General features: G+C 65.4%; 52 protein-coding genes and 1 tRNA gene. 31 read left to right on the top strand and 22 right to left on the bottom strand.

Going from position 1 to position 53577, the window contains the following annotated elements:
• Positions 1 to 469: 469 nt before the first annotated feature.
• Both ssb and AC1DS3_RS10855 read right to left on the bottom strand, forming a co-directional pair.
• Entirely contained in the window at positions 470 to 1030 is a 561-nt protein-coding gene (ssb, locus tag AC1DS3_RS10860) for a single-stranded DNA-binding protein (RefSeq protein ID WP_441632353.1), read from the bottom strand.
• A 197-nt stretch (positions 1031 to 1227) separates the two neighbouring features.
• The gene (locus tag AC1DS3_RS10855) at positions 1228 to 2484 is read right to left on the bottom strand and encodes an MFS transporter (protein ID WP_441632351.1); all 1257 of its coding nucleotides are present in this window, start codon (positions 2482 to 2484) and stop codon (positions 1228 to 1230) included.
• Between the two features lie 383 nt (positions 2485 to 2867).
• Here AC1DS3_RS10855 and uvrA point away from each other — a divergent pair, with 383 nt between their 5' ends.
• The 3 genes from uvrA to AC1DS3_RS10840 all read left to right on the top strand — a co-directional run bounded on the left by uvrA (position 2868) and on the right by AC1DS3_RS10840 (position 6682).
• Positions 2868 to 5732 (top strand): excinuclease ABC subunit UvrA, encoded by a 2865-nt coding sequence (gene uvrA / locus AC1DS3_RS10850; RefSeq protein WP_477127149.1) that lies wholly within the window; start codon positions 2868 to 2870, stop codon positions 5730 to 5732.
• 5 nt (positions 5733 to 5737) lie between these two features.
• The gene (locus AC1DS3_RS10845; RefSeq protein WP_441632348.1) at positions 5738 to 6085 is read left to right on the top strand and encodes a hypothetical protein; all 348 of its coding nucleotides are present in this window, start codon (positions 5738 to 5740) and stop codon (positions 6083 to 6085) included.
• 111 nt (positions 6086 to 6196) lie between these two features.
• On the top strand, positions 6197 to 6682 hold the full coding sequence (locus AC1DS3_RS10840) for an adenosine-specific kinase (protein WP_441632346.1): 486 nt from the start codon (positions 6197 to 6199) through the stop codon (positions 6680 to 6682).
• Positions 6683 to 6721: 39 nt separating this feature from the next.
• On the opposite strand, the gene AC1DS3_RS10835 is transcribed toward AC1DS3_RS10840, so the two are convergent.
• Complete coding sequence (locus tag AC1DS3_RS10835) at positions 6722 to 8407, bottom strand: Na/Pi cotransporter family protein (protein WP_441632344.1); 1686 nt, start codon at positions 8405 to 8407, stop codon at positions 6722 to 6724.
• A 317-nt stretch (positions 8408 to 8724) separates the two neighbouring features.
• Positions 8725 to 9297 carry an adenine phosphoribosyltransferase gene (locus AC1DS3_RS10830; RefSeq protein ID WP_441632342.1) on the bottom strand — a complete coding sequence of 191 codons (573 nt, stop codon included), beginning with the start codon at positions 9295 to 9297 and terminating at the stop codon, positions 8725 to 8727.
• A gap of 161 nt (positions 9298 to 9458) precedes the next feature.
• On the opposite strand from AC1DS3_RS10830, the gene AC1DS3_RS10825 reads away from it, so the two are divergent.
• Both AC1DS3_RS10825 and AC1DS3_RS10820 read left to right on the top strand, forming a co-directional pair.
• Entirely contained in the window at positions 9459 to 10037 is a 579-nt protein-coding gene (locus tag AC1DS3_RS10825; protein WP_006159426.1) for a DJ-1/PfpI family protein, read from the top strand.
• Between the two features lie 68 nt (positions 10038 to 10105).
• Positions 10106 to 10489 carry a ribbon-helix-helix domain-containing protein gene (locus AC1DS3_RS10820; RefSeq protein ID WP_477127148.1) on the top strand — a complete coding sequence of 128 codons (384 nt, stop codon included), beginning with the start codon at positions 10106 to 10108 and terminating at the stop codon, positions 10487 to 10489.
• 36 nt (positions 10490 to 10525) lie between these two features.
• Here the strand turns inward: AC1DS3_RS10820 and AC1DS3_RS10815 are convergent, their stop codons facing one another.
• Entirely contained in the window at positions 10526 to 12505 is a 1980-nt protein-coding gene (locus AC1DS3_RS10815; protein ID WP_477127147.1) for a monovalent cation:proton antiporter family protein, read from the bottom strand.
• Between the two features lie 151 nt (positions 12506 to 12656).
• Between AC1DS3_RS10815 and AC1DS3_RS10810 the strand changes: the two genes are divergently transcribed.
• The 11 genes from AC1DS3_RS10810 (at position 12657) to AC1DS3_RS10760 (ending at position 21948) form a co-directional block, all read left to right on the top strand.
• Positions 12657 to 13640, top strand: a complete 984-nt coding sequence (locus AC1DS3_RS10810; RefSeq protein ID WP_150991810.1) for a KpsF/GutQ family sugar-phosphate isomerase — start codon at positions 12657 to 12659, stop codon at positions 13638 to 13640.
• A 15-nt stretch (positions 13641 to 13655) separates the two neighbouring features.
• Positions 13656 to 14282 carry an LPS export ABC transporter periplasmic protein LptC gene (lptC, locus tag AC1DS3_RS10805; protein ID WP_441632407.1) on the top strand — a complete coding sequence of 209 codons (627 nt, stop codon included), beginning with the start codon at positions 13656 to 13658 and terminating at the stop codon, positions 14280 to 14282.
• Positions 14283 to 14336: 54 nt separating this feature from the next.
• Positions 14337 to 14981, top strand: coding sequence for a lipopolysaccharide transport periplasmic protein LptA (gene lptA, locus AC1DS3_RS10800; protein ID WP_174425621.1), 645 nt, complete (start codon positions 14337 to 14339; stop codon positions 14979 to 14981).
• 24 nt (positions 14982 to 15005) lie between these two features.
• Positions 15006 to 15791, top strand: coding sequence for an LPS export ABC transporter ATP-binding protein (gene lptB / locus AC1DS3_RS10795; RefSeq protein WP_150991814.1), 786 nt, complete (start codon positions 15006 to 15008; stop codon positions 15789 to 15791).
• 135 nt (positions 15792 to 15926) lie between these two features.
• Complete coding sequence (locus AC1DS3_RS10790; RefSeq protein WP_043343436.1) at positions 15927 to 17402, top strand: RNA polymerase factor sigma-54; 1476 nt, start codon at positions 15927 to 15929, stop codon at positions 17400 to 17402.
• A gap of 49 nt (positions 17403 to 17451) precedes the next feature.
• A complete protein-coding gene (gene hpf / locus AC1DS3_RS10785) occupies positions 17452 to 17802 on the top strand; it encodes a ribosome hibernation-promoting factor, HPF/YfiA family (protein WP_006159435.1) in 351 nt (116 codons plus the stop codon).
• A gap of 382 nt (positions 17803 to 18184) precedes the next feature.
• Entirely contained in the window at positions 18185 to 18640 is a 456-nt protein-coding gene (ptsN, locus tag AC1DS3_RS10780) for a PTS IIA-like nitrogen regulatory protein PtsN (protein ID WP_006159436.1), read from the top strand.
• A 35-nt stretch (positions 18641 to 18675) separates the two neighbouring features.
• On the top strand, positions 18676 to 19647 hold the full coding sequence (gene hprK, locus AC1DS3_RS10775) for an HPr(Ser) kinase/phosphatase (RefSeq protein ID WP_006159437.1): 972 nt from the start codon (positions 18676 to 18678) through the stop codon (positions 19645 to 19647).
• Between the two features lie 187 nt (positions 19648 to 19834).
• Complete coding sequence (locus AC1DS3_RS10770; RefSeq protein WP_441632332.1) at positions 19835 to 20167, top strand: PsiF family protein; 333 nt, start codon at positions 19835 to 19837, stop codon at positions 20165 to 20167.
• A 119-nt stretch (positions 20168 to 20286) separates the two neighbouring features.
• Positions 20287 to 21204: an RNase adapter RapZ gene (gene rapZ, locus AC1DS3_RS10765; RefSeq protein WP_441632330.1), complete on the top strand. Its 918-nt coding sequence runs from the start codon at positions 20287 to 20289 to the stop codon at positions 21202 to 21204.
• A gap of 66 nt (positions 21205 to 21270) precedes the next feature.
• Complete coding sequence (locus tag AC1DS3_RS10760) at positions 21271 to 21948, top strand: LON peptidase substrate-binding domain-containing protein (protein ID WP_441632328.1); 678 nt, start codon at positions 21271 to 21273, stop codon at positions 21946 to 21948.
• A gap of 122 nt (positions 21949 to 22070) precedes the next feature.
• On the opposite strand, the gene mutY is transcribed toward AC1DS3_RS10760, so the two are convergent.
• From mutY to mutM, 3 genes are all read right to left on the bottom strand, one after another.
• The gene (gene mutY / locus AC1DS3_RS10755) at positions 22071 to 23240 is read right to left on the bottom strand and encodes an A/G-specific adenine glycosylase (protein WP_441632326.1); all 1170 of its coding nucleotides are present in this window, start codon (positions 23238 to 23240) and stop codon (positions 22071 to 22073) included.
• Between the two features lie 111 nt (positions 23241 to 23351).
• Positions 23352 to 25295: a dynamin family protein gene (locus tag AC1DS3_RS10750; protein WP_441632324.1), complete on the bottom strand. Its 1944-nt coding sequence runs from the start codon at positions 25293 to 25295 to the stop codon at positions 23352 to 23354.
• A gap of 266 nt (positions 25296 to 25561) precedes the next feature.
• Positions 25562 to 26443, bottom strand: a complete 882-nt coding sequence (gene mutM / locus AC1DS3_RS10745; RefSeq protein WP_477127146.1) for a bifunctional DNA-formamidopyrimidine glycosylase/DNA-(apurinic or apyrimidinic site) lyase — start codon at positions 26441 to 26443, stop codon at positions 25562 to 25564.
• Positions 26444 to 26584: 141 nt separating this feature from the next.
• Between mutM and AC1DS3_RS10740 the strand changes: the two genes are divergently transcribed.
• From AC1DS3_RS10740 to pth, 7 genes are all read left to right on the top strand, one after another.
• Entirely contained in the window at positions 26585 to 28468 is a 1884-nt protein-coding gene (locus AC1DS3_RS10740; RefSeq protein WP_441632320.1) for a tetratricopeptide repeat protein, read from the top strand.
• A 119-nt stretch (positions 28469 to 28587) separates the two neighbouring features.
• Entirely contained in the window at positions 28588 to 29217 is a 630-nt protein-coding gene (gene lolB, locus AC1DS3_RS10735; protein WP_441632318.1) for a lipoprotein insertase outer membrane protein LolB, read from the top strand.
• Positions 29214 to 30092, top strand: coding sequence for a 4-(cytidine 5'-diphospho)-2-C-methyl-D-erythritol kinase (gene ispE, locus AC1DS3_RS10730; RefSeq protein ID WP_441632316.1), 879 nt, complete (start codon positions 29214 to 29216; stop codon positions 30090 to 30092). Before lolB ends, ispE begins: the two co-directional genes overlap by 4 nt.
• A 59-nt stretch (positions 30093 to 30151) precedes the next feature.
• Positions 30152 to 30228, top strand: a tRNA-Gln gene (locus tag AC1DS3_RS10725).
• Positions 30229 to 30324: 96 nt separating this feature from the next.
• Positions 30325 to 31278 carry a ribose-phosphate pyrophosphokinase gene (locus AC1DS3_RS10720; protein ID WP_477127145.1) on the top strand — a complete coding sequence of 318 codons (954 nt, stop codon included), beginning with the start codon at positions 30325 to 30327 and terminating at the stop codon, positions 31276 to 31278.
• A 119-nt stretch (positions 31279 to 31397) separates the two neighbouring features.
• Positions 31398 to 31736: a hypothetical protein gene (locus AC1DS3_RS10715; protein ID WP_477127144.1), complete on the top strand. Its 339-nt coding sequence runs from the start codon at positions 31398 to 31400 to the stop codon at positions 31734 to 31736.
• A gap of 159 nt (positions 31737 to 31895) precedes the next feature.
• A complete protein-coding gene (pth, locus tag AC1DS3_RS10710; RefSeq protein ID WP_441632312.1) occupies positions 31896 to 32489 on the top strand; it encodes an aminoacyl-tRNA hydrolase in 594 nt (197 codons plus the stop codon).
• A 93-nt stretch (positions 32490 to 32582) separates the two neighbouring features.
• On the opposite strand, the gene AC1DS3_RS10705 is transcribed toward pth, so the two are convergent.
• The 5 genes from AC1DS3_RS10705 to AC1DS3_RS10685 all read right to left on the bottom strand — a co-directional run bounded on the left by AC1DS3_RS10705 (position 32583) and on the right by AC1DS3_RS10685 (position 37238).
• Positions 32583 to 32843: a YfhL family 4Fe-4S dicluster ferredoxin gene (locus tag AC1DS3_RS10705; RefSeq protein ID WP_043343403.1), complete on the bottom strand. Its 261-nt coding sequence runs from the start codon at positions 32841 to 32843 to the stop codon at positions 32583 to 32585.
• 69 nt (positions 32844 to 32912) lie between these two features.
• Complete coding sequence (gene coaD / locus AC1DS3_RS10700; RefSeq protein WP_174426608.1) at positions 32913 to 33401, bottom strand: pantetheine-phosphate adenylyltransferase; 489 nt, start codon at positions 33399 to 33401, stop codon at positions 32913 to 32915.
• Between the two features lie 217 nt (positions 33402 to 33618).
• A complete protein-coding gene (gene rsmD / locus AC1DS3_RS10695) occupies positions 33619 to 34248 on the bottom strand; it encodes a 16S rRNA (guanine(966)-N(2))-methyltransferase RsmD (protein WP_183032820.1) in 630 nt (209 codons plus the stop codon).
• A gap of 77 nt (positions 34249 to 34325) precedes the next feature.
• On the bottom strand, positions 34326 to 35687 hold the full coding sequence (locus AC1DS3_RS10690) for a M16 family metallopeptidase (protein WP_441632309.1): 1362 nt from the start codon (positions 35685 to 35687) through the stop codon (positions 34326 to 34328).
• A gap of 24 nt (positions 35688 to 35711) precedes the next feature.
• The gene (locus tag AC1DS3_RS10685; protein WP_441632307.1) at positions 35712 to 37238 is read right to left on the bottom strand and encodes a M16 family metallopeptidase; all 1527 of its coding nucleotides are present in this window, start codon (positions 37236 to 37238) and stop codon (positions 35712 to 35714) included.
• A 60-nt stretch (positions 37239 to 37298) separates the two neighbouring features.
• Between AC1DS3_RS10685 and ftsY the strand changes: the two genes are divergently transcribed.
• Complete coding sequence (gene ftsY, locus AC1DS3_RS10680) at positions 37299 to 38444, top strand: signal recognition particle-docking protein FtsY (RefSeq protein WP_441632305.1); 1146 nt, start codon at positions 37299 to 37301, stop codon at positions 38442 to 38444.
• An 89-nt stretch (positions 38445 to 38533) separates the two neighbouring features.
• Here ftsY and maiA read toward each other — a convergent pair whose 3' ends face one another.
• Together maiA and AC1DS3_RS10670 are read right to left on the bottom strand one after the other, a co-directional pair.
• A complete protein-coding gene (gene maiA, locus AC1DS3_RS10675; protein WP_441632303.1) occupies positions 38534 to 39181 on the bottom strand; it encodes a maleylacetoacetate isomerase in 648 nt (215 codons plus the stop codon).
• 4 nt (positions 39182 to 39185) lie between these two features.
• On the bottom strand, positions 39186 to 39887 hold the full coding sequence (locus AC1DS3_RS10670; protein ID WP_477127143.1) for a fumarylacetoacetate hydrolase family protein: 702 nt from the start codon (positions 39885 to 39887) through the stop codon (positions 39186 to 39188).
• 208 nt (positions 39888 to 40095) lie between these two features.
• Here AC1DS3_RS10670 and AC1DS3_RS10665 point away from each other — a divergent pair, with 208 nt between their 5' ends.
• The 5 genes from AC1DS3_RS10665 (at position 40096) to ybiB (ending at position 45471) form a co-directional block, all read left to right on the top strand.
• Positions 40096 to 40749, top strand: a complete 654-nt coding sequence (locus AC1DS3_RS10665) for an ANTAR domain-containing response regulator (RefSeq protein WP_477127142.1) — start codon at positions 40096 to 40098, stop codon at positions 40747 to 40749.
• A gap of 361 nt (positions 40750 to 41110) precedes the next feature.
• The gene (locus tag AC1DS3_RS10660) at positions 41111 to 42430 is read left to right on the top strand and encodes a CmpA/NrtA family ABC transporter substrate-binding protein (RefSeq protein ID WP_477127141.1); all 1320 of its coding nucleotides are present in this window, start codon (positions 41111 to 41113) and stop codon (positions 42428 to 42430) included.
• 85 nt (positions 42431 to 42515) lie between these two features.
• Positions 42516 to 43454, top strand: a complete 939-nt coding sequence (gene ntrB, locus AC1DS3_RS10655; RefSeq protein ID WP_441632295.1) for a nitrate ABC transporter permease — start codon at positions 42516 to 42518, stop codon at positions 43452 to 43454.
• A 67-nt stretch (positions 43455 to 43521) separates the two neighbouring features.
• Positions 43522 to 44325, top strand: a complete 804-nt coding sequence (locus tag AC1DS3_RS10650) for an ABC transporter ATP-binding protein (protein WP_477127140.1) — start codon at positions 43522 to 43524, stop codon at positions 44323 to 44325.
• 126 nt (positions 44326 to 44451) lie between these two features.
• Positions 44452 to 45471, top strand: a complete 1020-nt coding sequence (gene ybiB, locus AC1DS3_RS10645) for a DNA-binding protein YbiB (protein ID WP_477127139.1) — start codon at positions 44452 to 44454, stop codon at positions 45469 to 45471.
• Positions 45472 to 45495: 24 nt separating this feature from the next.
• Here ybiB and AC1DS3_RS10640 read toward each other — a convergent pair whose 3' ends face one another.
• The gene (locus AC1DS3_RS10640) at positions 45496 to 46371 is read right to left on the bottom strand and encodes a pirin family protein (protein WP_441632289.1); all 876 of its coding nucleotides are present in this window, start codon (positions 46369 to 46371) and stop codon (positions 45496 to 45498) included.
• Positions 46372 to 46768: 397 nt separating this feature from the next.
• Here AC1DS3_RS10640 and rpoH point away from each other — a divergent pair, with 397 nt between their 5' ends.
• Complete coding sequence (rpoH, locus tag AC1DS3_RS10635) at positions 46769 to 47665, top strand: RNA polymerase sigma factor RpoH (RefSeq protein ID WP_006159460.1); 897 nt, start codon at positions 46769 to 46771, stop codon at positions 47663 to 47665.
• 89 nt (positions 47666 to 47754) lie between these two features.
• On the opposite strand, the gene AC1DS3_RS10630 is transcribed toward rpoH, so the two are convergent.
• The 5 genes from AC1DS3_RS10630 to AC1DS3_RS10610 form a co-directional block, all read right to left on the bottom strand.
• Positions 47755 to 48381 carry an SCO family protein gene (locus AC1DS3_RS10630; protein ID WP_441632286.1) on the bottom strand — a complete coding sequence of 209 codons (627 nt, stop codon included), beginning with the start codon at positions 48379 to 48381 and terminating at the stop codon, positions 47755 to 47757.
• 148 nt (positions 48382 to 48529) lie between these two features.
• Entirely contained in the window at positions 48530 to 49465 is a 936-nt protein-coding gene (locus tag AC1DS3_RS10625; RefSeq protein ID WP_477127138.1) for a heme o synthase, read from the bottom strand.
• The gene (locus AC1DS3_RS10620; protein WP_441632282.1) at positions 49462 to 50565 is read right to left on the bottom strand and encodes a COX15/CtaA family protein; all 1104 of its coding nucleotides are present in this window, start codon (positions 50563 to 50565) and stop codon (positions 49462 to 49464) included. The genes AC1DS3_RS10625 and AC1DS3_RS10620 overlap by 4 nt, the downstream gene beginning before the upstream one ends.
• A 7-nt stretch (positions 50566 to 50572) precedes the next feature.
• Positions 50573 to 51229 (bottom strand): SCO family protein, encoded by a 657-nt coding sequence (locus AC1DS3_RS10615; RefSeq protein ID WP_441632280.1) that lies wholly within the window; start codon positions 51227 to 51229, stop codon positions 50573 to 50575.
• A 109-nt stretch (positions 51230 to 51338) separates the two neighbouring features.
• Entirely contained in the window at positions 51339 to 52100 is a 762-nt protein-coding gene (locus AC1DS3_RS10610; protein WP_477109217.1) for an SURF1 family protein, read from the bottom strand.
• A 78-nt stretch (positions 52101 to 52178) separates the two neighbouring features.
• Between AC1DS3_RS10610 and AC1DS3_RS10605 the strand changes: the two genes are divergently transcribed.
• Positions 52179 to 52388 (top strand): twin transmembrane helix small protein, encoded by a 210-nt coding sequence (locus AC1DS3_RS10605; protein WP_006159466.1) that lies wholly within the window; start codon positions 52179 to 52181, stop codon positions 52386 to 52388.
• A gap of 156 nt (positions 52389 to 52544) precedes the next feature.
• Here the strand turns inward: AC1DS3_RS10605 and AC1DS3_RS10600 are convergent, their stop codons facing one another.
• Positions 52545 to 53405: a cytochrome c oxidase subunit 3 gene (locus AC1DS3_RS10600; protein WP_441632276.1), complete on the bottom strand. Its 861-nt coding sequence runs from the start codon at positions 53403 to 53405 to the stop codon at positions 52545 to 52547.
• Positions 53406 to 53577 lie beyond the last annotated feature (172 nt).

Here is a 53577-nt window from a genome sequence, read left to right as displayed (position 1 = left end):
CAACTTTTGATATCTCTTGGACAGGGGCCAATGCACCGGTACTCCGGTCTTTGATATAGGCTCCGCCCTGCGCGCGAATACGACCTTCCTTTGCCGATTGGTTTCTATTGTCGGCGCCTAAGCTGGTAACTTCATAAATCTGCGCTTGCCCATTTTCGCCGTAGCACGTGATGGCACAGCGGACCGAGATCGGGGTAGGCCGCGCGCAGCGTCTCGATAATCTATCGATAGCCACGGGGCCCTCCATGGCGTCGCCAAACCGATTGACGAAGACATAGGGATTGCGATGTGCACGGGGCCAACGGGCCCTCACACCCCGATCCATATGCCAACGAACAGAGCTTTTCCCGAAGCGGCGAATCATCCACAGCAAAGTTTACGCCGCTCAATGCTTACCAAGGCATTGACTGCAACGAAAAAGCCCCGCTTTTGGCGGGGCTGATCTTTACACCTTTTGGTTACGAAACCGTCAGAACGGAATATCGTCGTCCATGTCTTCAAAGCCATTCGACGGAGCCTGCTGCTGGCGACGCGCGCCGCCGGCACCTTGCTGGCCACCGGCGGCCTGGCCGCCACCGCTGCGTGCACCGCCGCCGTAACCACCACCGCCGCCGCCCGACGATTCGCGGCCACCACCGTAGCCACCGCCGCCCATGTCGTCGCCACCGCCGCCGCCGCCACCACCGCCCATGCCCTGGCGCGAGCCCAGCATCTGCATTTGCTCAGCCACGATTTCGGTGCTGTACTTTTCCACGCCGGACTGGTCGGTCCACTTGCGGGTGCGGATGCGCCCTTCGATATAGACCTGCGAGCCCTTGCGCAGGTACTGGCCGGCGATCTCGGCCAGCTTGCCGAAGAAGGCGATGCGGTGCCACTCGGTGGCTTCCTTCATCTCGCCGCTGGTCTTGTCCTTGTARCGATCGGTGGTCGCCAGGCGGATGTTGCTCACGGCGTCGCCGCTGGGCAGGTAGCGGGTTTCCGGATCCGCGCCCAGGTTGCCGACGAGGATGACTTTGTTGATCGATGCCATGTGAATGTTCTCCCAGGGCCACGCCCTCTGCTGCAAGCGGCGTGGCGATGCCTTGACTGTTGACTGATGCGTAAACGAATAACGCGCCCCCGGCCAAGAAGTCGGGCGCGCGGTCATGCTAGTGCCTAATTACGGCAAAAAGCTATACGAAGTGATGCGGGCAGCCCTTGCGGACTAATGACCGCGAGCTGCCAACCTCAGGCAGCGACGGCCTGGGCACTGCTTTTCCGGGCCGGCGGCGACTTCATGTTCCAGGCGATTATAAGCCAGAGGAGGAGCACCACGGCGCAGCCGATGAAGACCGCGCTACGGCCTTCGTGCTTGAGCAGCCAGCCACCCACGGCACCGCCCAGGAACAGGCCCATCGCCTGCGTGGTGTTGTAGACGCCAAGCGCAGCCCCGCGCGCGGCGGCGGCGTAGCGCGACACCAGCGAGGGCTGCATGGCTTCCAGCACGTTGAAGGCCACGAAGAACAGCAGCAACACGCCCACGATGCCCCACAGGCCGTGCACGGCGGCAAACAGCAGCTGCACCGCGGTCATCAGGCCGACCGCGCCGAGCAGCACGGGGCGCACCTTGCCATAGCGTTCGGCGGCCATCATCGGCGCGAGCATCAGCACGAAGGAAACCAGCACCACCGGCAGGTAGACCTTCCAGTGCTGGTCCAGCGGCATGCCGGCATCGCTGAGCATGGCCGGCACCACCATGAACATGGCCACCTGCGACGCGTGCAGTGCCAGCACACCCACGTTCAGGCGGATCAGGTCGGGGTTGAGCAGCACGCTGCGAAACGGCAGCCGCACAGGATGCGGCGGCGGCGGCGTGGGCACCAGGAACAGGGTCACCAGGATGGCGACCACGCCCAGCACCGACATCAGCGTGAAGATCCCGGGCATGCCGATGCTGTGCAGCAGCGGCGAGGCAATCACCAGCGACAGCGCGAAGGTCAGGCCGATGCTTCCGCCCACCATGGCCATGGCCTTGGTGCGATGCTGCTCGCGGGTCAGGTCGGCGATGCAGGCGGTGATGGCCGCGGAGATCGCGCCCATGCCTTGCAGCGAGCGGCCGATGATGATGCCGGACAACGTGTCGGAGTTGGCCGCCACCAGCCCGCCGGCGACAAACAGCAGCAGGCCCGCCACCATCACCGGCTTGCGGCCGACGCGGTCGGACAGCCAGCCGAGAGGAATGTGCAGGAAAGCTTGCATCAGGCCGTAGATGCCCATGGCCAGGCCCACGCGCTGGGCGTCGTGCCCGTCGGGCAGGCCATGCGCATATTCGGCGAACACAGGCAGGATCAGGAACAAGCCCAGCATGCGCAGGGCAAAAATACTGGCGAGCGAAATGCTGGCCCGCACTTCCATGCCGGTCATGCGGTCGCGCCCGGCAGCGGGCTGAACCTTGGAAACGTCGGCCTTGGCCGCATCTTGGGAGGAGCTATGGATCGACGACATTGCGATCGTGGGGAATTTCTATGACGGATTGCCGGGTCGTGCACCGCGCACGCACCGCATCACCCCAATGCTGACGGGGCGGCGACAACTTCGATCCATGGCCGGAGCGGAAGTTGCGGCGCTTCTGCCACCGTTGCCGCAGGGCGCAGACTAATGGCCCAAGCAACCCCCGGAAACCGAAGTTCGGTATATTAACAGGTTTGCTCTGCTGCGCTTTCGGGTCCGGACCGGACACCGCAAGCCCCGGCGCGGGCTGGCAAAGCCCGGCCTGAGGCTGGCCTGACGCCGGCTGCAGCCATGCTGGCATGCTTTTTTCTTGAAATTCCGTGAGACCCGGCCTGTCGTCCCGACYGGCGGCCCCGCCTGGCGAAGACAATCGGTATATGGAAGAAATTAGAATCCGTGGTGCCCGTACCCACAACCTGAAGAACATCAATCTCGATCTGCCGCGCAACAAGCTGATCGTGATTACCGGGCTGTCCGGATCGGGCAAGTCCTCGCTCGCCTTCGACACCCTGTACGCGGAGGGCCAGCGCCGCTACGTGGAGTCGCTGTCGGCCTACGCGCGCCAGTTCCTGCAGCTGATGGAGAAGCCGGACGTCGACCTGATCGAGGGACTATCGCCCGCGATCGCCATCGAACAGAAGGCAACCAGCCACAACCCGCGCTCRACCGTSGGCACGGTCACCGAGATCCACGACTACCTGCGGCTGCTGTTCGCGCGCGCCGGCACGCCTTACTGCCCCGACCACAACCTGGCGCTGCAGGCGCAAAGCGTCTCGCAGATGGTCGACGCCGCGCTGGCGCTGCCGGAAGACACCAAGCTGATGATCCTGGCGCCGGTGGTGGCCAACCGCAAGGGCGAGCACTCTGACCTGTTCGACACCATGCAGGCGCAGGGTTTCGTGCGCTTTCGCATCCGCTCCGGCGGCGGCACCACGCATGAGGCGCCGGCGGTGGTCTACGAGGTGGACGCGCTGCCCAAGCYGAAAAAGACCGAGAAGCATTCCATCGACGTGGTGGTGGATCGCGTCAAGGTGCGCCCGGACATCAAGCAACGCCTGGCGGAATCGTTTGAGACCGCGCTGCGCCTGGCCGACGGCCGCGCCATCGCGCTGGAGATCGACACCAACCAGGAACACGGATTCAGCTCCAAGTTTGCCTGCCCGATCTGCTCGTACTCGCTGCAGGAACTGGAGCCACGGTTGTTCTCGTTCAACAACCCGATGGGCGCCTGCCCGAGCTGCGACGGCCTGGGCCAGATCACCTTCTTCGACCCCAAGCGGGTGGTGGCCTTCCCCAACCTGTCGCTGGCCTCGGGCGCCATCAAGGGCTGGGACCGCCGCAACCAGTTTTACTTCCAGATGCTGCAAAGCCTGGCGGCCTACTACGACTTCGAGCTCGATACAGCCTTCGAGGACCTGCCGGCCGAGGTGCAGGAAGTCGTGCTGCACGGCTCGGGCGACGTCGAAATCCCGTTCACCTACATGAACGAACGTGGCCGCACCACCGTGCGCGAGCATGCCTTCGAGGGCATCATCCCCAACCTGGAACGCCGCTACCGCGAGACCGACTCCATCGCGGTGCGCGAGGAGCTCGCCAAGTACCAGAACAACCAKGCCTGCCCCGCCTGCCACGGTACCCGCCTGCGCACCGAGGCGCGCCACGTCAAGCTGGGCGAGAACGACCAGGCGCGCGCCATCTACGAGATCAACGGCTGGCCGCTGCGCGACGCGCTCACCTATTTCCTCACGCTGGACATGCACGGCGCCAAGCGCGAGATCGCCGACAAGATCGTCAAGGAAATCAGCGCGCGCCTGAACTTCCTCAACAACGTGGGGCTGGATTACCTGTCGCTCGAGCGCAGCGCCGACACGCTGTCGGGCGGCGAGGCACAGCGCATCCGGCTGGCGTCGCAGATCGGCTCCGGCCTGACGGGCGTGATGTACGTGCTGGACGAACCGTCCATCGGCCTGCACCAGCGCGACAACGACCGCCTGATCGGCACGCTCAAGCACCTGCGCGACATCGGCAACTCCGTGCTGGTCGTAGAGCACGACGAAGACATGATCCGCGCCTGCGACTACGTGGTCGACATTGGCCCGGGCGCCGGCGTGCACGGCGGCATGATCGTGGCCGAAGGCACGCCGCAGCAGATCGAGCAGTCGGCCAATTCGCTCACCGGGCAGTACATGTCCGGCGCACGCCGCATCGAGGTGCCGAAAGAGCGCGCTGCGCCCGACGAGGAAAAGCTGCTGCGCATCATCAACGCCACCGGCAACAACCTGCGCAACGTCAGCGCCGAGATCCCGGTGGGCCTGCTCACCTGCGTGACCGGCGTGTCGGGCTCGGGCAAGTCGACGCTGATCAACGACACGCTCTACCACGCGGTGGCGCGCCACCTGTATGGCTCCACGGCGGAGCCGGCCGCGCACGACCGCATCGAMGGGCTGGAGCATTTCGACAAGGTCATCAACGTCGACCAGAGCCCGATCGGCCGCACCCCGCGCTCGAACCCCGCGACGTACACCGGCCTGTTCACGCCGATCCGCGAGCTGTTCGCGGGCGTGCCGTCGGCCAAGGAGCGTGGCTACGATCCGGGCCGCTTCTCGTTCAACGTCAAGGGCGGGCGCTGCGAGGCCTGCCAGGGAGATGGCGTGATCAAGGTCGAGATGCACTTCCTGCCGGACGTGTACGTGCCTTGCGACGTCTGCCATGGCAAGCGCTACAACCGCGAAACACTAGAGGTGCTCTACAAGGGCAAGAACATCCACGAAGTGCTCGACATGACGGTCGAGCACGCGCACGAGTTCTTCCTGGYGGTGCCTGTCGTGCGGCGCAAGCTCAAGACGCTGCTGGACGTGGGCCTTGGCTACATCCGGCTGGGCCAGTCCGCCACCACGCTCTCGGGCGGCGAGGCGCAGCGCGTCAAGCTGTCGCTGGAGCTGTCCAAGCGCGACACCGGCCGCACGCTCTACATCCTGGACGAACCCACCACGGGCCTGCACTTCCACGATATCGAACTGCTGCTCAAGGTCATCCACAAGCTGCGCGACCAGGGCAACACGGTGGTCATCATCGAGCACAACCTGGACGTGATCAAGACCGCGGACTGGCTGCTCGACATGGGCCCGGAGGGCGGTGCGGGCGGTGGCCAGGTGATCGCCAAGGGCACGCCGGAAACGGTGGCGGCTAGCCGCGCGAGCTTCACCGGCAAGTACCTGGCGCCGCTGCTCGAGCGCCGCTGACCACAATGCGCACGGGTTCCCCCCTCATCCTGCGCGCCTGGCAATGCGCGCTGCTGCTCGGCAGCGCAGCCGTTGCCGGCCCGGCTGCGGCGCAGGCCACCGTCACGCCGATCGACCTGGCCGCGCCGGCGGCGCGAGCGCTCGATGAACCTGCCGCGCCAGCGGCATCCGCCCCGCCCGCGCAAGCCGCCCGGGAGGCCAGCGCCGCCAGCGCTGCCCGGGTACCAGCCAAGGCGAGCGGCGCCGTATCCGGCAATCTGGCGCTGACGCTGGGCGGGGCTGCCGTGCTTGTGGCCATCGCCGCGATGCTGCAGCGCGCGCGCCGCAGACGCCGCCCGCGGTCCTCGAAGTAGGCCCGCGCGGCGCCTTGCATTCGACCTTGCCCGGCCTACCATAGACTGCGGAAGGCCGCGCCTCTTGAAGCCCYTTCCGGGGCTGGCACAGGCCAATGCAGGAGCACGGCCATGGAACTCACCGTAGTGCCGATCGCCAAGCCCGAGGCGACCAACTTCATTTTCGGGCAATCCCACTTCATCAAGACCGTGGACGACATCCACGAGGCGCTGGCCGGCGCGGTGCCGGGCATCCGCTTTGGACTGGCGTTCTGCGAGGCCTCGGGCAAGCGCCTTGTGCGCTGGTCCGGCACCGACGAGGCGATGATCGACCTGGCGTGCCAGAACGCGCTGGCAATCGGCGCCGGCCACTGCTTCCTGGTGTTCCTCGGCGACGGCTTCTATCCGGTCAATGTGCTCGCGACCGTGCGCGCGGTGCCGGAGGTGTGCCGGATCTATTGCGCCACGGCAAACCCGACCGAGGTGGTGGTAGCGCAGACCGCGCAGGGGCGCGCGGTGCTTGGCGTGGTGGATGGCGCCTCGCCGCTCGGGCTGGAAACCGAGGCTGACATTGCCGCGCGGCGGAACCTGCTGCGGGAGATCGGCTACAAGCTGTAGCCCTCCTTAGTGGCTCCTCAGTGGCTCCTTCGTGCCGCCTTAGTGCGCCTGCGCGGACGGCACCGCCCTGGCTGGGGGTTCGCCATCGTCTTCCTTCATGCGGCTGCGGTTAAGCACGCCAGCGTCTTCCAGCACCGGATAGGCGGTGGCGCAGAACAACGAGTTCAGGCGCTTGAGATCGCTGATTACGTCGAGGTGCAGCGAGCTGGTCTCGATGCTCTCGGCGGTCTGCACTGCGATGCGTTGCAGGTGGGTACGCGCGTACTGGCGCTCCATCTCGCGGAAGGTCGCCTTCTCCGCCATCAGTTGCTGCGCGCTTTTCAGGTCGCCGGAGAGGAAGACCGACAACCCGAGCCGCAGGTTGGCCACCACGCGCGCGTGCATCTGCGAGATCTCCTGCATGCCGGCTTCCGAGAAGGCCAGGTTGTGGGCGATCTTCTTTTCGCGCGCGTCCTGCACGATGCGCTCGATGATGTCGCCGGCATGCTCGAGGTTGATGGTGAGCGAGATGATTTCCGTCCAGCGCCGGCCGTCGCGCTCATCCAGTGCCTCCAGGCTGATCCGGGTCAGGTAAAGCTTGATCGCGGTGTAGAGATCGTCCACCTCGTCGTCGATGCGGCAGGTGGCGGTGGCGAGCTTGGCATCGTTGGTGCGTAGCACGCGCAGCATGTTGTCCAGCATCTGCTCGATGCGGTCGCCGATGCGCAGCACCTCGCGCGCGGCATTGGACAACGCCAGCGCCGGCGTGGGCAGCGCGGCGGGATCGAGGTGGCGCGGGGTGACCTGGCTGTCGCCGGTGTTGCGGCCCGGCAGCACCGCCTCGCACAGGCGCGCCAGCGGACCGGTGGCGCCCAGCAGCAGCGCCGCCAGCGCCACATTGAAGAGCAGGTGGAAATTCACGACCAGCCGCTGCGGATCGGCATCGACCAGCGCAAGCAGGTGTTCGGCCTGCCCCAGCAAGGGCAGCGCGATCACGCATCCGAGCAGGCGCGATAGCAGGTTGCCCAGCGTGACGCGCTTGCCGGGCTGGTTGTTGCCCGAGGTGGTCAGCAGCGCGGAAATGCCCGAGCCCAGGTTGGCGCCCAGCACCAGCGCCATCGCCACATGCAGCGACACCACCCCGGCCGAGGCCAGCGCTCCGCAGAACAGCACCACCGCCAGGCTGGAATAGCAAAGGATGGTCAGGAAGGCGCCAATCAGCATGTCCAGCGTCGGGTCTCCGGTGAGCGTGCCGAACAACACCTTGACGCCAGCCGCTTCCACCACGGGGCGGGTGGCAATGGAGATCAGCTCCAGCGCCAGCGTGATCAGCCCCAGGCCGATCAGCACGCGGCCCACGTGGCCAGGCTTGTTGCCCTTCCAGGACAGATGCAGGATCACGCCAACGAAGATCAACAGCGGCGACAGCCAGGACAGGTCCAGCGAGAACACCTGCACCATGATGGCGGTGCCGACGTTGGCGCCCAGCATGATGGCCAGCGCCGGCGCCACGGCAATCAGGCCCTGGCCGACGAAGGAGCTGACGATGACGGCGGTCGCGTTGCTGCTCTGGACCAGGCCGGTCACGCCGAGGCCGGCGGCGAAGGCCGTGAACCGGTTGGAAATGCTGGACGAGAGCACGTGGCGCAGGTTGGCGCCATACACGCGCAGGATGCCGACCTTGACGATGTTGGTGCCCCACACCAGCAGCGCCACGCCGGAAAGCAAATGAAGTAGTACGCCCATGCTGCGCCCTTATGCCCTTATGTGACCGGTGCCTCCAATGCGGATCGCAAGATTTCGCCCGGCCATCGTATCGTTGTCAATGGGGCATTATGCGCCTGCCGGCATGTGTGGGCAACGCCATGTCCACGCTGCGAAAATGGCCGCAAGCCCAATGCGCAAGCCGCTCACGCCGGACGTAGCAAGTGCCGCGGGGCGAAGCCTGGCGGCCAATGCCGGGGGCGCCGTAATTGGCATATTATTACAGCTTGAGGCATTTTGTTGCAAAACCAAAGGCAGCGCGGCGCCCGTGCCGCCCGGAGATCGGGCGTCAATGCGCGTCAATGCCCGTCAAAGCGGCAAACCGTGAACAGCGGCAGGCCGCTATCCAGCAGGTGGCGCGAGCCACCGAGCTCGGGCAGGTCGACGATGGCGGCGCCTTCCACCACGGTGGCGCCCAGCCGCTCGAGCAGCTTGCGGCCAGCCATCATGGTGCCGCCGGTGGCGATCAGGTCGTCCACCAGCAGCACGCGGTCACCCGGCTTGCAGGCATCGGCGTGGATCTCCACCGTGGCGCTGCCGTACTCCAGCTCATATTCCTCGGCCACGGTCTCGAACGGCAGCTTGCCCTTCTTGCGGATTGGCACGAAGCCCAGGTTCAGCTCGTACGCCACGATGGCGCCCAGAATAAAGCCACGTGCGTCGATGCCGGCCACCACGTCGAGCTTGGTGTCCATGTAGCGGTGCACAAAGACATCGATCAGCACGCGCAGGGACTTGGGATCCTGCAGCAACGGCGTGATGTCGCGGAACATCACGCCGGGCTGCGGCCAGTCAGGCACGGTACGGATGCGTTCGCGCAGGTAGTGGGTAACGTCGCCAAGGGCGGACGACTGGATGGTGGTGTTGGGCATGGGGACTCGTTCGGGCAGCCCGCCAAATCGGCAGGCTGGATGCGGTAATGGGTTACCACCCGGGCTGCCGCAAACGGCAACACAATGGGCAACGCCTGGGAGGACGGCACGCTTTGCGGCGCGGCTCCCCCGGGACAACCGTAACCATACAGGAGACAGCGATGGCGAAAAAGATCTTGATGCTGGTCGGCGACTACGCCGAAGACTATGAAACCATGGTGCCTTTCCAGGCGCTCCAGATGGTGGGCCATACGGTCCATGCGGTGTGTCCCGACAAGGCGGCCGGCGCCAGCTGCCCCACCGCCATCCATGATTTCGAGGGCGACCAGACCTATAGCGAAAAGCGCGGCCACAACTTCGCGCTGAACGCGAGCTTTGCCGATGTGGATCCGGCAGCCTACGACGGGCTGGTCATCCCGGGCGGGCGGGCCCCCGAATACCTGCGCCTGAACGAGCGGGTGCTGGAGATCGTGCGGCACTTTGCCAGCACCAACAAACCGATTGCAGCGGTGTGCCACGGCGCCCAGCTGCTAGCCGCGGCCGGCGTGCTGGAAGGCCGGACCTGCTCGGCCTATCCGGCCTGCGCGCCCGAAGTGCGCCTGGCGGGCGGAAAATATGCCGACATTCCGGTCGACCAGGCCTACACCGATGGCAACCTGGTGAGCGCTCCGGCCTGGCCCGCGCACCCGGCATGGCTGGCGCAGTTCCTTGCCGTCCTGGGCACCAGGATCGTACATTAGAGGCTACCGAACGCGGCCCGCGAGCCTGCCTAGGGCTATCGCGGGCCGTTAAGCACGGGAGTTCTTCTATGTGTGAAATCTTCATCCGGGCCACCCCGCAGTCGTACCAGGGGCAGTCGCGCTCGCTCCGGCTGCATGGCGTGGCCACCAGCATCCGGCTGGAAAGCCTGTTCTGGGAAGTGCTCGAAACGCTGGCAAGGCGCGATGGCATGAGCGTGAGCCAGCTCATCACCCGGCTGCACGACGAACTGGTGGCCTACCGGGGCGAGGCGGCAAACTTCACGTCCTTCCTGCGCRTATGCTGCCTCCGTTACCTGATGCTGCAAGGCGAAGGCCGCATTCCCGCCGACCCGCGCATCCCGATCGGTTCGCTCGACGCGCGCTCCGTGCTGGAGGGCCTGCCGCCATCGTGGGCGGAAGAGGCGCACACCGGCAGCCGCGTGGCGGCATGAACCCGAACTTGCGGCCACTGGGCGCGTAGCGCAGGCTCAGCCCGCCAGCATGCGCGCCTCGGCCGCTTCCAGCGCCTCTGGCTGGCCACGCAAGACCACGATATCGCCCGGCTCCAGCACGGTATCGGGCTCCGGATCGAACGCGCGGATGCCACGCCGGCGCACCGCCGTCACTTCCACCCCGATACGATCCAGCCCGAGCGCGCCCAGGCGCCGCCCCACCGACGTGGCCTCCGGGCCGAGCGAAATGGAGTGCAGCCGCACGGACTCGCGCTCCACCATGTCTTCCTCGTCGTCGCGGCCGTGGAAGTAGCCGCGCAGCAGGCTGTAGCGCGCATCGCGCGCCTCCTGCACCCCGCGCACCACGCGCCGCATCGGCACGCCCAGCAGCACCAGCGCGTGGGAGGCCAGCATCAGGCTGCCCTCGATGCTTTCCGGCACCACCTCGGTGGCGCCCGCTTTTTGCAGGATGTCGAGTTCCGAGTCGTCCATGGTGCGCACGATCACGGGCAGCGCCGGCTCCAGTTCCTGCACATGGTGCAGCACCTTCAGCGCCGAGGGCGTGTTGTTGTAAGTGATGATCAAGGCTGCCGCGCGATGCAGGCCCRCCGCGATCAGCGCCTCGCGCCGGCCCGCATCGCCGTACACCACCGTATCGCCCGCGCCGGCGGCTTCGCGCACCCGGTCCGGGTCGAGGTCCAGCGCCACATAGGTAATGCCCTCGCGCTCCAGCATGTGCGCCAGGTTCTGGCCGCTGCGGCCAAACCCGCRGATGATGGCGTGCTTCTCGGTCTGCAGGCTCTGCACCGCGATGCGCGTCATGTTGAGCGACTGCATCAGCCATTCGTTGGCGGTAAAGCGCAGCACGATGGCGTCGCTGTACTGGATCAGGAACGGCGCCGCCAGCATCGACAACAGCATCGAGGCCAGGATGACCTGGATCAGCACCGGGTCGACCAGGTTCAGGCCGTCGATCTGGTTAAGCAGCACAAAGCCGAACTCGCCGGCCTGCGCCAGGCCCAGGCCGGTACGGATCGCCACCCCCTGGCGCGAACCGAACAAGCGGGCCAGCCCGGAGATCAGCACCAGCTTGAAGACAATGGGCACCACCAGCAGCGCCAGCACCAGCCACAAGTGATCGAGCACCACATGGATATTGAGCAGCATGCCGATGGTGACGAAGAACAGCCCCAGCAGCACGTCGCGGAAGGGCTTGATGTCCTCCTCCACCTGATGGCGATAGGGCGTCTCGGAGATCAGCATGCCGGCCATGAAGGCGCCCAGCGCCATCGACAGGCCGAGCCGCTCGGTCAGCGCGGCCATGCCCAGCGTGACCAGCAGCAGGTTGAGCATGAACAGTTCTTGCGAGCGGCGCGCCGCCACGATGTGGAACCAGCGGCTCATGAGACGCTGGCCGACGAAAAAGATCAGGCTCAGGGCCACCACGATCTTCACCGTGGCCAGGCCCAGCGCCATCATCAGGTCGCCCGGATCGCGCGAGAGCGCCGGGATCACGATCAGCAGCGGCACCACGGCCAGGTCCTGGAACAGCAGGATGCTGATGATGTTGCGCCCGTGCTCGCTCTCCAGCTCCAGGCGCTCCGACAGCATCTTGGACACGATGGCGGTGGATGACATGGCCAGCGCGCCGCCCAGCGCCACCGAGGCCTGCCAGGACAGCGGAAACAGCCAGTTGAACGCCCAGCTCGCCGGAATCACGGCCAGGAGCGACAGCACCACCTGCGAGCCGCCCAGGCCGAAGACCTGCCGCTTCATCGCCTTGAGCTTGCCCAGGCTGAACTCCAGGCCGATCGAGAACATCAAAAAGACCACGCCGAACTCGGCCAGGTATTTGGTTTGCGCGGTATCGCTGGCCAGGCCGAGCGCGTGCGGCCCGATCAGGATGCCCACGACCAGGTACCCCAGCATCGGCGGCAACTGCAACATGCGAAACGCGACCACGCCAAACACGGCGGCGGCCAGCAGGACAAGGGTAAGGTCCAGCGGAGAGTGCATCGACAGGGTCAGGGTACGCCGCGCCGGGCACCGGGCCGGCCCGGTGCGGGCGGCCCTGCCGGCGGATTACGGCAAGCGCGATGGCCGCTCCGGCCGCCCGATCCCAGGAACAGCCCAAGCGCCATCGCATTCGTTGGTATACTTCGTCGCCATGATAGCTAATTTCAATGCGGATCGAGCACTTAGGCTCGCTCGCGAAACCCTCCAGATCGAAGCCGACGCCGTCGCTGCCCTCGCAGGCCGCCTGGACGACGGATTTGCGCAGGCTGTGCAACTGACGCTCAATTGCAGCGGGCGCGTCGTCGTGTCCGGCATCGGCAAGTCGGGCCACATCGGCCGCAAGGTCGCGGCCACGCTGGCCTCGACCGGCACGCCCGCGTTTTTCGTGCATCCGGCCGAAGCCAGCCACGGCGACCTGGGCATGGTCACGCGCGACGATGTGCTGATCGCCTTTTCCAATTCCGGAGAGACCGCCGAGTTGCTTTCGATCGTCCCGATCGTCAAGCGCATCGGCGCCAAGCTCATCTCCGTGACTGGCAACCCCGCCTCCACGCTGGCCAAGCTGGCCGACGCGCACCTCAATGCCGGGGTGGAAAAAGAAGCCTGCCCGCTCAACCTGGCGCCGACCGCCAGCACCACCGCCGCACTGGCGATGGGCGACGCGCTCGCGGTGGCGGTGCTGGATGCCCGCGGCTTCGGCGAGGAAGACTTTGCCCGCTCGCATCCGGGCGGCGCGCTCGGGCGCAAGCTGCTGACCCACGTGCGCGACGTCATGCGCAGCGGCAACGCGGTGCCCAAGGTGCGCGAGAGCACGCCGCTGGCACAGGCCCTGATGGAAATCACCCGCAAAGGCATGGCAATGACCGCGGTGGTGGACCCGGACGACCGCCTGATCGGCGTCTTCACCGATGGCGACCTGCGCCGCCTGCTCGAAACCCCGCGTGACTGGAAGACCGTACCCATCAGCGAGGTCATGCACCGCACACCGCATACCGTCGGGCCGGACCAGCTGGCCGTGGAAGCCGTGCAGGTGATGGAGGCGAACCGCATCAACCAGATGCTGGTGGTCGACGCGGAGCGGCGCCTGGTCGGCGCGCTCCACATCCACGACCTGACCCGCGCCAAGGTCATCTGAGGCCAGCCCATGCCCATGCGGGAAATCCTGTCCTCCCTGAGCCGGCTTGCCATGCGAGCCCTGCCCCTGCTGCTGATGGCACTGGTGGCGGGCAGCACCTTCTGGCTGGTGCAGGTCAACTCCCCGAAAGAAGCGGACACCGGGACGGTAGGCAAGAAGCATGAACCGGATTACTACATGATCCGTTTTTCCGCGACCGAGCTTGCCGAGGACGGCAACACCAAGCTGCGCTTCACCGGCGACAAGATGATCCACTTCGAGGACGACCAGACCTACGAAGTGACGCGCCCGGCCATGCGCTCCTACGAAATCGACCGTCCGCCCGTCACCGGCCACTCCGATCGCGGCACAATGAACGCGGAAGGCTCGGTCATCGACCTGTTCGGCAATGCCTTCATCGTGCGTGCCCAGGGCCCCGAGCCTGCCAAGGACCCACAGATGACGGCCGCCTCGGAGTATTTCCAGGTGCTGGTGAACGATGACATCGTCAAGACCGACAAGGCTGTCAAGCTGACCCGCGGCCCGTCGGTGATGACCGCCAACGGCCTGGTCTTCAACAATGTCACTCGCGAAGTACAATTGCTGGGTAACGTACGCGGCACCATCATCACGGGGCCGCCGCCGGCAAGTCCCGCGAAGTAGCCCTGAAGCCGCCCGCGGGCACCAGCCGCCCGCGTCAACCGCCATCACGCCAACATGAATCCATTCCCGACGACTTCGTCCTGTCTGCGCCGCAGCACGGCCGCTTTGCTGACGCTGGCCGCCGTCCTTGGCCTCACGCTGGCCGCGCCCGCCAGCGCCGAAAAGGCCGACCGCGAAAAGCCGCTGGTCCTGGAGGCCGACAATGCCAGCTACGATGACGTCAAGCAGGTCTATGTACTGACCGGCAACGTGGTGCTGACCAAAGGCACCATGGTGCTCAAATCCGACGCGGCCGAAGTCCGTACCGATCCCGAGGGCTACCAGTACGCGGTCGCGACCTCTAAGGGCGGCAAGCAAGCCTATATCCGCCAGAAGCGCGACAACGTCGACGAGTACATCGACGGCTGGGGCGACCGCATCGAATATGACGGCAAGCAGGAGTTGTCCAAGCTGATCGGGCGCGCCCGCATGGCTCGCCTGGCCGGCGCCAAGCTGGTCGACGAGATCCGCGGCGCGGTGATCACCTATGACAGCCGCAACGAGTTCTACACGGCCAGCGGCGGCGCCGAGAACGCGACCGCGGGCAGCCCGTCGGGCCGCGTGCGCGCCGTGCTGTCGCCGCGCCAGGAGCAGCCCGCCAGCGGTGCCGCAGCCAACCCGCTGCCGCTCAAGCCGGCCACGGCTCCCGTCAACCCCTGACCCACGGATTCTGACTTCACCTTCATGACCGCTACCCAAACCGCACCGTCCCAGCCCGCCACCCTGAAGGACAGCAGCACGCTGGTCGTGCGCCACCTGAAGAAGCGCTACGGCTCGCGCACCGTGGTCAAGGACGTGTCGCTCGACGTGAAGAGCGGCGAGGTGGTCGGCTTGCTGGGCCCCAACGGCGCGGGCAAGACCACGTCGTTCTACATGATCGTGGGGCTGGTGGCGCTGGACGAGGGCGATATCGTGCTCGACGACAAGCACATCAGCGGCCTGGCCATCCATGAGCGAGCGCGCATGGGCCTGTCCTACCTGCCGCAGGAAGCCTCGGTGTTCCGCAAGCTCAATGTGCAGGAGAACATCCGCGCGGTGCTGGAGCTGCAGCTCAACGATGGCAAACCCCTGGGCAAGGCCGAGATCGAGCGCCGGCTGGACACCCTGCTGGATGACCTGCAGATTGCCCACCTGCGCGACAACCCGGCGCTATCGCTGTCCGGCGGCGAGCGCCGCCGCGTGGAAATCGCCCGCGCGCTGGCCTCCGCGCCGCGCTTCATCCTGCTCGACGAGCCCTTCGCCGGTGTCGACCCGATCGCGGTAGGCGAAATCCAGCGCATCGTCAGCTTCCTCAAGGCACGCAATATCGGCGTGCTGATCACCGACCACAACGTGCGCGAGACGCTGGGCATCTGCGACCACGCCTACATCATCAGCGAAGGCGCGGTGCTGGCGTCCGGGCAGCCTGAGGACATCATCGCCAACGAGTCGGTGCGCAAGGTCTACCTGGGCGAGAACTTCCGCATGTAAGGGCGCGTGGCGCCTGCCGCGCATCGGCCCCCGGGCGGCTTCGGTGTCGCCTTTTATCCTTCAAACGATCATAGCGACACCAGCGATAGCAATTTCCGTTCCATCAGTACGGAAGTTGAGCATAAAATAGGTCGCATGAAACCGTCGCTACAGCTCCGCCTCTCGCAGCATCTCGCGCTTACGCCGCAACTCCAGCAGTCGATCCGGCTGCTGCAACTGTCCACGCTTGAACTGCAGCAGGAAGTGGAACAGGCGCTGACCGAGAACCCCTTGCTCGAGCGTGAGAACGACTGGCTGGACAGCCCGTTGCGCGTGTCTTCGGACGGCTCGGTGAACCTGCAGAGCGCGCCCGCGCCGGCGCCCGCCGATGGCCAGGGCACCAGCGAGAACCGCCCGGATGGCGCCCCCGAAGCCGACGACAGCTACTCCGACAGCAACGAGGATTACGGCAGCGACTGGAGCCTGGACGACTTCGCCCGCCGCCCGCAAGGCGAAGACGACGAAAAGACCCCGATGCAGCTGCGCGACGCCGAGCCCACGCTGCGTGAACACCTCATGGAACAGCTGGCGCCGCTCAAGATTTCCCTGCGCGACAAGGGGCTGGCTATCTTTCTGGTCGAATCCCTGGACGATGATGGCTACCTGAGCACGACGCTCGAGGAAATCTGCAGCGAGCTGCCGGAGGAGCTCGAGTTCGAGGTCGACGAGATCCAGGCTGTGCTCACGCTGCTGCAGAGCTTCGATCCGCCGGGCGTCGGGGCACGCAACGCCGCCGAGTGCCTGGCGCTGCAATTGCGCAGGCTCAAGCATCCGCAGCGCGAACTGGCGCTGAGCATCGTCACCAACCACCTCGAGCTGCTGGCGGTGCGCGATTACACGCGCCTTAAAAAGGCGCTGCAAGTGGACGAGCCGGAACTCAAGGCCGCCCATGAACTGATCCGCTCGCTCGCGCCCTATCCCGGCCATGCCTACAGCCGGCCAGAAGCGGATTTCGTGGTGCCCGATGTTTTTGTTCGAAAGTTGAGCGGCGGATGGATCGCCCACCTAAACCCGGATGTGATGCCGCGGCTACGCATCAACGACATGTACGCGCAGATTTTGCGCGGTGCAAAAGGCGATGCAGGCGCGGCCGGATTGCAGCAAAAGCTGCAGGAAGCACGCTGGTTGATCAAGAATATCCAGCAAAGGTTCGACACGATATTGCGCGTCGCACAAGCCATTGTCGAACGTCAAAAGAACTTCTTCACCCACGGTGAAATTGCGATGCGCCCCTTGGTTTTGCGGGAGATTGCCGATACACTGGGTTTACACGAGTCCACCATCTCTCGGGTGACTACCAATAAATACATGGCAACGCCGATGGGGACTTTCGAGCTGAAGTATTTTTTCGGCTCTCACGTATCCACAGAAACCGGCGGCGCGGCCTCATCAACGGCAATCCGTGCGTTGATCAAGCAATTGATAGGAGCCGAAGACGCTAGGAACCCCTTGTCCGACAGCCGGATTGCCGAATTGCTCGGCGAGCAAGGCTTTGTGGTAGCACGGCGTACCGTTGCCAAATACCGCGAAGCGCTCAAGATTCCCGCGGTCAATCTCCGTAAGACTTTGTAGCCGAGCTGCATCGCCTGCCTGATGCAGCTCTTTCAGAAGGAGAAACGCTATGAACTTCAAGATCAGTGGACACCACTTGGACATCACGCCCCCTCTGCGTGAGTACGTGGAAACGAAACTGGAGCGTATCGTCAGGCATTTCGATCAAGTCATTGGCGTAAGTGTGCTGCTCTCTGTCGACAATACAAAAGAAAAGGACCGGCGGCAGTACGCGGAAATCAATCTACATCTCAAGGGCAAGGACATCTTTGTCGAAGCGCATCATGAAGACCTGTATGCCGCTATCGACGCACTGGTCGACAAGCTCGACCGGCAGGTGATTCGCCACAAGGATCGCGTGCAGAGCCACGACCGTGAAGCGGTCAAGTATCAGATGGCCGCATCGCAGATGCAGCAATGACCGTGCCTGACGGCCCACATACCGGGCCGTCGGTGTCAGTCCCTTGAAAAATGGAATCAAGCCGCGCCCAGAGCGCGGCTTTTTCATTGCGGCCTACCCAATCGGGGCACACAGGGGATTCCGCAACGCATATGTACCGGTGTATGCTGTGCAATACATAGTTGACTGGCCTAGCCATTCCGGTGCATGCAGCACCGCTTGAGCGCATCGGCCATTGCAATGCACAAAGCGGAAGCGGGCCTGCTCTATAATKGCCAGACGCCCGACACCGGCATGGGGGACAACCGGTGGAAACCTCGGGCCTTGGTTTTTATCCACTTTCCGCCCGGCGGGACGCCTCCTGGCCCCGGGCCTGCTTACTAGAAAACCCTGCGCATTCCACATGAATCGTTTGGCTAAATTGCTGCCACCCGGCAACATCAACCTCGACGTCAGCGTCACCAGCAAGAAGCGCGTGTTCGAACAGGCCGGGCTCCTCTTCGAGAACAACCATGGCGTAGCGCGCGCGACCGTGACCGACAACCTGTTCGCCCGCGAGTCGCTGGGGTCCACCGGCCTAGGCGCGGGGGTTGCAATCCCCCACGGCCGTATCAAGGGACTGAAGCAGCCACTGGCCGCCTTCATGCGCCTGGCCGAGCCGATCCCCTTCGAGTCGCCCGACGGCAAGCCGGTCGCGCTGCTGATCTTCCTGCTGGTGCCCGAACAGGCCACCCAGCAGCATCTGGAAATTCTCTCCGAGATCGCCCAGTTGCTGTCCGACCGCGAGATGCGCGAAGGACTGGCTACCCTGCCCACCCCCGACGACGTGCACCAGTTGCTGACGCAATGGCACCCTTGATCCGGCACTGAAAGCCCGCCCCTGAAAGCACCCGAATGGAACTCACTGGCGTCACCTCGCAGTCGATCTTCGACGACAACGCAGCCGATATCAAACTCTCCTGGGTAGCAGGACTGGAGGGTGCGGACCGCGCCTTCGATGTCGAGTTTGCGCGTGAAGCCACGTCCGCGGCCGATCTCGTCGGCCACTTGAACCTGATCCACCCGAACCGGATCCAGGTGCTGGGCAAGCCCGAAATCACGTATTACCAGCGCCTCGATGACGAGATGCGCAAGCGCCAGATGGGCGAGCTGATCCTGCTGGAGCCGCCGTTCCTGGTGATCGCCGACGGCATGGAGCCGCCGCCCGACCTGGAACTGCGCTGCACGCGCTCGTCCACCCCGCTGTTCACCACGCCGGTGTCTTCGGCCGCGGTGATCGATCACCTGCGCCTCTATCTGTCGCGCATTTCCGCGCCGCGCGTAACCATGCACGGCGTGTTCCTCGACATCCTCGGCATGGGCGTGCTGGTGATGGGCGAATCCGGCCTGGGCAAGAGCGAGCTCGGCCTGGAACTGATCTCGCGCGGACATGGGCTGGTGGCGGACGATGCCGTCGATTTCGTGCGCCTCGGGCCGGACTTCATTGAGGGCCGCTGCCCGCCGCTGCTGCAGAACCTGCTGGAAGTGCGCGGCCTGGGCCTGCTCGACATCAAGACCATCTTTGGCGAGACTGCGGTACGCCGCAAGATGAAGCTCAAGCTGGTGGTGCAGCTGGTACGCCGCAACGATGGCGAATTCGAGCGCCTGCCGCTGGACTCCCAGTATCTCGACGTGCTCGGCCTGCCTATCCACATGGTCAAGATCCAGGTGGCGGCCGGCCGAAATCTCGCCGTGCTGGTCGAGGCCGCCGTGCGCAACACCATCCTGCGCTTGCGCGGCATCGACACGCTGCGCGACTTCATGGACCGCCAGCGCGCCGCGATGCAGGCCGATGTCGCATCGCGGGGCCAGGGCAGGCTACTCTAGGCTTGGCAGGCCCACGTCATGCGACCACGACGGGGCCGTTTTCAATTGCTTACATCCGGCCGCGCTTCAATGGTCAACGCGATTGGGGCATAGGCCGTTTTGTGCAGTAATGGGCATTGGGCCCAGCCCGAGTTGCCGAGCCGACAGGCCAGCAGCCATGAAGTTTTCCACAGCCAGGAGAGCAAGCATGAAAAAATTGATCGCGATGTGCGTGCTGGTAGCCCCGCTTTTTGCCACCGGCGCCTTCGCCCAGAATGCACCGGCCGCGGCACCCGCTGCCGCAGCCGCACCCGCTGCAGCTAACACCCAGCAGGACAAGATGAAGGCTTGCAACACGCAGGCCACCGGCAAGAAGGGCGACGAGCGCAAGGCCTTCATGAGCAATTGCCTGTCCAACAAGCCCGCGGCCGCACCCGCCAAGAACAGCCAGCAGGAAAAGATGAAGACCTGCAACGCCCAGGCCACCGGCAAGAAGGGCGATGAACGCAAAGCCTTCATGAGCGACTGCTTGTCCAAGTAAGCTACCGGCATCATTTGCGGCGCGGACGTGTAAAAATGGCGAACCTTTTCGGTTCGCCATTTTTGCTGGCACGGCGCCGTCATGACGGCGTCATCACCTGATGTTATGCTTGTCGTGCTATGCGCATCATACTTATCACCGGGATCTCCGGCTCCGGCAAATCCGTTGCCTTGAACGTACTGGAAGACGCGGGCTACTACTGCGTCGACAACCTGCCGGCGCAGTTTATCCCGGAGCTGGCCCAGTACCTGGCGGCGCAGGGCTACACCCATCTGGGCGTCGCCACCGATATCCGTAGCCGCGAATCGCTGGACAAGCTGCCCGGCACGCTGCGCGACCTCGCCTCCGAACACCAGGTCCGGGTGGTCTTCCTGACCGCCAATACCGATGCGCTGGTGCAGCGTTATTCCGAGACAAGGCGGCGCCATCCGCTGTCGATGCGCGCAGCCATGGCTAGCCTCTCGGCCAATCCCAAGAACGAGAATCTCGCCGACAGTACCGCCGAGGCCGCACTCAACGACACCTCGCTGATCGAGGCCATCGAGATGGAGCGCGAGCTCCTGAGCCCGCTGGCGGAGGCTGCGCACCGCATCGACACCAGCAATGTGCGCACCAATACATTGCGCGCGTGGATCAAGGAATTCGTGCGCGGCGATGACCTCAAGCTCACATTACTGTTCGAGTCGTTCGGCTTCAAGCACGGCGTGCCCAGTGACGCCGACCTGGTGTTCGACGTGCGCTCGCTGCCCAACCCCTATTACGACCTGGCGCTGCGCCCGCTGACCGGCCGCGACGAGCCCGTGATCGACTTCCTGCAAAGCCAGCCGATGGTGCTGGCCATGGCCGAGGACATACGCGCCTATGTGGAAAAGTGGCTGCCAAGTTTCATCGCTGACAATCGCAGTTACCTGACCGTCGCAATCGGTTGCACTGGCGGGCAGCATCGCTCCGTGTACATCGCGGAAAGACTTGCCAACTATTTTCGTGCCCATGGTAATGTGCTGGTGAGACACCGCGAGCTCGCGCCGGGCGGCTAAACACCGCACCGCCAGGTTTCGCGGTCAGGCTCGGCAATTCTCGCCCGAAACCTTTGCTGGCTCAGCATGTCCTCACCCGCCACACCCGGCTCATCCACTTCATTCTCCGCCTCGCACAGCACCTCGGCGGGGCCTACGCTGGATGGCCTGCCGCTGTTTCCGCTGCATACCGTACTCTTTCCCGATGGGCTGCTGCCACTGCGCGTGTTCGAAGCGCGCTACGTGGACATGGTGCGCACCTGCATGCGCGATCGCTCGCCCTTCGGTGTCTGCCTGATCGCCAGCGGCAATGAGGTCGCCCGCCAGGACGAGCCCACCATGCCCGAGACGATCGGCTGCCTGGCCGACATCATCGACTGCAATATGGAGCAACTGGGCGTGCTGCTGATCAGCGCGCGCGGCCGCCAGCGCTTCCGGCTGCTGGGCCACAGCGTGAGCCCCGACGGCTTGCTGGTCGGCCAGGCGGAATTGCTGCCGCCCGACATCATCGACTGCAAGCTCGAGCTACTGGGCGAATGCCTGGCCGTGCTGCGGCGTATCGTTGCCTCGCTCCATGCCGAGCATCCGGGCGAGCTGCCTTTCAGCGAGCCGTTCCTGTGGGATGACCCCAGCTGGGTGGCCAATCGGCTGTGCGAGTTCTTGCCGGTGCCGCTCAAGGCCAAGCAGATGCTGATGGCGCTGCCGGACGCGGGCATGCGGATCGAGATCGTGCATAAATACATGCACCAGCACCACATCCTCTAAGAGGCCGTTTCAAAATGAAGCGAAGCGGTTCTGGCTAGGCGCGCGGCCGCAGACAGTACAGCTGGATCGGCCAAGGCCGCGCAACGACGCCAGAATCTTTTTGAAATGGCCTCTAAGCAACGTTAAAACAATCCGCCTTGGGCTTGCGCCTCCAGCAGCTTGCGCACCGGCGCGGGCGTGCCTAACGCATCCAGATCGTCCAGTGACAGCCAGCGTAGCGCGGGGCCGTTGGCGGCATCGCGCGCGGTGAGGCCGGTGACGTCGACGCGAATGGCGCGGATCAGCAAGCGGAAGTGGGTGAAGACGTGGGTGAGCTCGCCGACCATATTGGCCGTGCTGGGATTGCCGAATTCGCGGGCGCGTTCCAACGCAGCGTCTTCGGCCAGTTCCGCATCGAAGGGCACGGTATCGACCGGCATTTCGGGCAAGCTCCACAGCCCGCCCCAGATGCCGCTGTCCGGGCGCAGTGCGAGCAGGACCTCGCGGCCGCGGCGGACCAGCAGCATCACGGTGCTGCGCTCGGGAATGGCGGCACGCGGCTTCGGCGTGGGCAGCACGCCGGTCAGCCCGTCGCGGCGCGCCACGCAGTCGCTGGCCAGCGGGCACGACGCGGCGGCGGCAAGGCAGGCTGGCTTGCCGCGCGAACAGACAGTGGCGCCGAGGTCCATCACGCCCTGGGTGTAGGACACCATGTCCTCGGCTTGCGCCGGCCCCTTGGCGGGCAGGACCGCATCGGCAATCTGCCACATGCGGTTCTCCACCGCCTTGACGCCGGGATGGCCATGGATGCCAAAGAACCTCGCAAAGACGCGCTTGACGTTGCCATCCAGGATCGGCGAGCGCACGCCGGCGCTGAACGCCGCCACGGCTGCCGCGGTGGAGCGGCCGATGCCGGGCAGCGTCACCAGCACCTCGGGGTCGGTCGGGAACACACCACCATGCTCGCTCATTACGGCCTTGGCGCAGCGGTGCAGGTTGCGCGCGCGCGAGTAGTAGCCAAGCCCGGCCCACAGCGCCATCACCTCATCCGCGCTGGCCTCGGCCAATGCGGCCACGGTTGGCAGCCGGCCGACGAAACGCTGGAAATACTCGATCACCGCGCTGACCTGAGTCTGCTGCAGCATGATCTCGGACAACCAGATACGGTAAGGGTCGCGGGTGTTCTGCCACGGCAGGTCATGGCGCCCGTGCACGCGCTGCCAGCCCACCACGCGCGCGGCGAAATCGGCAGGAACCACGGCGGGGGAAAGATCGGATGAAACGGCAGGAGAAGCAGCGGGCTTGCGGGGCATCGGGTACGTGACGGGTAAGGCAACACAGCAACAGCGCCGGAGGCGGCGGCGCGTCATGATACCGCTTCGCCGCCACCGGCACTCGCCGCCGGCCACACTTCAGGCCGCGCTTCAGGCCGCGAACGCCTTGAGCTGCCCCTCGTCGGCGTCCGGCTGCAGGATCCGCCTGGAGAAGGACTCGATGCGCCCGCTGCGATCGTCCAGGCCGTTGAGCACTTCCTCGAGCTGCGCGATGCGGCTCTCGAGCGTGTCGGTGGCCTCGTGGATGCGCTCGATCGAATCGACCCGGCGGCGCAACTGTTTCTGGTGCTCGCGCACCTGCGCCTCCAGCGGCGTCATCACCGACTTGAGCCAGATCTCGATATCGCGGTTCAGATCGCGGAAGGTTTCCAGCACGCGGGTGGCGATGGTGGAAAACGCGCTCTGCACCAGCTGCGGGCGCGAGCGCGTGAGCATGTTCATGGCGCCGAAGTGCGTGTGGGCCAACGCCAGCGTCTGCTGCAATTCGTTGACGTAGCGCGCGGTGACGAACTGGATCGGCGCGGGCAGCGTAAAGCCATGCTCGGCATTGAAGCGGCGGTACATGCTGTCGGTGAGCTGGTGGAGCTGGGCGATCTTCTGGTCCGCCTCGCTGACCAGTTCGCCAAGCCGCGCAAACAAGGCGTCCATGTCCTCGCGCATGCCGCGCGAGAAGAAACGCTCCTTCATCTGCTCGCGGCGCTCGCGCATGGTGCGGCGCACGTCGCGCAGCTGCAGGCTCTTGATGATGTCCGCGCTATGGCGCCCGAACACCAGCCGCAGGGCCTGGAACTTGGCGATGCTCTGCTCGAACTCTTCTTTCTCCGACTGCACGCGCATCAGCATGTGCTTGACCATCGCGTGGTTCTTGCCGCGCAGCCCGCGCAGCTCGAACAACTGCTCGACGATGCTGCGGCGGCGGCTTTGCAGCAGTTGCTGCGCGCCGCGCGCCATCTCCTCCACCGAGCGCTGCACCTGGTCAGCGACGATCTCGCGCCGCTGCGGGATCAGCTGGTCAGACAGCACGTGCTCGAATTGCGGCAGGCCGCTGCGCGCCAGCAAGTCGTCATCGTTGGTGACCTTGGCCACCAGGCCCTTCTGCGCCGACACCGGGTAGACGCGCGACTCGTCGATGCCCAGCACATGAGCGCTGGTGGTGACCTGGCGCGTGATCTCGGCCGCGGTCTCGGCCGGCGACTTGAGCGGGTCCCACAGGCCATCGATCTTGTTGAGCACCGCCAGGCATCCCTTGCGGTGGCCTGCGCTCACATGGCTGCGCCAGAGGTCGAGGTCGCTCTTGGTCACGCCCGCGTCGGCCGCCAGCATGAACACCACGACATGCGCGTCCGGGATCAGGCGCAGCGTCAGTTCGGGCTCGGTGCCAATCGCGTTGAGGCCCGGCGTGTCGAGGATGACCAGGCCCTGGCGCAACAGCGGATGCGGGAAGTTGATGACCGCGTGGCGCCAGCGGGAAATCTCGACCATGCCATCGGCATCGAGCGCGTAGGCGGCGTCGGGATCGTTCTCGTTGTACAGGCCAAGCGACTCGGCCATCTCGCGCGTGACACGGTTGGTCTCGACCACGTGCCGGAATGCATCCAGCATGCCATCGGGCGACGAGGGGTCGAGCGGCACGGTATGCCAGTGCGCATCGACGTCAAGGAAATCGGCGGTGGAAGCTTCCTGCAGGCGCGTCTCGATCGGCAGCAGCCGGATGCACGGCGCCTCGGCTTCGTCGTAGCGCAGCTCGGTCGGGCACATCGTGGTGCGCCCGGCGGAAGACGGCAGGATGCGACGGCCGTAGTCGGCAAAGAAAATCGCGTTGATCAGCTCGCTCTTGCCCCGCGAAAACTCCGCGATGAACGCCACCTTGAGCCGGTCGCTCTTGAGCACGCCCTGGATGCGCTGGACGCGTTCGTCGGCCTGGGCGTCGTAGAGATCGTGCTGCTGCAGCCAGGAGCGGAATTCGGCCAGGGAGTGGAGTACCCCGGTTCTCCAGGCGCCGTATTGTTCGAATTGAAGGGCGAGGGTTGTCATTGGCACTGGGATCGGCTTGGCGAAAAGCCCCCGCGGCGGCGCTGCAGGCCTGACATCTTGATGTCCGATGGCCGGCACCCGGGCGGTGACATGGTGTCTTTGTAACACTTTTTTACGTTCTTCAAGATACAGGTTTACGGCGGATTTTTGTGAAATTCGAGTCGCCCGCCGCCTTCCCTGTTGCGCCGGGCCATCGGGTTGGCGCCACATTCGCAAGAAGATAGGCAATCATCACTCTCGTACGGCCTGCGCAACGAGAGCCGCACTCAACGTTGACAGCTCGGGCAGTAGAACGTCGAGCGCTGCCCCTGGACGATCTGCCGGATGGTGGTGCCGCAGACCCGGCATGGATGGCCGGCGCGGTCGTACACGGCGCAATCCAGCTGGAAATAGCCACTGCTGCCATCGCTGCCGACGAAGTCGCGCAAAGTGCTGCCGCCGCGCTCGATCGCGCGGGCCAGCGTGTCGCGCACGGCCTCGGCCAGGCGTTCGCAACGCGCCAGCGACAAGCGCCCGGCCGGCGTGGTGGGGCGGATACCCGCGGCGAACAGGCTTTCCGAAGCATAGATATTGCCCACGCCCACCACGATGTCGCCTGCGAGGAGCACGGTCTTGATGGCCGCGCTGCGCCCGCGTCCCAGGCGATAGAGCCAGGCGCCGTCGAAGCGTGGGTCGAACGGCTCGATGCCGAGCTTGCTCAGCAGCGGATGGGTCGGCAATTGCGACTCTTCGAGCAGGCTCCACAGCACCGCGCCAAAGCGCCTCGGATCGCGGAAGCGCAGCACCAGGCTGGTGGCTGCGCTGGGCTGCGCATCACCCGCGCCGTCGGGGTCGGCAAGGACCAGGTCAAGGTGATCGTGCGTGCCCGGCGGCGGCGCCTGCGGCAACACCYGCAGCGTGCCCGTCATGCCAAGGTGGATCAGCAGCCATCCGGGAGCCTCGCCGTCCGGGCGCACGCACTCCAGCAGCAGGTACTTGCCGCGCCGCTCTATGCGCGCGATCACCCGCCCGGCCAGCTGCGACTCCAGATCCGGCTCGACCGGCCAGCGCAGGCCGCGATGGCGCACCACTACTTCGGCAATGCGCCGCCCAACCACATGCGGCAGCAAGCCGCGCCGGGTCACTTCGACCTCTGGCAACTCAGGCATCGAACCTCTCCCTTTTGTGCCACTCAAACCGCCAGAGACCCCAGCCGTGCCGGTGCCATGCGGATAAGCAAAGCATTGTAGCGGCAGGCTACAATGCCTTTACCTTCCCCATCGCCTTTGAGTGCTGGAGCACCCACCTACATGTCGGACCGCCTGGACCGTACCCCGATGACCACCGCTCAACTTCTCTTCCCCCGGCGGCCGCTGCGTCACAGGCTGGCAGCCACGGCTGCGGCCGCGGTGGCGGTCTGCGCCCTGGCGCCGCTCGCCAGCCACGCCGCGCCTGCGAACGGCAAGCCCGCGATGAAGGTCGCCGCGGAGGCTTCCACGCCAATCCGCTCGAACCCGCTGCCGCCGAAGATGCCCCTGCCGGCGGTGCCGCTGACCGCGGACATCCTGTACCGGGTGCTGGCCGCTGAAATCTCCGCCCAGCGCGGCGTGGTAGGCCCCGCTTACCAGACGTACCTGGAGCTGGCGCGCAATACGCACGACCCGCGCTTTGCCCAGCGCGCCACCGAGATCGCGTTCAATGCCCGCAGCGCCCAGCAAGCGCTGGACGCCGCGCGGCTGTGGACCGAGCTTGCGCCCACCTCCGCCGGCGCGCGGCAGGTGCTGTCGACCCTGCTGGTCCTGAGCGGCCGATGGGACGAAGCCGAACCCCTGCTGGCCCTGCAGCTCAATGGCGTGCCGCCGAGCCAGCGGCCGGAGGCCATCCTGCAGATGCAGCAGCAGCTTTCGCGCACCAGTGATCCCGCCGGCGCGGCCGCGCTGCTGCAGCGCCTGGTAGCCAACGACCTGAAGTCGGCCGAGACTCACCTTGCCCTCGCGCGCGCCAAGGAAACCGCCAACGACATTCCCGGCGCCCTGGCCGAGCTCGACGAGGCCCAGAAGATCCGTCCCGACTTCGAAGGCGCCGCGCTGATGGCTGCCGAGCTGCGCGCCGACAGCGCGCCGGACCAGGCCATTGCCGGGCTCAAGGCGTTCGTCAACAGGGCCCCGGCCTCGGTCAACGGGCACATCACGCTGGCCCGCCTCTACCTGCAGCAAAACGACCTGCAAGCCGCGCGCTCGGAGTTCGAGATGCTGCGCAAGATTGCGCCGAAGGATCCGCGCGTGCCGCTCGCCCTCGGCCTCACCAGCCTGCAGTCCAAGCGCTACGACGAGGCCGAGCTGTACCTGAAGGAATACCTGCAGCTCGCCGAGCAAGTGCCGGCGGCCAGCCCGGATATCGCCTACCAGTACCTGGCGCAGATCGCCGAGGAAAAGAAGGACTACCCGGCGGCAGTAGCCTGGCTCGACCGCATCGACGACGCCCGCCTCGCACCAGCTGCCGCCGTCAAGCGCGCGCAGTTGCTGGGCCGCATGGGCAAGCTCGACGACGCCCAGGCGATATTCAACGACATGCTGGCCGATGCCGAAGATATACCCGAGCCCGACCAGCGCGCGCAGCGCATGACCGCTATCCGCCAGGCCGAAGTTGGCATGCTGATCGACGCCAAGTCCTACGAGCGGGCCCGCAAGGTGCTGGATGAACGCGCCGCGGCGGAGCCCGACAACTCGGACTGGGTCTATGAACTCGCCATGCTCGATGAGCGCGAGAAGCGCTACGACAGCATGGAAAAGCTGCTGCGCCGCGTGATCGCCATGCAGCCGGAAGCCAAGCAGGGCTATAACGCGCTGGGCTATTCGCTTGCGGACCGCAACGTGCGCCTGCCCGAAGCCCTCAAGCTGCTGGAAAAGGCCTCCGCGCTGGGCCCGGACGATCCCTACATCATGGATAGCCTGGCCTGGGTCAAGTTCCGCCTGGGCCAGTTGCAGCCGGCCGCCGAACTGCTGCGCAACGCTTACGCCAAGGCGCCCGAGGCCGAAATCGGCGCCCACCTCGGCGAGGTGCTGTGGCAGCTCGGCCAGCAGGACGAGGCCCGCAAGACCTGGACCGAAGCCGCCAAGATCGAGCCGGATAACGTCATCCTGATCGACACCCTGCGCCGCTATAACGTCCCGCTCTCCGCGCTGTCCAAGTAGCATCCTGCTGTCCGCAGCCGTCACGCAGCATTCCGATCACCCGCAATCATCCGCCGCCCGGCCCTCGCGCCGGGCCGGCAGCCCGGCGCCCGGCGGCGCCGGCGCGCACGCCAAACGCCATGCCCAAATCCCGACGCCTTGCCCTGCTCTGCCTGAGCGCCCCCTTATGGCTCGCCGCTTGCGCCAGCATCACGCCCACGCGGCAGTTCGATGCCGGCGAGACCGCCCAGGCTCGCGACCTCAGCGGCCGCTTCGCCGCCAACTACGTGCGCTATGGCCGCGATGAAGGCGTGCAGGGCAGCTTCCAATGGCATGAGCAAGGCCGCAATGTGCGCCTGGACCTGATCTCGCCGCTGGGCCAGACCCTGGCGGTGGTCACCTCCACGCCTTCTGGCGCCACGCTCGACCTGCCCAACCAGCCACCGCGCAACGCGCCCGAAGTCGATACCTTGCTGGAGGAAGCGCTTGGATTTTCGCTGCCGGTGGCAGGCCTGCGCGACTGGCTGCACGCGCGCCCCGCACCCGGCAGCCCGGCGCGCACCACGCGTGACGACAGCGGACGGCTGGCTACCCTGGCGCAGAACGGCTGGACCGTGCGCTACGTGACATGGCAGGAAGCCGCGCCCACAACGCCCACGACGCCATCCACGCCGGCCATGGCGAGCCCGCGCCGCATCGACCTCGCGCGCGACGGCGCAGCCAACCCGCTCTCGGTACGCCTGGTCATCGATCCGGAGCAAGCACAATGAGCACGGCCCGCACCCTGCCTCCGCCTGAACTGCGCGACTGCGCGGCGCCCGCCAAGCTGAATCTCTTCCTGCATGTGACCGGGCGCCGCGCGGACGGCTACCACACGCTGCAGACGGTTTTCCAACTGGTGGACTGGAGCGATACGCTCGACTTTTTCCGCCGCGATGATGGCCGCATCGAGCGCATCAGCGACGTGCCGGGCGTACCGGCGCAGAGCGACCTGATCGTGCGTGCCGCGCAGGCCTTGCAGCAAGCTGGCGGCACCCGCTTTGGCGCGGACATCGCCATTGCCAAGCGGCTGCCGATGGGCGGCGGCATCGGCGGCGGATCATCGGACGCGGCGACCACGCTGCTGGCACTGAATCATCTGTGGGGGCTGGGCCTGGGACGCGACGAACTCAAGCGCATCGGCCTTTCACTAGGCGCCGACGTGCCGTTCTTCGTGCATGGAGAAAACGCGTTCGCGCAAGGGATTGGCGAGGAACTGACGACGGTCGAATTGCCTGAAAGCTGGTTCGTGATCATCCATCCGCGGCAGCATGTTCCGACCGCTGCAATTTTTTCGGACAAGCGCTTGACAAGGGATACGGCGATCACCATAATAGCGGACTTCACTGGATGCACAAACAAGTTCGGTTTCGGTCGCAACGACCTGGAAGCGATAGCAACAGTGAAGTTCGGCGAAGTTGCCCGAGCCCTTGAATGGTTGAGACAGTACAGTCCACATGCAAGGATGACCGGTTCCGGAGCCTGCGTGTTTGCACGATTTAACGACGAGCAAACTGCGCAGCAGGTACTAGACCGGTTGCCTCCCGAATGGGATGGCAGGTGTGCGAAGAGTTTATCGCAACACCCACTCGCAACGCTCGCATAAAGTTTTTTCGTTCGGCGTCGCAGGCAGTTGAATGTGACGATGGACGTACCCGGTTGTGTAGGGGAGTCGCCAAGTTGGTCAAGGCACCGGATTTTGATTCCGGCATTCGAAGGTTCGAATCCTTCTTCCCCTGCCATTACATCCTACAGTGTCCTTACGGACCTGCACGAAAAGCTGCCGGCACTAGCCGGCAGCAATCGTTCCCCCTCCAGTAGCAAGACAGGTGCACCGAATGAGCAGCGAAGGCTTGATGGTTTTTACCGGCAACGCCAACCCCAAACTCGCGGAGGCTGTCGTTCAGCACCTCGGCATCCCGCTCGGGAAGGCCCAGGTCGGTCGGTTCTCCGACGGCGAAGTCCAAGTTGAAATCCAGGAAAATGTTCGCGGCAAGCACGTCATCGTGCTGCAGTCCACCTGCGCGCCGACCAACGACAACCTGATGGAACTGATGGTGATGGTCGATGCGCTCAAGCGCGCTTCGGCACGCAGCATCACTGCCGCCATGCCCTACTTCGGCTATGCCCGCCAGGACCGCCGCCCGCGTTCAGCACGCGTCGCGATCTCGGCCAAGGTAGTCGCCAACATGCTGGAAGTTGCCGGCGTCGAGCGGGTCCTGACCATGGACCTCCACGCCGACCAGATCCAGGGCTTCTTCGATATCCCGGTTGATAACATCTACGCCTCCCCGGTTCTGCTGGGCGACMTGCGCGAGAAGAACTACGGCAATCTGCTGGTGGTCTCGCCCGACGTCGGCGGCGTGGTGCGCGCCCGTGCGCTGGCCAAGCAGTTGAACTGCGACCTGGCCATCATCGACAAGCGTCGTCCCAAGGCCAACGTGGCCGAAGTGATGAACATCATCGGTGAAGTCGACGGCCGCAACTGCGTGATCATGGATGACATGATCGACACCGGCGGCACCCTGTGCAAGGCGGCCCAGGTGCTCAAGGAACGCGGCGCGCTGAAGGTATTCGCTTACTGTACCCACCCGGTCCTGTCCGGCGGCGCGGCAGCCCGCATCGCCGACTCCGAACTGGATGAAGTGGTGGTGTGCGACACGATTCCGCTGCGCGACGATGCAATCCAGTCCGGCAAGATTCGCCAGCTCTCGACCGCATCGCTGCTGGCAGAGACCTTTACTCGGATCGTCAAGGGCGACTCGATCATGTCGCTGTTTGCCGATTCCTGATAGAATTCAAGGCTTTACCGCGTTTGCGGCTGTTTTCGGGGTAAGACCCCGGTTACGGCACGTGGCGAGGTTCATCGGGCTGTCTGGTCGCGGACAGCCCTCTTACATTTGGAGTCATCATGAAAGTAGTAGCCTTCGAGCGTAGCGTACAGGGAACGGGTGCGAGCCGCCGCCTGCGCAACGCCGGCAAGACCCCCGGCATCATCTATGGCGGCGCAGCCGAGCCCAAGATGATCGAACTCGATCACAACGCACTGTTCCACGCGCTGAAGAAAGAAGCATTCCACTCGTCGATTCTCGACCTCGAAGTGGAAGGCAAGGCTGAAAAGGCTCTGCTGCGCGCGCCGAAGGGCGTGAGCGCCATCACCCACGGTGACGAAAACCCCGCCATCGCCAGCATCTCGCTGCCGGCCGGCGGCGTGTCGGAAGCTGCCGAAGGCGAAACGCCTGCTGCCTGAGTATCCTGAACGCGGCCTTTGGGCCGTGCAACAGGACGGCTCTCGCAGCCGCAAGAAAAAACCGCCGGCGCGTCCGGCGGTTTTTTTTCGTCCCGGGGTTCGCGTATGCTTGGCTTCTGGCAGCACTTTCGCGCCCCTCTCAACCAAGTAGTGCAACGCATGATCAAACTCATCGTCGGCCTCGGCAACCCCGGGGCGGAATACGAAGCCACGCGCCACAATGCCGGCTTCTGGCTGGTCGACCAGCTGGCCCGCATGGGCGGCGTCACCCTGCGCGTGGAAGGCCGCTTCCACGGCCTGGCAGCGCGCGCCCGGCTGTGGGACCAGGAGATCTGGCTGCTCAAGCCGTCCACCTTCATGAACCGCTCCGGGCTGTCCGTGGTGTCGCTCGCGCGCTTCTACAAAATCCTGCCGGACGAGATCGTGGTGGCCCATGACGAGATGGACCTGCCCTCAGGCACCGTCAAGCTCAAGCGCGGCGGTGGCGCGGGCGGCCACAATGGCCTCAAGGATATTTCCGCACACCTGACCACCCAGGACTACTGGCGCCTGCGCCTTGGCGTCGGCCATCCCCGCAATTCGGCGGGTGGCGGCGGCGAGCGCGAGGATGTGATCAATTTTGTGCTGAAGCCGCCGCGCCGCGAGGAGCAGCAGGCCATCGACGAGGCCATCGACCGCAGCATCGCACCGCTTGGGTTGCTGGCCAAAGGCGAGTCCGAGCGCGCCATGCTGGAACTGCATACGAACCGCTGAACGGCTCACGCGGATAAAAAAAAGCCCCATCACCGCGAAGGTAATGGGGTTTTTTTGTGCTGCGAGCTTTGTGCCGCAAGCCGCAGTGGGAGCTCAGGCTACCCGTTTGGCCGCCGTAAGGAGACGGTAGCGATCCATCAGGATCTCGCGCGTCTCAATGCGGTTGGGATCGTGCGGGATGCAAGCCACAGGACAAACCTGCTGGCATTGCGGCTCGTCGAAGTGCCCAACGCATTCGGTACATTTGTTGGGGTCGATCTCATAGATCTCGGGCCCCATCGAAATGGCTTCGTTTGGGCACTCCGGCTCACAAACGTCGCAATTGATGCAGTCGTCGGTGATCAATAGTGCCATGGTGTTTCCTTTGAACCCAACATGCCCCGCGCCCGACTGGCCGCGGCCGACATGTCGCAAGACTCTATTTTATTCCGTTTTGCTGCCGATCTTTTCCGCAAGCCAGCGTTCGACCGAGGGGAACACAAACTTGCTGACATCGCCGCCAAGCACCGCGATCTCCCGCACGAAGGTGCCGGAGATGAACTGGTACTGGTCGGACGGCGTCAGGAACATGGTTTCCACGTCCGGCAGCAGGTAACGGTTCATGCCCGCCATCTGGAACTCGTACTCGAAGTCGGAAACCGCGCGCAAACCCCGCACGATCACGCGCGCATTGTTCTTGCGGACAAAATCCTTGAGCAGGCCGGAGAAACCTTCGACGCGCACATTGGGATAGTGGCCCAGGACCTCACGGGCGATGCCTATGCGCTCTTCCAGCGAAAAGAACGGGCGCTTGTTGGGGCTATGCGCCACGCCGACCACGAGCTCATCGAAGATATTGGATGCTCTGCGCACCAGATCCTCGTGGCCCCGGGTCATTGGGTCGAAAGTGCCGGGATAGACCGCGACGACCATGCTTCCTCCTTGTTCTGCCCGCCGCCGGTCCTGGATGGACCGATCGACCCCGCCCACTATGGTGAGGGCTGGAGCCAAGGCTGCGTGACGAGCGTTGGCGACAGCGGCGTAGTGTAACTCTAAATGCGGCACTTGCAAGCCGCCACATCGCGGTTTTGCCGCGCCGCCGCATCTTGCGTGCAGGTGGCCGGCCGCAATGCTCGCAGCCACCGGCCCTTCAAAGGTTCCTGTGCTGCAGCAAATGGAAGTGCACCGCGCCGGCCCGAGCATGCCGCACGATCTCCAGCGCCGCTGGCACGGGCGCGTCGGGGCCGATCAGGGCGCGATCCGTTTCCACATACACGGCACCGCCCGGACGTGACAGCCGCGCCGCATGCTCCAGCGCGGGACCAAGCCAGTCTTCGGCAAAGGGCGGATCGAGGAACACCACGTCGAAGCTGGCCGACGGCATCTGTGCCGCGGTCGCGAATGCATCACCTTGCACCACCCGGATCTGCTGGGCGTCGAGCCGGTACTGGTTGTCGCGCAGCTGCTTGGCCACGCGCGGATTGGCTTCGACCATGGTGACCTGCTGGGCACCTCGGGAGGCGGCCTCGAAACCGAGTGCACCGGAGCCGGCAAACAGGTCTAGGCAAGCCAGCCCCGACATGTCCTGCCCAAGCCAGTTGAACAGGGTCTCACGCACGCGGTCAGGGGTGGGACGCAGGCCTTCGGCGTCGAGCACGGGCAGCGGCGTGCGCTTCCACTTGCCGCCAATGATGCGGACCTGGGCAGGAGACTGCCGCGGCGAGGGGGATGGAGATCGCCCGCTGGCAGCAGGCGAGGGAGATCGGGTACGCGAATTCATGCCGTGATTGTAGAGCCTGCGGCGCGGAAAAGCGCAAGCGCCGGGAACGGCTCCCGGCGCCCGCATCTGTCACTGCGTTATTCCGGTCCACCCACGATGACGGTCGCCATGGCGTCCGGGAACACGTGGCGCTGGAAGGCGTCGCGGACCTGGGTACGGGTGACCTTGCCGATCTGAGCGGTCCACGTGTCAAGGTAGTCCAGCGGCAGCCCATACCAGCCGATATTGGCGACATTGGTMAGYAGCTTGCGGTTGCTGTCGATACGCAGCGGGAAGCCGTTGACCAGATTGTCCTTGGCGGCCTTCAGTTCGGTGTCGGTGGGGCCTTCCGCCACGTACTGCGCCAGCACCTTGCGCACCAGCGCCAGCGCTTCGTTGGTCTGTGCCTTCTTGGTCTGCAAGCCGATGCCGAAGGGTCCTGCCTGCTTGGCCGGTGCGAAGTAGCTGTCGACGCCGTAGGTGAGGCCGCGCTTTTCCCGCACTTCATCGGTCAGGCGCGAGCTGAAGCCGCCGCCGCCGAGCACGTAGTTGCCCACCAGCAGGGCAAAGTAGTCGGGATCACCACGCGCGATGGCGGGCTGACTGATGGCTACCGTAGCCTGCTGCGCCGGATGCGGCACGCGCTGCTCGCTGGCCGGGATCTTGAGCTGCACGGGGGGCATCGTGGGGGGCGTGGCGCCGGCCGGCAAGCCACGCGTCAGCTGCTCGGCAATGGTTTCGGCCTGCTTGCGGTCGATGGCGCCGATCAGCGTCACGACGGCACGCGACGCCGCGAAATTGTCCCGCCAGAAGCGCTCAATATCGGCTCGCGTGATCGATTCGACGCTGGCTACGGTCGGCGCCACGCCGTACGGATGCGACGGATAGATCGCACGCGACACCATCTTGTCGGCGATCACGCCGGGCTTGGTATCGGCCTCGCGGATGGCGGTGATCAGGCGTTGCTTCTCGCGCGCCACCACGGCATCCGGGTAGGCCGGCGCCTTGATCAGCTGCCCGGCCAGCGCGAGCGACTGGCTGAGCTCCGGCTCGGAGGTCAGCGTGCGCAGGCCGATGCCGCCGCGATCGCTGCTGGCGGCGCCGCCGAAGTCGGCGCCGGTGTCGGCGAAGGCATCAGCCACCTGCGCTTCATTGCGGGCCGGCTGGCCATCCTGCGCGGCCGCGCCCTTGTCGAGCAGGGCCGAGGCGAGCGTGGCAAGGCCTGCCTTGCCGGCCGGGTCGTAGCGGCTGCCGGCGTCGAAATCCATATTGACGTCGAGCATGGGAATGGACGGGCTGCGCACGAAATACACGCGGGCGCCGGTGGAGGTGGTCCACTGCTCGATCGGGATCGCAGCCAGTGCGGCCTGCGAGGCGACCAGGGCAAGCGCACCGCAAGCCGCGCCTGCCAGGCGGCGCAACAGGCGTGGCGACGGGATCGTCGGGGCAAAGAGAGGCATCTTGGGTCCTGTCCTCTAGAGCGCTCAGCGGAGCGAGTCGGCGGCGGCCGGAGCCTTCGCCTTGTTCGGGTCGATCGGCTGCGGCAGCAGGATCGCCACGGTCAGGTTATCGTCGTTGAAGTACTTGCCCGCCACCGCCTGCACCTGTTCCGGCGTGACGGCCTTGATCTTGTCGAGCATGCGGTCGAGCTGGCGCCAGGAAATGCCGGCGATCTCGGCCACGCCGATCTCCATGCCCTGCCCGAACACCGAGTCGCGCTTGTAGATCTGCGCCGCCACCACCTGCGCCTTGACCCGCTTGAGCTCTGCGGGCGAGACGCCTTCGCGCGCAATGCGGGCGATCTCGTCGCGCAGCGCGCGCTCGATCTCCTCGGTGGTATGGCCGGTGGCCGGCGTGCCGTCGAGCACCATCAGGGACTCGCCGCGGTTGATGCTGTCGTAGCCCACGTTGACGTCATCGGCGATGCGGCGCTCGCGCACCAGATCGCGCGTCAGGCGGGCGTTGTCATAGCCATTGAGCACCGCAGATAGGACTTCCAGGGCGTAGGGATCGACGTCCTTCTCGACATCGTGCAGGCGCGGCACCTTGTACGCCATGACCACGTAGGGGTTCTCGGCCGGGGCCTTGACCCAGATCCGCTTGATGCCCTTCTGCGCCGGCTCCAGCTGGTTCTTGCGCAGCGGCAGCGGGCGGGCCTTGAGCTTGCCGTAGGTGCGCTCCGCCAGCGCCTTGACCTCGGCCGCCGTGACGTCGCCCGTTACCACCAGCAGCGCGTTGTCGGGCACGTACCAGTTCTTGTACCAGGCCTGCACGTCTTCCACGCGCATGTTGACCAGGTCGGCCGGCCAGCCGATTACGGGATGCCGGTAAGGCCCGGCGGTGTAGACGGTGGCCAGCAACTGCTCGTAGACGGTGCCGCGCGCGGAGTCGTCCGTGCGCAGGCGCCGCTCTTCCATCACGACCTTCATTTCCCGCTCGAACTCATCCTTCTTGATGATGAGGTTGGCCATGCGGTCGGCTTCCAGCTCCATCATCTTGGGCAGGTACTGCTTGCTGATCTGCTGGTAATAGAGCGTGAAATCGCGGTTGGTCATGGCGTTCTCACGCCCGCCCAAAGCTGCGATCTGCTTGGAAAACTCGCCTGGCCCGACCTTTGGTGTACCCTTGAACATCATGTGTTCAAGCATGTGCGCCACGCCAGTGGTGCCACTGACCTCGTCCATGCCACCTGCGCGATACCAGATCTGGTGAGCTACGGTGGGCGCGCGATGGTCTTCCTTGACGATGACCCGCATGCCGTTGGACAGACTGAACTCAGTGGTATTGGCCTGCGCAGCCGCAGTTTGCGCTGCGGAGGCCTGGCCGGTCGGCAACGGCGGCGCCACTACGGCGGTCTGCGCATAGGCAGCGCCAAGCCAGGGCATCGCGATCAACAAAAGGGTGGGAACGAGGCGCCGGGAGAAAGCGGCCGGGCGAATAGCGCCGGCGCCGGCAAGAAGCGAAGCGGTACGGGCGGCGCCCGACCTGGACCTGACAGCACAATGGTTCATGCGACCCCGTCTGCTAGAATTTTGGCGATTGATTCTACCGGGGTATTGACCCCTTTCCCAATGTTTAGTTTCTGGAAGAAGCGCAAGGCCGAACCGGCCAGTGCGCCGCCCGAGGTGCAAAGCCCGGCGCCCGCCGCCACACCGGCCGCGGCGCCCGCCAGCGCGCCAACCCCCACTCCCGCGGCCGGGCCTGCCCCGGCCGCCGTCGTATCCGTGCGGCCAACCGCCATTCAGCCAGTCCAGAGCGTGACTCCGGCCTCTGCCGAGGAACTGGTCCTGACCCCGCCGCCGGCCGCCTCCGCCGAAGCCAAGCGCGGCTGGATGCAGCGCTTGCGCACCGGGCTGTCCAAGACCAGCCGCAATCTGGGCACGCTGTTTGTTGGCGTCAAGGTCGACGAAGACCTGTTCGAGGACCTGGAAACCGCCCTGATCATGGCCGACGCCGGCGTCGAGGCCACCGAGCACCTGCTGAGCGCGCTGCGCCGCCGCGTCAAGACCGAACGCATCGATACCGCCGAAGGCGTCAAGGCCGCGCTGCGCGAGCTGCTGACCAACCTGCTGCGCCCGCTCGAGAAAACCATGTCCCTGGGCCGCGAGCAGCCGCTGGTGATGATGATCTCGGGGGTGAACGGTGCCGGCAAGACCACCAGCATCGGCAAGCTGTGCAAGCACTTCCAGAGCTATGACCAGTCCGTACTGCTGGCCGCGGGCGACACCTTCCGCGCCGCCGCGCGCGAGCAACTGACCATCTGGGGCGAGCGCAACAACGTCACCGTGGTATCGCAGGAGAGCGGCGACCCGGCCGCGGTGATCTTCGACGCGGTCAACGCGGCACGCGCACGCGGCATCGATATCGTCATGGCCGATACCGCGGGCCGCCTGCCCACGCAGCTGCACCTGATGGAAGAGCTGAAGAAGGTCAAGCGTGTCATCGCCAAGGCGATGCCGAACGCGCCACACGAATCGCTGCTGGTGATCGACGCCAACACCGGCCAGAACGCGCTGTCCCAGGTCAAGGCGTTCGACGACGCGCTGGGCCTGACCGGACTGATCGTGACCAAGCTCGACGGCACCGCCAAGGGCGGCATCCTGGCCGCGATCGCGCGCCAGCGCCCGGTGCCGGTCTACTTCATCGGCGTGGGCGAGAATGTCGAAGACCTGCAGCCCTTCAACGCCGAGGAATTCGCCGACGCGCTGCTCGGCTGAGCTGCCCGCCCGGCTCGCCAGTAAAAAAGCCCCGCAATCGCTTGCGGGGCTTTCTACTTTTTGCGGCCTGCCAAACCTGGCGCGGCAGCTTATTCGGCGTCCGGCTGCGCCTTGGGCTCGGCCTGCTGGAACGCGGGCAGCGCCATGCAGGAGTCAAACACCTTGGCAATGGCCGGGTAGCGGGCCACGTCGATATTGAAGCGCTGCGCGTTGAACACCTGCGGCACCAGGCAGATATCCGCCAGCGTCGGCGTATCGCCAAAGCAGAAACGCCCTGCCTTGCCCGAGCGCACGAGGTTGGTATTGACCGACTCGAACCCCAGCTCGACCCAGTGGCGATACCACGCGTCCTTGGCCTCCTCCGCCACGCCCAGCGTGTGCTTGAGGTACTTCAGCACGCGCAGGTTATTCAGCGGATGGATCTCGCACGCGACCTCCAGCGCCAGCGCGCGAATGTAGGCGCGGTCGAGCGCGCTGCCCGGCAGCAGGGGCGGCTCGGGGTGCGTCTCGTCGAGGTACTCGACCATCGCCACGGACTGGATCAATACGTGATCGTCATCCAGCAGGGTCGGCACCAGCGCGTCGGGGTTCAGCGCCCGGTAGGCCGGCAGCAGTTGCTGGCCGCCGTCGCGCAACAGATGCACCGGCATGTACTCGTAAGGCAGGCCCTTCAACTGCAGGGCAATGCGTACCCGGTACGAGGCGGAGCTGCGAAAGTAGCTGTAAAGCTTGAGCATGGACTCAGACTACCTTGACGGTGAGCTCGCCCACGCCTTCGATCTTGCACAGCATGACATCGCCCTTGACCACCGGGCCCACGCCTTCGGGCGTGCCGCTGTAGATCAGGTCGCCGGGTTGCAGCTCGAACAGCTTGGAGAGATAAGAGACCATCTCGGGCACCGACCAGATCAGGTCCGACAGGTCGCCGCGCTGCTTGTCCACGCCGTTGACGGACAGCGTGACCGCGCCCTTCTCCGGATGGCCGATGGCGGACACCGGCACGATCGGGCCGATCGGGGCGGACTTGTCGAAGGCCTTGCCGGTTTCCCAGGGGCGGCCGGTCTTCTTCGATTCGTTCTGCAGGTCGCGGCGCGTCATGTCGAGGCCGAGCGCGTAGCCGAACACGTGGCTCGCGRCATCCGCCTCGGCGATGTCCTTGCCGCCCTTGCCGATGGCAACGACCAGCTCCACTTCATAGTGGCAATTGCTGGTGCCCTGCGGATAGGGGAAGGCGCCTTCGGTGCCGTCGGCCACATAGCTCACGGCGTCGGCAGGCTTGCAGAAGAAGAACGGCGGTTCGCGGTCGGGATCCGAACCCATTTCAAGGGCATGGGCGGCATAGTTGCGGCCCACGCAGTAGACCCGGCGCACCGGGAACTGAGCGCTGCTGCCGCGCACGGGCACGCCAGTGGGCGCCGGCGGGGCAAATACGAATTCGGTCATCCATCTCTCCAAGCATATTCTGTGTTTTAGACTGCGCGCCAGCATGCTGGCGTCGCCAGTAGACGCCCTGCCGCGCAGCAGGGCAATAGCATACACCGGCGGTTCTGGCCGCGTACGCCGGCAGCTATTGAATCCGGGAAACCCCGCAATACAATTAAAAGCATCTCGGCGCGAATCTTGCATGGCAAGAGGCATTCCAAGTGACGCCATGAACAGACGCCCCCCAGCCCCCTCCACCCCGACGAGTCCCGCCAGCCCCGCGCCCGCCGCGTCGGGCTCACGCGCGCTGCGCATCTTGCTGGTGCGCGACCCGCATGACGAGGATCCGCTCAATATCGAGACGATCCGCGCCGGGCTTGTGTCTGCGGGCTTCACGGACATCGAAACGGTGGACGCCGACCTGCGGCTACCCGACGCCATCGCCGCGCGGCAGCCGGACCTGATCATCATCGMCTCGGAGTCGGCCGCGCGCGATACGGTCGAACATGTGTGCGTATCGACCCAGCACGCGCCGCGCCCCATCGTGCTCTTCACGGACAACGACGACGCCCAGCGCATCAAGGCTGCGCTGTCTGCCGGCATCACTGCCTACATCGTCGATGGCCTGCGCGCCGATCGCGTCAAGACCGTGCTGGATGTGGCCTATGCGCGCTTCGAACTAGACCAGGAACTGCGCGCGGAGCTTGATGCCACGCGGCTGCAGCTGGCCGAGCGCAAGGAAGTAGAGCGTGCCAAGGGCCTGCTGATGAAGGAGCGCGGCATGACCGAAGACGAGGCCTACAAGCGGCTGCGCAGCATGGCGATGGAGCGCGGCATCAAGCTCGTCGAGGCGGCGCGGCGGGTCATCGATGTGATGAGCTAAGCCCCGAACAAACCACGATCGGGCGCCTCGATGCGCCCCCGCACGCGCTTGGTGCAATGCACAAGGATGGCGCGACCGCATCACCTTTCACGCACCGGCAGCGCACGGACGCCGCCTCGGCGCGCCCGCTTCTGGCTCCTTGCCCGCCCTCGCCGGCCGTCAGCCCCCGGCAACAGCCCTCCCGACCCTTGGCACGCGGCTTGCGTAATCGAAGCATCGGCCAACGACGGCCGATCACATACCGATGTGCGCCGCCAACGACGGCTGCGCCGCATCACGGGACAACGGCGTCCTGACCTGCCCCCCGCATTTCTGGCGAAAGCGGAGCAGTTCAGGACGCTTTTTATTTGGAGCCGTGTCAATGCCCTCTCGCCTGAAGATTGCCAAGTCGCTGCACGCAGCAGTTGCCACCGACGCCAGCACCACGGGAGCCGATGCGGTGCCCGCCAGCAACGGACGGCGCCGCGCCCTGGCTACCATCGCCGGCGCCAGCGTGATCACCCTGGTCGATCCCCTGGTACGCGCAGGTGCATGGGCAGCAGGCTCCGACGCGCCGGAAAAACCGGAGGTGAGGATCGGCTTCATCCCGCTGACGGACTGCGCCTCGGTCGTGATGGCCGGCACGCTCGGCTTCGACAAAAAATACGGCATCAAGATCACGCCCACCAAGGAAGCCTCCTGGGCCGGCGTGCGCGACAAGCTGGTCAATGGCGAACTCGATGCGGCGCATGTGCTGTACGGGCTGATCTATGGCGTGCAGCTTGGCATTGGCGGCCCCAAGAAAGACATGGCGGTGCTGATGAACCTGAACCACAACGGCCAGGCCATCACGCTGTCATCCAAGCTGGCCGAGAAAGGCGTCAAGGACGGCGCCAGCCTGAAGGCGCTGATGATGAAGGAAAAGCGCGAGTACACCTTCGCCCAGACCTTCCCCACCGGCACCCATGCCATGTGGCTGTACTACTGGCTGGCKGCCAACGGCATCAAYCCGMTGMAGGACGCCAAGGYCATCACCGTGCCGCCGCCSCAGATGGTSGCSAACATGCGYGTSGGCAACATGGACGGCTTCTGCGTGGGCGAGCCCTGGGGGGCGCGTGCCATCGCCGACAAGATCGGCTTTACCGCGGAGACCACGCAGGCGATCTGGAAGGATCACCCGGAAAAGACCCTGGGCACCACGGCAGAGTTCGTGCAGAAGTATCCCAACACGGCACGCGCGATGGTGGCTGCCGTGCTCGATGCATCGAAGTACATCGACGCATCGGCCTCCAACCGCCGCAAGACCGCCGAGACCATTGCCGCGAAGTCCTACGTCAACACCGACATGGACATCATCCTGGACCGCATGCTGGGCCGCKATAACAACGGCCTGGGCAAGACCTGGGACGACCCGGACTCGATGAAGTTCTACCAGGACGGCGCCGCCAACTATCCCTTCCTCTCCGACGGCATGTGGTTCCTCACGCAGCAAAAGCGCTGGGGCTTGCTCAAGGATCACCCTGACTACCTGGAAGTGGCGAAGAAGGTCAATCGCATCGACATCTACAAGCAGGCCGCTGCGGCCGCGCAGGTGCCGCTGCCCAAGAGCGACTTCCGTACCGCGAAGCTGATCGACGGCGTGGTGTGGGATGCCAGCAAGGACCCCAAGGCCTACGCCGACGGCTTCAAGATCAAGGCCTAACGCACACGCGCCCCGGCGTGATTCCGATTTTGATTGCCGCTTGAACGCCGGCGTGGCGACACGCCGGCTACCGAAGGAGCCTGACGTGAATGCACTAGCCCAGCCGGCCCCGCATGCCGCCAACCAAGCCGCGCCCGCCGATGCCGGCACCACTGCCGAGGTTGCCGTGGTTGGCGACCAGCACGCCCATGAACGCGCCGAGCGCCGCGCGCTCGCCGCGCAAGCCGAGGCCCGCCGCGCGGCGCTGCGCGACGCCATCACCGCCGTGGTGCTCAAGGTGATGCCGCCCGTCGCGGGCTTTGCGCTGTTCCTGCTGATGTGGCACGGCATCGCCACCATGATCCCCGCCATCCCCACGCCGGCCGGCACCTGGCATGCCGCCGTGCCGCTGTTCGCCGACCCGTTCTACCGCAACGGCCCCAATGACCAGGGCATCGGCTGGAACGTGCTGGCATCGCTGGCGCGCGTGGCGGCGGGCTTCGGGCTGGCCGCATTGATCGGCATCCCGGCCGGCTTCGCGCTGGGCCGCTTCGCCTTTCTCAACGCGATGATGGCGCCCATCATCAGCCTGCTGCGCCCGGTCTCGCCGCTGGCTTGGCTGCCCATTGGCCTGCTGCTGTTCAAGTCGGCAAATCCGGCGGCGATCTGGGCCATCTTCATCTGCTCGATCTGGCCGATGGTGATCAATACCGCGGTGGGCGTGACCCGCGTGCCGCAGGACTACCTGAACGTGGCGCGCGTGCTCGACCTTTCCGAATGGAAGGTGTTCACCCGCGTGCTGCTGCCCGCCGTGCTGCCGTACATGCTCACCGGCGTGCGGTTGTCCATCGGTACCGCCTGGCTGGTGATCGTGGCCGCGGAAATGCTCACTGGCGGCACCGGCATCGGCTTCTGGCTGTGGGACGAGTGGAACAACCTGAAGGTGGAACACATCGTCATCGCGATCTTCATCATCGGCATGGTCGGGCTGCTGCTCGAATACGCGCTGCTCAGCCTGGCCAAGCGCTTCAGCTACGGCAACTAGGACGCCAAGTCGCAAAGACGCAAGTCGCTACCCGCGCCCTGGCGCCCTGGCGCCCAAGGAGAAGCTCATGGAAAAGTTCGTCCGTATCGAAAATGTCGGGCAGACCTTCAAGACCAAGAAGGGGCCGTTCGTCGCCCTGCGCGATGTCAACCTGACCATCGCCAGCGGCGAGTTCATTACGCTGATCGGCCATTCGGGCTGTGGCAAGTCCACCTTGCTCAACCTGCTGGCCGGGCTGGACCGGCCCAGCGCCGGCGCGCTGATCTGCGCCGAGCGCGAGATCGCCGGCCCCGGCCCGGATCGGGCAGTGGTGTTCCAGAATCATTCGCTGCTGCCCTGGCTGACCTGTTTCGACAACGTCTACCTTGGCGTGGAGCGCGTGTTCGGCGGCAGCGAAGGCAAGGCGCAACTGAAGGCCCGCACGCACGACACGCTGGCCTTGGTTGGCCTGACGCATGCCGAAGCCAAGTATCCGCASGAGATCTCGGGYGGSATGAAGCAGCGCGTGGGCATCGCCCGGGCGCTGGCSATGGAGCCCAAGGTGCTACTGATGGACGAGCCCTTCGGCGCGCTGGATGCGCTCACCCGCGCGCAGCTGCAGGACGAATTGATCAAGATCGTGGCGAAGACGCGCAGCACGGTGGTGATGGTGACCCACGACGTGGATGAAGCGGTGCTGCTGGCCGACCGCATCGTCATGATGACCAACGGCCCCGCGGCCACCATCGGCGAAGTGCTGAAGGTGGACCTGCCGCGGCCACGCGAGCGCATGGCGCTGGCCGAAGACAAGGATTACCACGCATGCCGCACGGCAGTGCTGGACTTCCTGTACCGCAAGCAGCGCAATCCCGCCCTGAAGGAAGCCGCCTGAGCGGGAGCGATGACGGGCCAGCCGCTGCCGCGCGCGACGCGAAGCCGAGCCGGCACCGCGGCTGTCATGGGCACGGCCGGCCCGCTCCGCTATCATGGACTTCAAACAACATAGTCCCAACCCGCCATGACCACCACGCCTACCTCCCCTGCGGCCCCCGCCGCCCCTGCCTTCGCTGCCGCGAAGTACATCAAGGAAATCGGCCGGGGCGTCAATGGCGCCCGCGCGCTGCCGCGCGAAGATGCCCAGGCGCTGTTCGATGCCATGCTGGCAGGGCGCGTGGCCGATATCGAGCTGGGCGCGGTGCTGATGGCCTATCGCATCAAGGGCGAGGCCCCGCACGAGCTGGCCGGGATGCTCGATGCCGCGCACGCCCATTGCCTGCCGCTGGCCGGCCCGGCGGACCGCGTCGTGGTGTCAATCCCCAGCTATAACGGCGCGCGCAAGCAGCCTAACCTGGTGCCGCTGCTAGCGCTGCTGCTGGCGCGCGAGGGCATTCCGGTGCTGGTGCACGGCTCCCGCCAATTCAACGGGCGCGTCACCAGCATCTCGCTGTTCGAGGCGCTGGGCATCATGCCTTGCAGCTCCGTGGCGCAGGCCGAATCCCAGCTGCGCAGCAAGGATGCCCAGCCCGGCCCRCTGGCGGTGCTGCCGATCGACGTGCTGTCGCCGGCGCTGGCCSSSATGCTSGACARGCGCATGCAGATCGGCTTGCGCAACTCTGCGCATACGGTGGTCAAGATGCTGCAGCCTGTGGGCGCGCACAGCCCGGCCGAGGCGCTGCGGCTGTATAGCTACACCCACCCCGAGTACCGCGAAACCCTGACCGATTATTTCTCGCGCGAGCCCGCCAATGTGCTGCTGGCGCGAGGCACCGAGGGCGAGGTGGTCGCGGATGCCCGGCGCAACAGCCGCATCGACTGGCTGCACGACGGGCATCAACGCACCTTGGTCGACCCGACGTCGGGCTCCATCGTTGAAGTGCCGGAATTGCCGCCCGGCAGTGACGTGGACCAGACCGCGGCCTGGATCCGCCTCGTGCTGGACGGCAAGGCGCCTGTGCCTGCCCCGATCGCCACGCAGATCGACGCCATCCGCGACTGCCTGCAGCAAGGCACGCGCGTGGCCTGGGCCAGCCCGGTCTGAGCCTGGCCCGGCAAGCAGGGGCCTTTAGCGCTTGCGCGGTGGCAGCGGAATGCGGTCGCTCTCGCCCGGCACGCGCGGGAACTGGTCATCCTCCCAGCGTTTGGAGGCTGCTTCGATTGCTTCCTTGGTGCTGGCAACGAAATTCCAGAAGATGAAGCGATGGCCGTCGGTCGGGTCGCCGCCGAGCAGCATCACGCGCGACGCCACCTGCGCCGTCAACGTCACCGGCTGGCCCGGCACCAGCACTGCCAGGTGCCGCTCGGGCAACACTTCGCCGTCCAGGGCGATGGTGCCGTCCGCCGGGTAGATGCCGCGCTCGGCGTGTTCCGCCGGAATCTCCAGGCTGGCGCCCGCGTCGAGCTCAATGGCCACGTAGAGCGTGCGGCTGAACACCTTCACCGGCGCCTCGGCGCCAAACGCATCGCCCGCAATCACCGTCATGCGTACGCCAGGGCGCTCCAGCTTGGGCAGCGTCGCGGCCGGATGGTGATGAAAGGACGGCTCGACGTTCTCGTACTCCTTGGGCAGCGCCACCCAGGTCTGGATGCCGTGCAGGCGCGGCCCGGCATCGCGGGCGGACTGGGGCGAGCGCTCCGAGTGCGCGATGCCGCTGCCAGCCGTCATCCAGTTCACGTCGCCCGGCCTGATGACCTGTTTGCTGCCCAGGCTGTCGTGGTGAAGGATCTCACCCTCGAACAGGTAGGTGACCGTGGCCAGTCCGATGTGGGGATGCGGGCGCACATCGGCGCCTTCTCCGGGCGGCATGGCCACCGGGCCCATGTGGTCGAAAAAGATGAATGGGCCGACAGTCTGGGTTGCCGCGGCGGGCAGCAGACGGCTCACGGCAAAGTCGCCGAGGTCACGGGTGTGCGGCTTTAACAAGTGCTCGATAGCAGACATGATGTTCCCCGGTTTGGTCGATGCTGGCGCTCAGCACCACTGAGACAAATGAAAAGAGTGTAGCTGCTAGCGAAACACAGCATCTCAACTGGCGACAGAACCGGCAGGGCCAGTGGCCCTCTAATCATGGTCGGATCGTTCGCGCACCCGCGTGAGATAGTGGCCTCGTCACATTCCGCAAGATGTCGGATTAAAATACTATGTAGAATAACCATTCGATTACCAGGAACTATCAACCCTATTGGTACTCCAACTTAGCAGTCCCCCGGCTTGAGTGCTAATATGTGTTGCAATGCAGTGCGAGACCCCAAAAAGGGCCGCACAAGCGGGCAACCCACCCGCCGGATGCGAAAGGAGCAATCGAGTGAACGCAGTCCTATCTGCTGACCAAACCCAAATGACCAACCGTCTGCCTACGGTGCCGCAAGGCGCCGGGACGTTTGCGCTGACCTTTCCCGGAACGCTGGGAAATATCGACAGCTATATCCAGGCTGTCCACCGTATTCCCCTGCTTACCCCCGAGGAAGAGCAGCGGCTCGCGCGCGAGTTGCGCGAGCATGATTCCGTCGATGCTGCGCGCCGCATGGTGCTGTCGCACCTGCGCCTGGTGGTGTCCATCGCCCGCCAGTACCTCGGCTATGGCCTGCCCCACGCAGACCTGATTCAGGAAGGCAATATCGGCCTGATGAAGGCTGTGAAGCGCTTCGACCCGGATCAGGGCGTGCGGCTGGTGTCGTATGCGATGCACTGGATCAAGGCCGAGATCCACGAATACGTGCTGAAGAACTGGCGCATGGTCAAGGTGGCTACCACCAAGGCTCAGCGCAAGCTGTTCTTCAACCTGCGCAGCCACAAGCAGGGTGCCCATACCTTCACGCCGGAACAGATCGACGCGGTTGCGCGTGAGCTGAACGTCAAGCCGGAAGAAGTGATGGAGATGGAAACCCGCCTGTCGGGCGGCGACCTGGCGCTCGAAGGGCAGATCGACGATGGCGAAGAGGACTTCGCGCCCATCGCCTACCTGGCCGACAACCACAATGAGCCCACCCGCGTGATCGAGGCCCAGCGCCACGACCGCCTGCAGGTGCAAGGCCTGGAAGAAGCGCTGTCCAAGCTCGACGACCGTAGCCGCCGCATCATCGAGGCGCGCTGGCTGCAGGTCAACGACGACGGCTCGGGCGGCTCCACGCTGCACGAACTGGCTGACGAATTCGGCGTTTCCGCCGAACGCATCCGCCAGATCGAAACCGCGGCGATGAAGAAGATGAAGGGTGCGCTGCAGGCTTTTGCCTAAGACTTAAGCGCGCCAAAAGTAGAACAGGGCCGGTCGCGAGACCGGCCCTGTTTTATTTTGCCTGCCGGCTTCGCCGCCGGCGGCTCGCCTCAGGACAGCAGTTGCTTGAGGTCGTGCACGATCGGCTCCGGCCCCTGGCCGTGGCGGATAAACAGGCGCAGCTTGCCGCTCGGGTCGAACACATAGCTGCCCGCCGAGTGATCCATGGTGTAGTTGTTCGGGGACGTGCCCGGCACCTTGGCGTAGAACACCTTGAAGTCCTTGGCAACCTTCTGCAGCGCGGCATCGTCGGCCGGGCGCATGCCCAGGAAGCGCGGATCGAAGGCCGGCACATACTGCGCCAGCAGCGCCTGCGTATCGCGCTCCGGATCCACCGTCACGAACAGCACCTGCACCTTGTCGGCGTCCGGCCCCAATTGCTCCATCACCGCCTTGAGCTCGGCCATGGTGGTCGGGCACACGTCAGGGCAATGCGTATAGCCGAAGAACATCACTACCGCCTTGCCCTTGAAGTCGCCAATGGAACGCACCTTGCCGTTGTGGTCGGTGAGGACGAAGTCCTTGCCGAACTCACTGCCGCCGGTGATATCGACGTTCTTGAAGGAAGCCTTCTGCTGGCCGCATGCCGCCAGCAGCAGCGCGCACAGGGCCAGCAGGCAAAACCGGCGGAAGGTCGCGAAGGTGGGGAGGAAGCCTGAAGGGAAGTGGTTTGGCATGCGAGTTCGGGTGGTGTTGGCCAGCCGGCGCCGCCCGGCAGGCGGCTGGACGCGACAAGGTCACATTAACAGATGACACGCAGTATCGCCGATCGAGGCCGTCACGCGCGCAGGCCGCGACAAGATGCCGCAAGCCTGTGCGCCCCGCTCAGGCCTGCGGCAGGAACTTGAAGTAGTGATCGACCAGCAGCGCGGCGAACAGCAGCGAGAGATACAGGATCGAGAAGCGGAAGGTGCGTTGCGCCAGCGCATCCGAGTAGTTGCGATACATCTTCCACGAGTAGGCCAGGAACCCGCCCCCCAGGATCAGCGCGGCCGCCAGGTAGATATAGCCGCACATGCCGTACACAAAAGGCAGCAGCGTGGCCGCGATCATGATCAGCGTGTACAGCAGGATATGCAGCAGCGTGAAGCGCTCGCCGTGCGTCACCGGCAGCATCGGCAGGCCGGACTTGGCGTAGTCGGCACGGCGATACAGGGCCAGGGCCCAGAAGTGCGGCGGCGTCCACGTGAAGATAATCAGCACCAGGAACCAGGCTTCCGCCGGCAGCTCGCCCGCGACCGCAGCCCAGCCCAGCGCCGGCGGCATGGCGCCGGACAGGCCGCCGATGACGATGTTCTGCGGCGTGGCCGGCTTGAGCAGGATGGTGTACACCACGGCGTAGCCAACGAAGGTGGCCACGGTCAGCCACATGGTCAGGTCGTTGGTGTAGACGTGCAGCAGCCACATCCCCGCCCCGCCCAGCACGGCGGAGAACACCAGCGTCTGGATGGTGGTGATCTCGCCGGTGGCCGACGGGCGCCACGCGGTGCGGCGCATCAGCGCGTCGACCTTCTGCTCCACCAGGCAGTTAATGGCGAAAGCGRCACCTGCCAACAGCCAGATGCCGGCGGCACCCCCGATCAGCACCGGCCACGGCACCATGCCGGGTGTGGCGAGGAACATGCCGATGATGGCGCAGAAGACGGCAAGCTGCGTCACCCGCGGCTTGGTCAGGGCGGCGTACTGGCGGACCAGGTGGCGAACCCGTCCGAAGGGATGTGTGTGGGTAGCTGTAACCACTGGGGAGTTCTTGTCTTTCATGTGGCGCGCGCGGCGGCCGGCACGTCGGTAGCAATGTCAGCGGACCGGGCCGCGAGCCCTATATTGTAGTTGAGGCGAACCAGGAGCAGCAGCAAGACCGCCGCGCCGCCGTTATGCGCCACCGCGGCGCCCAGCGGCCAGTCGAACACGATGTTCGACAGGCCAGTGGCCAGTTGCAGCGCGAGAAAGCCCAGCAACCAGCCGGCACTGCGCGCAAGGCCGCCAAGGCGGCGTGCCTGCAGCCCGAACCAGGCCAGGAAAGCCAGCACGACGAAAGCGAAGCCGCGATGCACCCAATGGATCGCCACCAGGGCCGAATGCGGGATGTAGTCGCCGTCGGCGGTCATGCCGAGCTGGCGCCACAACGTGAAGCCGTGGCGGAAGTCCATGTCCGGCACGAGCTGGCCGTTGCACAGCGGAAAGTCGGTGCAGGCCAGCACGGCATAGTTAGTGCTCACCCAGCCGCCCAGGAAGATCTGCAGCACCAGCAAGGCCAGCGCGATGCGCGCCGGCCAGCGCAGCCCCACCGCCTGCGGCGCCACCCGCAAGGGCGGATCGTTGCGCGAGCCCAGCCAGATCAACGCGGCCAGCAGGCTCATGGCAAGCATCAGGTGCGTGACCACAATGATCGGCTGCAGCTTGAGCGTGACCGTAAGGGCCCCGAATGCGCCCTGCACGCACACCAGCAGCAGCACCCCGGTGGCGAACCAGGGCGACTGCTTGAGTTCGCGCCGCTTGACCCAGGCCAGCACCATCAGCGTGGTGATCAGCACGCCGACCGCCAGGGCGAAGTAACGGTGGACCATCTCGATCCACGCCTTGGTGATGCTCACGGGCCCGCTGGGCAAGGCCGTCTCGGCGGCGCGGATAGGCTCCTGTGCCGAGTGCGGGTTGGAGTGGCCATAGCAACCCGGCCAGTCAGGGCAGCCCAGGCCGGAGTCCGTCAGCCGCGTGAAGCTGCCGAACATGATCAGGTCCAGCGTCAGGAAGGCGGTGATCCAGACCAGCTTGCGGTACTTGTTGCGGTCCCCTTTGACCAGCACGTAGCTCAAGGGGAACAGCGCGATCAGGACGCCGATGATGGCGAGTTGGAGCAGCATGCGCGCCTCACCCGATGTGAGAGTACTTGAGCAGCTTCTTCAGGTCGGAGCTCATCTTCTTGGGGTCCGGCTCCTTGGGGAAGCGCATCATCAGGTTGCCCAGCGGGTCGATCAGGAACAAGCTGTCCTCGATCCGGGCACCCGGTTCCGCCGGCAGCCATTTCTGCATGGCCTCGCGGTTGGCGCGCAGGAAGCGCACGCCGGCATAGGGCTCGTTGTAGGCGGCCGACAGGCGGGAATCGATCGGGCCTTCGTCACTGATCAGCCACACCGGCACGATGCGCTCGCGGTCCTGGCCCTGCCCCGCGCGGATCTGGCGGATGGTGAACAGTTTCCTGGCGCAGGCTTCGTCGCACGCCGCGCCATCCGCCGTCACCAGCAGCCACTTGCCCTTGAAACTATCCAGCGGCACGGACTCGGCACGCTCGTTGCCGATCTGAATCGCGGGCATGGGGCGCTGCGGCTCGATMAGCGTCCCGTAGTTGGTGGAACCGCCCGCCGGCTTGAACACGTAGTACGTCAGGTAGGAAGCGATGACAGGCGAAGCGCACACCAGCAAAAGCAGCAGCATCTGGATGCGGCCGCGACGGGTGCGGGCGTCGATGCGCGAGTCTTGCGGCGCGGCGCGGGCGGCCTGGGCCGAAGCGGGATCTGGCTGTTGCATAGTGTTTCGTCTGTCTGTCGTCTGTCTGTCGTTAGGGGCGGTTGCGCTCATCTGACCGCAACGCGCCGCTGTGGTTCGTAGGTGATACGGGTGCCACCCGCGAGAATGCTCAAGCCGTCATGCGGGCAGCGCGCCGCCAGCTCAACGCCAGCAGCAGCACCAGGGTCAGCGCCGCCAGCCCGAACCACTGGAAGGCATAACCATAGTGGCGATCCGCGCCGATGTCCGCTGGCGCCCAGTCGCGCGCCAGCCCGTCGCCGTTGTCGTTGCGCTGTTCCAGCACAAAGGGTTGCAGGGGCACGCCAAGCTCCGTTGCGTAGGCAGCGAGATCGACATTCTGGCGGATCTTCTGGCCGGCTTCGGCATTCGCGCCACGGCCCAGGCTGAAGACCCTGGGCACGGTCGCCAGCGCGGTGCCGTCCAGCTCCACCTCGCCTTCCGGCGTCGGGAACGGCGCGATATGGGTGCGATCCTGCGCATCGCGCGGCAGCCAGCCGCGCAGCACCAGCACGGCCGGCGTGGCCGCATCGCCCCCGGCAACCCGCAGCGGCGTCAGTACCATGAATCCGGCACGGCTATCGGTGCCGTTGCCGTGGGGGCGATTGTCCAGCAAAACCGTGTGCGCTGCATCGAAGCGCCCGCGCACACGCACGTGCCGCTCCGCCATCGCGCCACTCACCAGGCTGCGCCCGATCTCCAGCGGCGGCTGGGCGGCCAGCGCCTCAAGGCGCGCGGCCCGCGCCACTTTTTCATGGGCGCGATTCAGCTGCCAGTTGCCCAAGGCACAGGTGACTGCAATCACCACCAGCGCGGCGATGGTGGGCAGCGGGCTCAGTGCGCGCCACAGCTTCACGTACGGCCTCCCTGGCATTTCCCGAGGGCGTTGCCACGCGCGCCGATGCGATAATGGCACTCTATCCCTAGCAKACCCMGCGCTTGCGGGCCCTCCATGCGCATCGTCATCCTCATCGCGTTCTTCCTCATCATCGGTAGCCTGGCCTCCGCCCTGTTCTTCATGATGCGCGACCGCGGCAGGACGCCAAACATGATGCGCTCGCTGATGTTCCGGGTCGGCTTCTCGGTGGCCCTGTTCGTCTTCATCCTGTTCTCGCACTGGATGGGATGGATACAGAGCACGGGCATCCGCATGGCGCCCTGAAGCCGGCGCGGCTACGCCAGGCTCAAACCACAAAAAACAAGCGCCGCAGGCTGGCTACTTCCCCTGCGGCGCTTGTTTTTTGTTGTTCCTCGCGAAGGAGGAGAACCTCCCCCGCGATGCCGCCGGCGTGGCCGGCGGGCACTGCAATCGGGTGTCTTACAGCCAGTACACCACGATGTAGAGGAACAGCCACACCACGTCAACGAAGTGCCAGTACCAGGCGGCGCCTTCGAATGCGAAGTGATGGTCGGGCGTCAACTGGCCCTTGAGCACGCGCACCAGCACCACTGTCAGCATGATCGCGCCAAGCGTCACGTGGAAACCGTGGAAGCCGGTCAGCAGGAAGAAGGTGGAACCGTAGATTCCCGAGGTCAGCTTGAGGTTCAGCTCCGAATACGCGTGGTGGTATTCGTACACCTGGAAGCACATGAAGATCGCGCCCAGCAGGATGGTCAGCACCAGGCCCTGGATCAGCTGGCTGCGCTTGTTGGCGAGCAGCGCATGGTGCGCCCAGGTCAGCGTCACGCCGGACATCAGCAGCAAGGCAGTGTTGATTGTGGGGATCGGCCACGGGCCCATGGTCTGGAAGCTCTCCACGACACCGGCCGGTCCGAGGTTCGGCCATACGGCGGCGAAGTCGGGCCACAGGATCTTGTTGTTCAGGTCGCCGAGCCACGGCATGGCGATGTTGCGGGCGTAGAACAGCGCGCCGAAGAACGCCGCGAAGAACATGACCTCGGAAAAGATGAACCAGCCCATCGACCAGCGGAAGGACAGGTCGATATTCTTGCCGTACTTGCCCGTCTCGGATTCGTTGATCGCCTCGCCGAACCAGCTCTTGAGCACGAACAGGAACCACAGCAGGCCCAGGCCGCACAGGTATGGCCCCCAGGTCTGCCCGTTTACCCAGCCAGCAGCACCCCCAGCCGTCAGCAGCAAGCCAAAGCTAGCCGTGATCGGATGGCGCGAGGGGCCCGGTACGAAGTAGTACGGAGCGTTTGCGCGGTTCGCACTCATTCTTTTTTCTCMAGCTCAGAGTCTCTGATTCAGTAATCGTTATCCGCACATCCAGCCCTGACGAGGCCGGCGGCATGCTTTTGCCCTGCTCTTTTTACTTACTCCTGCCCTGCCCCGTGCTTTGCGCTGCGTGGCCTCACCCTACCACCACACGCACGACCGTGATCAGCAC

It is taken from the genome of Cupriavidus sp. 01L46, assembly GCF_056399905.1.
Note: the sequence above shows the minus strand (reverse complement) of the source record. Positions and strands in the feature narration are given on the sequence as shown.

Coding starts and splice junctions, on each gene's coding strand:
- AC1DS3_RS10855 (WP_441632351.1), bottom strand. CDS start 2,484: ATGTCGTCGATCCATAGCTCCTCCCAAGATGCGGCCAAGGCCGACGTT.
- AC1DS3_RS10845 (WP_441632348.1), top strand. CDS start 5,738: ATGCGCACGGGTTCCCCCCTCATCCTGCGCGCCTGGCAATGCGCGCTG.
- AC1DS3_RS10840 (WP_441632346.1), top strand. CDS start 6,197: ATGGAACTCACCGTAGTGCCGATCGCCAAGCCCGAGGCGACCAACTTC.
- AC1DS3_RS10835 (WP_441632344.1), bottom strand. CDS start 8,407: ATGGGCGTACTACTTCATTTGCTTTCCGGCGTGGCGCTGCTGGTGTGG.
- AC1DS3_RS10830 (WP_441632342.1), bottom strand. CDS start 9,297: ATGCCCAACACCACCATCCAGTCGTCCGCCCTTGGCGACGTTACCCAC.
- AC1DS3_RS10825 (WP_006159426.1), top strand. CDS start 9,459: ATGGCGAAAAAGATCTTGATGCTGGTCGGCGACTACGCCGAAGACTAT.
- AC1DS3_RS10810 (WP_150991810.1), top strand. CDS start 12,657: ATGATAGCTAATTTCAATGCGGATCGAGCACTTAGGCTCGCTCGCGAA.
- lptC (WP_441632407.1), top strand. CDS start 13,656: ATGCGGGAAATCCTGTCCTCCCTGAGCCGGCTTGCCATGCGAGCCCTG.
- lptA (WP_174425621.1), top strand. CDS start 14,337: ATGAATCCATTCCCGACGACTTCGTCCTGTCTGCGCCGCAGCACGGCC.
- lptB (WP_150991814.1), top strand. CDS start 15,006: ATGACCGCTACCCAAACCGCACCGTCCCAGCCCGCCACCCTGAAGGAC.
- AC1DS3_RS10790 (WP_043343436.1), top strand. CDS start 15,927: ATGAAACCGTCGCTACAGCTCCGCCTCTCGCAGCATCTCGCGCTTACG.
- hpf (WP_006159435.1), top strand. CDS start 17,452: ATGAACTTCAAGATCAGTGGACACCACTTGGACATCACGCCCCCTCTG.
- ptsN (WP_006159436.1), top strand. CDS start 18,185: ATGAATCGTTTGGCTAAATTGCTGCCACCCGGCAACATCAACCTCGAC.
- hprK (WP_006159437.1), top strand. CDS start 18,676: ATGGAACTCACTGGCGTCACCTCGCAGTCGATCTTCGACGACAACGCA.
- AC1DS3_RS10770 (WP_441632332.1), top strand. CDS start 19,835: ATGAAAAAATTGATCGCGATGTGCGTGCTGGTAGCCCCGCTTTTTGCC.
- rapZ (WP_441632330.1), top strand. CDS start 20,287: ATGCGCATCATACTTATCACCGGGATCTCCGGCTCCGGCAAATCCGTT.
- AC1DS3_RS10760 (WP_441632328.1), top strand. CDS start 21,271: ATGTCCTCACCCGCCACACCCGGCTCATCCACTTCATTCTCCGCCTCG.
- mutY (WP_441632326.1), bottom strand. CDS start 23,240: ATGCCCCGCAAGCCCGCTGCTTCTCCTGCCGTTTCATCCGATCTTTCC.
- AC1DS3_RS10750 (WP_441632324.1), bottom strand. CDS start 25,295: ATGACAACCCTCGCCCTTCAATTCGAACAATACGGCGCCTGGAGAACC.
- AC1DS3_RS10740 (WP_441632320.1), top strand. CDS start 26,585: ATGTCGGACCGCCTGGACCGTACCCCGATGACCACCGCTCAACTTCTC.
- lolB (WP_441632318.1), top strand. CDS start 28,588: ATGCCCAAATCCCGACGCCTTGCCCTGCTCTGCCTGAGCGCCCCCTTA.
- ispE (WP_441632316.1), top strand. CDS start 29,214: ATGAGCACGGCCCGCACCCTGCCTCCGCCTGAACTGCGCGACTGCGCG.
- AC1DS3_RS10715 (WP_477127144.1), top strand. CDS start 31,398: ATGAAAGTAGTAGCCTTCGAGCGTAGCGTACAGGGAACGGGTGCGAGC.
- pth (WP_441632312.1), top strand. CDS start 31,896: ATGATCAAACTCATCGTCGGCCTCGGCAACCCCGGGGCGGAATACGAA.
- AC1DS3_RS10705 (WP_043343403.1), bottom strand. CDS start 32,843: ATGGCACTATTGATCACCGACGACTGCATCAATTGCGACGTTTGTGAG.
- coaD (WP_174426608.1), bottom strand. CDS start 33,401: ATGGTCGTCGCGGTCTATCCCGGCACTTTCGACCCAATGACCCGGGGC.
- rsmD (WP_183032820.1), bottom strand. CDS start 34,248: ATGAATTCGCGTACCCGATCTCCCTCGCCTGCTGCCAGCGGGCGATCT.
- AC1DS3_RS10685 (WP_441632307.1), bottom strand. CDS start 37,238: ATGAACCATTGTGCTGTCAGGTCCAGGTCGGGCGCCGCCCGTACCGCT.
- ftsY (WP_441632305.1), top strand. CDS start 37,299: ATGTTTAGTTTCTGGAAGAAGCGCAAGGCCGAACCGGCCAGTGCGCCG.
- maiA (WP_441632303.1), bottom strand. CDS start 39,181: ATGCTCAAGCTTTACAGCTACTTTCGCAGCTCCGCCTCGTACCGGGTA.
- AC1DS3_RS10640 (WP_441632289.1), bottom strand. CDS start 46,371: ATGTCTGCTATCGAGCACTTGTTAAAGCCGCACACCCGTGACCTCGGC.
- rpoH (WP_006159460.1), top strand. CDS start 46,769: ATGACCAACCGTCTGCCTACGGTGCCGCAAGGCGCCGGGACGTTTGCG.
- AC1DS3_RS10630 (WP_441632286.1), bottom strand. CDS start 48,381: ATGCCAAACCACTTCCCTTCAGGCTTCCTCCCCACCTTCGCGACCTTC.
- AC1DS3_RS10620 (WP_441632282.1), bottom strand. CDS start 50,565: ATGCTGCTCCAACTCGCCATCATCGGCGTCCTGATCGCGCTGTTCCCC.
- AC1DS3_RS10610 (WP_477109217.1), bottom strand. CDS start 52,100: ATGCCAGGGAGGCCGTACGTGAAGCTGTGGCGCGCACTGAGCCCGCTG.
- AC1DS3_RS10605 (WP_006159466.1), top strand. CDS start 52,179: ATGCGCATCGTCATCCTCATCGCGTTCTTCCTCATCATCGGTAGCCTG.
- AC1DS3_RS10600 (WP_441632276.1), bottom strand. CDS start 53,405: ATGAGTGCGAACCGCGCAAACGCTCCGTACTACTTCGTACCGGGCCCC.